Genomic DNA, 46,543 nt, shown 5'->3' with positions numbered 1-46,543 from the left:
GAAATTGTGGAACCCTCAGGGGAAATTATTGCAGACTCTCAACGGCCATGAGAGTTGGGTCGAAGCGGTAGCATTTAGTGCCGATGGAGAGACTATAGCAACTGCAAGTATTGACAAAACAGTGAAATTGTGGAACCCTCAGGGGAAATTATTGCAGACTCTCAACGGCCATGAGAGTGGAGAATATCCTGATAAATAACAGATTCTTGCATTATTTCCTCCCTCAAAAGTTGACGAATTAAATTTTTATCAAACCTTAAACCCCCTAATATTTCCGCAGCAGCAGAAATATTTCTTTGTTGATCTACCTCTTCTATTCTAGCAATTTTATCTGCTACTTCTGACAATAAAGCTGTTGGACTTTGACTACGAGTCAAAGTTGCTAATGGTAATAAAGCATTATCGGCAAGAAAAGGTGCAGACTCCTCCTCCCAAAGTCGAATTACTCGATAAGAATGCCGAGTATTTTGCCTTTCAAATTTATCTTGAGAAGCCAATTCTGAATCAGTTTCTTTTAATAAGATAAGCACTTGCTCAATATCACACCAATACTTCTCATAAAGCAACGTCCAATATTGGAGCATTCTATAGGGAATTGGTGGGTCAGAGTAAGGCAATGTTTGAAATTCTAGATGTAGAATTTTCCGATCGATTTGTAGCAGAATCAAAGCATCAGAACGAATAGGTTCAGGAATAATTTCTGTTTTAATTACCTGCACATTACTAGGGTTAATTCCCAGTAACCAACGGACAAAATTCGGAGCATAAGTTTCTGCTAAATATTTACAAGTATTATCGTAAGCCAAAGCAATTATATTGAATTCGGATAACTTAGTTATTGTAAGTCATTGCGACTGGAACGGAGTGGAAGGAAGCAATATCAGAGGTTTTACGAGATTGCTTCCTATCGTGGCAATGACGAGTTTTTAGCCAGATTATATATTAGCTAATTAAGTAAGTAATCGGTTTTACGAGATTGCTTCCTATCGTGGCAATGACGAGTTTTTACCTGTTTATATATTAGTTAACTAACTAAGTAAAGGCTTGCATAAAAATTTATCTACTATTCATAGATATCTCTATTCTATGCAATTTTAAAAACTAGAATAATTCCCAAGTTTCAATCAATCAAAGTGTCATATTTACTCATAAAATCTAAGAGGATTTTTTGATGAAATTCCCCAAGCGATCGCTCCATTCCTGCATTCTCAGAATAAGCTTTACCTGCCTTAATTTCTGCTGGAGTTAATAACCCCATATCCCAACCTTCTCCCAAAACTAAATCTTTTAATTCCACAGTTAAAGGAGCAGAAAATACATGACGAACAACATTAGTGTCATAGTAAACACCAAACTCGGAAACTATATCAGGTGTATAACTTATTTCTTCAGCTAATTCTCGTTTTACAGCCTCCTCCGGTTTTTCTCCTGTTTCTATATGACCCCCAAAAAAAGCCCATTTACCAGGGTGAGCAATACCAGGAATATCATCTCGTAATTGTAGGAGAAATTTCCCTTCTCGGTACAGAATAGCGATCGCCACATGAGGTAAATTATTGTTGTTCATAATTTTCTTCTTCTATTCGTTCTACTTCCTCTATATAAAAATCTCCAACATCCTGATCACCTAATTCTGAAACAATAATACTTTGATAACGTATTTTTCCTTTAATTGTTATTTCTGTTCCTATCTTTGGTAATTCTGCTGTAGTAAATATCCAAATACTCCCCGTATTATCTGTTAGTTCATAAGCGCCTGTTTCTATAAATGGGGCACGACTTTCTACAGTACCTTTTAAATATACTTGATTATCAATTTTACCCTTGGTTTGAATTTTATCAATTCGACTTACATTGAGATTCAATTTAATAGCCGTTTCTGTAATTTGACTACAACTAATTAGTCCTGTCACAAAAAACATAATCAGAAGAATTCTAAATTTATCAAACAATGAATTTAATAAAGAAGAATTAAGCAGCAAAAACGAAGATGGAAATCTCTGCAATATTTGTATGTAATTGATTCCCAAAGCTTTTTTAGTCGGCGATCTAGTTATCATCAAAACTTTTTTCCCTATTTGCATCAGAATTTTATGGTTATTACTATAGTAACTACAAATTGATTATTCCCATTAATTTATTAATATTTAAAATTCACAGCAAAATATTTTCAATTATCACGTCTACAGTCTTATTTTATAACTCCATATCCTGTAAAAATATTACCATACCAATTAAGATAATTTTGTCTATCTATAATACCAATAAAAGATTCAATTCTATTTGAGTGCTAAAAATTAAACATTATTTTTGTTTATTTAAAACATCACAAAATCTACTTTTATATACTCATCATCATACTATTATTATCCTGATTAACAAGATAACTTATTAATTTCAAAATCAAAAATTGAAATCAATAAATTGATAGGAAAGTCATTAGGTACAACTTTTAAAATCAAAACTCAAATAGGAAATAGCAATGACAAATAAATTAGATGGTAAAGCTCTGGCCAAAAAAATCAAAGCTGAACTCCAACAAAAAGTTCAGTCTCTACAAAGTCAAATTGGTCGTCCTCCTGGTTTAGCAGTATTAATGGTGGGAGATAACCCTGCCAGTGCAGTCTATGTCCGTAACAAAGAAAAATCTTGCGCCAAAGTAGGTATTGCCTCCTTCGGGAAACATTTTCCAACCCAAACATCTCAAGCTGAACTAACACAAGTAATTCAACAATTAAACCAAGACCCACAAGTAGACGGTATCTTAGTACAGTTACCCTTACCAGAACATTTAGACTCTACTTCATTACTCTACCAAATTGACCCTAGCAAAGACGTAGATGGACTCCATCCCATGAATCTTGGACAACTGCTCCGTGGTGAAAAAGGTTTACGCAGTTGTACTCCCGCAGGAGTGATGCGCTTGCTAAAGGAATATAATATTGAATTGCAAGGAAAACAGGCCGTTGTACTAGGGCGAAGCATTTTAGTGGGCAAACCAATGGCATTAATGTTATTGGAGGCCAATAGTACAGTAACAATTGCCCATTCCCGGTCTCAAAATTTAGAGGTCATAACCAGAAATGCAGATATTCTTGTAGCAGCAGTAGGTAAACCAAACATGATTACTGCTGAGATGGTCAAACCAGGAGCAGTCGTTATAGATGTAGGAATTAATAAGATTACAGATGAAGCAGGTAATAGTAAGTTAGTGGGAGATGTTCAATTTGACTCTGTGGCAGAGATAGCAGAATATATTACTCCTGTACCTGGTGGAATTGGCCCGATGACTGTAGCGATGTTATTGCAAAATACTGTAGAACGTTGGAGCGGTTTAGTAGAATAATCCAACTTATAGTCATTTAATTTAAGAATGAAACACTTTTTCAGCTGAAATCCTTTTAGGGCAAGAAACACTTGTCTCAATCTAAAGTGAAACAACTATATATGTAGAAGTAAGGAAAAGGGAAGAAGGAAAAAATACTAAATATACTGTAGCGCTATAGTTATTAATATATACATCTAATGTTTTTCCCTAAATTCACTGGAAGTTATATTTAGACTACTACTATTTTATCATTAAACTGATTGAGTATAATTCCTTTTTGCCTTTTTGCTTTCTTCTTCAAACAAATAAATTTCGGGATTGAAACCAATAAAGTGTATAATCTATGGTGCTAATGCCAAATACTGGCCACCAGATTAATCCCATGCTTCCTCAATTTCAAATAGATACAAATTTTGACCTACCTACCTATTTAGCAGAGCAAAAAGCTCTAGTTGAAAAAGCTCTTGACAATTCTATCAGTATAGTCTACCCAGAAAAAATTTATGAGGCAATGCGCTACTCCCTACTAGCAGGAGGTAAGCGCTTACGTCCAATTCTGTGTTTGGCTACCTGTGAATTAGCAGGTGGAAATATAGAAATGGCAATGCCCACTGCCTGTGCATTAGAGATGATCCACACCATGTCCTTAATACATGATGATTTGCCTGCAATGGATAATGATGATTATCGCCGAGGTAAGTTGACAAATCATAAAGTTTATGGTGAAGATATCGCAATTCTGGCAGGGGATGGTTTATTAGCTTATGCTTTTGAATTTGTGGCTACTCAAACTAAAAATGTACTACCACAACAAGTTCTTGAAGTCATTGCTCGGTTGGGAAAAGCAGTTGGAGCAGCAGGGTTAGTTGGAGGCCAAGTAGTGGACTTAGCTTCCGAGGGTCTCTCACAAGTATCTGAAAAAACCCTACATTTTATCCATACTCATAAAACAGGCGCTCTTTTAGAAGCTAGTGTAGTATGTGGTGCTATACTTGCCAGTGCATCGGAAATTAATTTACAGAGACTTTCCCGATATGCTCAAAATATTGGTTTGGCTTTTCAAATAGTTGATGATATTCTCGATATTACTGCTACTACAGAAGAGCTAGGGAAAACTGCCGGAAAGGATCTTGAGGCTCAAAAAGCAACCTATCCAGCAATTTGGGGATTAGAAAAATCTCGGTGTCAAGCTCAAATACTTGTTCAGAATGCCAAGGCAGAGTTAGAAGTTTTTGGAGAAAAGGCATTGCCACTAATAGCTTTAGCAGATTTTATTATCAGCCGCACTAACTAGGGGAGTAATATGGAGAATATTGGTGAAATAATGGATAACCATGTTCTATGGGTTGCTCTCCTAGCTTGTCTCATGGCTCAATTTTTCAAGATCGTGGTAGAGTTAGTTCAACATGGCAAGATGAATTTACAAGCTTTATTCACAAGTGGGGGAATGCCTAGTGCCCATTCTGCATTTGTAGCAGCATTGGCAGTAGGAGTAGGTCAGACAAAAGGTTGGGCTAGTCCAGAGTTTGCCCTAGCTTTAGTTTTTGCGATTATTGTGATGTATGATGCAGCAGGAGTTCGTCAAGCAGCAGGATTACAAGCTCGAATTCTCAATCAAATTATAGATGAATTATTCCAGGAAGACCATCATCTTAATCAAGATCGTCTCAAAGAGTTGTTAGGCCATACTCCTGTACAGGTAATAGCAGGGTTTTGTCTGGGAGTAGCTGTATCTTGGGTTGCGAGTTTTGCTTATACTTAATTAATATAAATATCTAATAATAACCCAATAAATAATAAAAAAGTAAATAAATTATCTCACTCTTATTTATCAATATATTTACCGAAAAATTAACGTATAAAGCCTCTCAATTCATGGAGAAAAAAGAGAAAAATCCTTTTAGTTAATGCTTTTATTTATAAGAAGAGGTAATAATTGATTAATAATTATTAATTATTAATTATTAATTATTAATTATTAATTATTAATTGTTGAACCCTACTCCCTATTTTCTAATTTAACTTTAGGACTAATTAACGTCACCCTACTACTATCTACAACAAAAACTAAAAATCCACGATCGCTTAAGTTGAACATACTATTTGTAGCAGCTTTACGTCCCTTGGTGTAGGTTACTAATAAAAAAGGTTTTTGCCCATAAGCAGCTAAAGCTACATTGCGCCCTAAACTTCTTTCCAACTGTAAAGCGATTTCTGGTTGATTATTATAATCTACTAAAACAGCATAACCACTACCTAAAGGTTGAGGATTAAAACCTATTTCTGGAGGAGCTGGTAAAGGTCCATCAGGTTCTGTCTCCTCACTCGGTCTAACTACATAGGCACGCAACCCCACGATATCTTGAATATATCTTGCCCAATCACTCGCCACATCTTGGTCATCAAAACCTCGGATACTACTAACAGTCTGGTCAATGTAGCGACAGACATCTATCGTAATATCTGGTGGTAAGCTGCGACGAACTATCTCTTGATTTGCAGCTGTCTCTGTAATTATGACTAATAAGTATTCATCACTCCCAGGAGATTGACAATCTTCAATTGCTAAAGCATATTTTTCCTCAATTGTCAAAAATGACAAGCATAAAAAAGTTGAGGCCATCAAAGTTTTTAGCCTCCCCAACCAAGGTTTATTCAGTTGCAGTTGAGTATTAGTCATTGCGAAAAAATGGTTAATAATCAAGTAAGCATTCAGCTATTAGCTGTCAGCTCTCAGCAATAAAAATGAATTAAGTCAGGACTTACGCAAAATCTGAAAGTATAAACAGTCTGTAGGGGCAAATGGCCATTCGCCCCTACTAGCGCTGGTGGTTCTGCGTAAGTCCTGTAAGTATTAGTTTAACTTCACTTTTAGTTCTCATTAGAGACTAACTCTTCATATAATGTGACAATAACAGGGCTTACGCAAAATTTCAAATTATATGCTATATTTAGGGGTTATTCATGTAATTAGGAGCATTACGTTAGGAAATTACCCCTACAAGATATAGTGGTTATGCGTAAGTCCTGAGTAAGTTAATACTAATAGCTGCTGATAGCTGACGGCTTTTTACATAGCATTCCCCAGGAAATGCTTACATATTAATTAATTTTTCGTAGAAGCAGGTGCTAGAGAAACTAAATTTTCAGGAATAGTGTCTGAAGGTGCTTGAAATTCTCCTGTAATTACAGACTCTAAGCGTAATTTCAACCAAGTAATAAATTGAGGATTAGTAGAAATAATCGCTGCTGCAGGTTGAGGACATTTTTCTTTGATGCTAACCAGTTCAGGAGCTTCTAAAAAAGCAGGTGGAGAAACTAACCAGAAATCTATTTCCTTTTCCTTCTCGTGATAATCTCTGGTGCGCTCCCTAAATACTTCTTCTAGGGGTTCTTCCTCCATTAAAAATTTTTGACTAGCTAAGACGTAATAGTAAGTTTGCATTTCCATCAATAAAGTTAGTAATTAGAACTGACCATTTATGGCCAGTTTCATTTCACGGACAGCTCGTTCCATACCCACGAGTACCGCCCTAGAAATAATTGTATGACCAATGTTGAGTTCTTCCATACCTTCTAGACAAGCAACTGGATAAACATTCCAATAAGTGAGGCCATGTCCAGCATTTACCCGGAGACCAGCAGCGATCGCTATTTTGCACCCATCTGCCAAAACAGTCAATTCTTTGTGGCGTGTGGCCTCATCCTCAGCTTCAGCATAACATCCCGTATGGAGTTCAATAAACTTGGCCTGAATTTCGGCAGAAGCTTCTATCTGAGCTTTTTCTGCATCAATAAACATACTTACAGGAATACCCGCTCCTTGTAATTGGGCTACAACTTCCCTCATCCGGGGAAGATTTCCTGCCACATCCAAACCCCCTTCAGTAGTGACTTCTTCCCGGCGTTCTGGTACAAGAGTAATATAGTCCGGTTTAATTTCCAGAGCGATCGCCACCATTTCCTCAGTAGGGGCCATTTCTAGATTCAAATGAGTCCGCACGGTTTGTCGGAGAATACGGACATCTCGTTCTTGAATATGGCGACGGTCTTCCCGCAGATGGACAGTAATACCATCAGCACCAGCTAGTTCAGCTAAAACTGCTGCTGCTACTGGGTCAGGTTCTACAGTTTGTCGCGCTTGTCTAATTGTGGCAACGTGGTCGATGTTGACACCAAGAGTGGGCAATTTTTTTCTCCTAAAAAGGTTAAATTAATTTTGCACAGGTACTTAATTATATTATCAGTCTAAACCTCAAAGCTTTCTGAAATTATCAAAATTACAGAAACTGAGGCAGTTTGTGGACAATTCAATAAGTTCTAATTTATAAACTTTGAGTATTAAGTTTTCCTCTTGTTTAGTTTTATAAGCTATTGTGCATTTAAACGACTTATTCTTGTGTGGCTGATTAACAGGAAATAGCTAACGGCTGGATAATGACAAATTCAATAATTGATAATTGATAATTACCTCTCCCTAAAACGGATTGGATTGAAGAAAAGGAAAATAAATTCATTGTTTCTCCTTGATCATGAGAGGCTTTAAACCTTAATTATTCGGTAAATTTTATATATTTAGTTCAAACTATTATTTTAAGGAGTGAAAACTCAAAATCAATCATTCATATATTTTATAAAAATTACTTTTTTTTGGTAAAATATGGAAAATACTTATTCTTGAGAATCAAAACCTTGAAAAATGTAGCTAATTAATAAAAATATTAATTATTAGAGCCAAACTTGATAATTATATATAGCATTTCTCAAGCTCATAAAGTATAGTTATCTGTTGATATTTTTATTATTCCCTTTTCCCTGTTCCCTGTTCCCTGTTCCCTGTTCCCTGTTCCCTCAAAGCTAGAATTTTGTACCTCACGCTTTTTGGGAATTGCTATAAAAGCATTAACTGTACTGTTTAGTTGTAAATAGGAACTGTCAACAATGCAAATCTCACAAAATTGCCTTGATTTAATCAAGAAATGGGAAGGACTTTTTCTGAATGCTTATCTAGATCCAGTAGGTATACCAACTATTGGGTATGGAACCACCCGTTACCCTGACGGACAAGTAGTTCAGTTAGGGGATAGAATTTCTGAAAGGAATGCAGAAGCATACCTCAGGTATGAATGCTCCAGAGTAGCGAGAGAAATTTCTGGACTAATAAGAGTTCCTGTTAATCAAAACCAATTTGATGCTTTAGTATCTTTTGCTTATAACGTAGGAACTGGTGCATTTCAAGGTAGTACCTTATTAAGAAAACTCAATCAAGGAGATTATCAAGGAGCAGCTAATGAATTTTCCCGTTGGGTAAATGGAGTAGTTAATGGTGTTTTTCAGCCACTACCAGGGTTAGTATCTCGTCGTGCTGATGAACAGGAATTATTTCTCAGAGCTGGAGGAGAAAAAAAACCTTTAGAAGGAGAAATTTCAAAACAAGAGGAAGTAACTTGGTTAGAAGGATATAGGGATGAAAATAAGAAAACTGTAGTTGTGGCTTGGAAGCAGGGTGAAGTAGTAGAAATCTTAACTCTAGAAAGGTTTGATAAAGACTTATTAGCTAGTATTTTTCCTCAGTATCCAAATGCTAGCTTTTTTGTTATTGCTCCTGCTAATAAATCAATTCCTCCTGGTGAAAGAATTTCCGTTTTCAAACTTTCTGATATATATAGTCAAGGTACACCTCCAAAACTAAATCGTGTATTAGTGCGGGGTAGTCAAGGGGAAGATGTAAGAATTTTACAAGATAGATTGAAAGATTTAGGGTATTATTCTGGAGAACTTGAGCCGATTTTTGGTAAGAAAACTGAACTTGCAGTTATAGAATTTAAAAAAGATTATTTTGGCCCTACAGCAGCTAATAGTACGGTAGAGTCAATAACTTGGCAAAAATTATGGGGAGATGCTCCACCTCCACCTCCTCCTGCACCACCACCCACGACAAATAGAAACTACTTGCTATTAACAAAGACAAGTCGAAAGGATAGGTATGGATGTTATGTACTTAACTTAGACTATTTTAAAAGTGGAAAACTACAAGACAGATTAGAAGTTTGTTGTGGCGCCCCTGGAAGACAATTTTTCCGTACTGCGGCTCGGAGTCGGGCAATGACTGGGGAACCGTTACCAGAAGGAAAGTGGTACATTCAGGATATTGTTTGGGCTGATGGTAGAGATAATTATTATGGTCGGATTTTTCAAAGTGGTATTGGTCCAGTAACAGTTCCATTAGATTATATAGAACCAGGTAGAACTGAAAGAAGCGCGATCGAAATTCATATTGACTGGAATCGAAATTATGGCGCTCCTGGTACTGTTGGTTGTATAGCTACTTACAACATAGCTGATTATAAAAGGTTCATTGGTTGGTTAAGAGATACAGACCCCCGCGATATTTTTGTTGACTGGAAATTGGGAACTTGTCCTAAACCTTAATTGAAATGATGGTGCGCAGCGCCAAGCGTTACGCACCCTACTTGGCTTTTGATTTGATATCAATCAGGTTTATTCAAATCTGGAGAATTGTCATCTCCTCCCATTAATTCACCCAATGCTTCTGACATAGCTTTTGGGTCCATAAATAATATCTTAGAATTATCACTTTCACTTAATTTTTGATTAGTGTCTATGTATCTTTGAGCAATCAGAAAGTGCATAAATGTACGACTATCTGGACGCAAATTTAAGGTTTTGGCAAGAATCTCTATAGACTCTGCTTGTCCTTTAGCTTTAGTAAGAGCAGCTTGCTTCTCGCCTTCTGCTTGTTCAATCATAGCTTGTTTTTCACTTAAAGCAATCCTTTCCGACTCCATTGCTGCTTTTACTGCTTCAGGAAAAATAATATTCTGAATCTCAACACGAATCACCTTTACTCCCCAACTAGAAGTCGCCTCATCTAATTTCTTCAGTAAAGCTCTATCAATTTCAGCTTTTGTAGACAAAACTTCTCGCATTTGCAAGCTACCAATTTCAGAACGGAGAGAAGTTAAAACAATAGTATTGATAGCATTTTGTACATCTTCAATTGCATAATATGCTCTCTCCATTTCTATAATTTGCCAGTACACTACTGCATCTACCTGCAAGGTTATATTATCATTAGTAATAACTGACTGAAGCGGAATATCCAAAACCCGCTCGCGGATAGTATCAACATAAGCTATTTTTTCTAGCAGGGGTAAGACTAACCGAAGTCCAGGTCTCAACGTCCGTCGATACTTTCCTAAGCGTTCTACTAAAGCTTCATCCCCTTGATCGATCACTTTTACAGAGGAGTTAATTGTATAACCAAAAATTGCAGTTGCTATCAGAGCCACAAGATATTGGAGCATAATATTTTAGACTTTATATATTAGGTTAATTGTTTTAATAGTAGCATTGTCTAGGAATAATACTATTTTAAGGATAAATACAGTTAAAAATTATACTTGACCATAATTAGATGTGGGACAACTTTGGAAATTTTATCAAAATAATTACTTACTAAAACCCTACCTTTTAAGGCAAAATGTTTTTGGAGGTTTATTCAAAATCTCTGTGATACAAATAACTTCTGACTTCTGACTTCTGATTTTTCTAACAAGCTTGGTTAATATGGAAAATTTAATTAATACTTTATCTGAAAAAAGTCAAAATACAAAACCTTTGATGGTAGCTGTTTCTGGAATTGATGGTTCAGGAAAAGGCTATATCGGTTCTCAAATAAATAGCTCATTGCAAGAAATTGGTATTAATAGTTATCTTATTGGAATTGACGGATGGCTAGAATTACCAGAAAAACGATTCAGTAATACAAATCCGGCAGAACATTTCTATAACAATGGATTGAGATTTACAGAAATGTTCTCTACATTAGTTGCTCCACTTCAACAAACTGGATCTATTGACTTAATTGCTAATCATGCAGATGCTAGTAATTCCAATTCATACACACAATATCATTATCAGATAGACAATGCAGAAATAGTAATTTTAGAGGGTATCTTTTTGTTTCAAAATAAATTTAACTTTGATTATCGGATTTGGATTTACTGTAGTTTTGAAACGGCTTTTAAAAGAGCATTAAATCGTAACCAAGAAGGTATTTCTGAAGTAGAATTAAGGCAGGATTACGAAACTATATATTTTCCAGCTCAACGGTTACACTTTGCTCAAGATAAACCAAAACAAATGGCTGATTTTATTATAGTTAACGATGATAAGTTTAAGGAATACTAAGTGATAGTATCAACTCTTAATTAATAATTAATAGTTAATAATTAATAATTAAGAGTTGATAGTCAATTAATTATTCATTCAACAATGCAGATTTGAAGCCTCCCCTTTTAAGGAATCAAAAATTTTCCTTTTAGTCAATCCTATCCGTTTTAAAAAGGGGTAATTATTAATTGTATTCCTAGGTCATGCTGCGCCAACGGCTTTCGCCGACATGAACATTGTTAATTGCTGAATATTCTCTTCCTCTTAAATAATTATCAAATTTTTTCTACAAATCCAAACTTTCTAATTATTGCCACAATTGCTCCATGAATTTATCAATATCTGTTAATTGCATATTTCCTAAAGCTTCCCACTCTTCAGATGTATAATTATCGTCAATTCTCATCACATTTTGTGTCCAATAAGCTAAAGTAGATGGTTCTTCCATGAGTTTTCTAGCCATTTCTTCAGTAGTTTTCCCAGGATTTTTCCCAGTGATTTTTGTAGCCAAACAAAACTTTAATAATTTTTCTAAGTTACTATTGGGAGAAACTAACATGAGAAATGCCATATTTTTTGCTAGCAAGTGCTTGTGTGATTCCATAAATTTTCTATCTTTTGTTATTAATTAATTTTAGGATTGTAGAATTTTATAGCAACCCTAAATAGGTTATAAGATTTTATTGTAGGGGTTTTGTCTCCAAACCCAAAACAAGAAGGGATTTGTAAACCAAATCCCTACAGTTTTTCTCACAAATCATTTAAGATTAGTATAGCATTTTTGTGACATTGTACAAATTTATTTATTGTTCAATTGTAAGTATTCAGCTATTAGTAATAAGATCCAGCTCTTAAAGCTATCTATTATAAAGTTTGATCTTAAGAAAGATATTTATAAAGTATAGTCTTAAGGGTGGGGTTTAAATTTCCCACCAAAAACAATAGCTGATAGCTGTTAGCTGACTGCTGAATGCTTACCTTCAATTTAATCATGTTTAGAACCATCTGGCATAATTGCGTCTTTTAAATAAGCATTAGAAAGTTCAGAAATACTTACTTTTGCATCTGTAAGATTAGCACCAACTAAATAAGTTTCTGTTAGATTTGCACCACTTAAACTTGCTCCTGTTAAGTTAACACCACTTAAGTTAGTATTGCTTAAGTCGGCACAAACTAAATTTGCATAACTCATTTTACTATTGCTGACATTAGCATTTTTGAAGTTAGTAAAAGTCAGATTTGCTGCAGTTAAATCACTTGTAGATAGTTTAGCATAACTTAAATTTGCATAGCTTAAGTTAGCCTTTTTAAGATTAGCATTTTCTAGGGTTGCTTTACTTAAATTTGCTTCATTAAGATTAGCATTTTTTAAATCAATATTTCCTAAATATGCTTCTGGTGCTTGTAAACTTCTCAGAGAAATACCGTCTTTATTCAAGTCTTGAATTGCCATAAATCTTGCCTGACTATCTTTGACACCTTTAGCTGCATCTATGATACTCCATGCTTGATAATGAAATTGTTTTTTTCGGTCAGGAGTTTCTTTAACAAACAAAACTATAGCAACAATAACACTAATAGCATCAATAGAATCTAATGTCTTAGCTAAAAAGGAATCTTCATCTATTATATTAACTACTACAACTGTCAGAATAACCGCAATAATTACTACCAACCATTTTGGTGATATCCAGAAAAGATTAACTATTTTTACTATTAATTTTTGCAGTTTTACTGTTGCTTCTTCTTGATAATATTGGTCGTTTGATTGTTGTTTTACTTGGTTGATTTGTGGTGTAAATTTTTGTTGAGTAGTCTCGTTTGATACAGATTTTTCTTGTGATTCAGATTTAGGTTTTTGAGCTGTTTCTGCTGCTGGTTTATTTGTATTTATATAACCTGCACCTTCAAACATTAATCTGCTAATTTGACCAATCGCATATATCCAAGCTTTTCTAACTTCTGGAGTCCAATCATCTTTAAGATATTGCTTGAAAGTTCTGAGTAATGTTTTTCCTACTAACGGATAATGTTGTTTTAAAGTACTATAATTAACATGACGAGCGCCAAGATTTCGTAAGACTTCTGCTAATAATTCTCAATGGCGTAAATTTTCTACTACTAATACTAAAGAATTGAGCAATTTTTTCTGTTAATTAGATATTTAATTCTTAGCAAATAATGGTTTTGCTTCTGGATATGCCATAAATAGATTTTCAGAGAAACTAGCAGCAAATTATTCTCCGTAAGGTTTGATTTTCTCAAAGCTATTTTCAATGATTTCTACTTGTAACTGAGAACTTGGTTTTGAGACTGGAGTTTTGTCTAGATTAATTTCAGAACTTGAGTTTGGGGAAGTGGAAATTTATGTGGGTGAATACCCCGCCCCTTCAAACATTAATTCCACAATTTGTTCATAAGCAAATACCCAAGCATTTTTGACTTCAATATTCCATTCATCACCAAGATATTGTTCTAAAGTTGTTAATAATGCTTCGCCAATTAATGGATAATGTTGTTTTAAAGTACCATAATTAACATGACGAGAACCAAGGTTTTGTAAGACTTCTGCTAATGCTTCTCGATGGCGTAAATTTTCTACTACTAATACTAAAGAATTGAGCAATTTTTTCTGTTAATTAGATATTTAATTCTTAGCAAATAATGGTTTTGCTTCTGGATATGCCATAAATAGATTTTCAGAGAAACTAGCAGCAAATTATTCTCCGTAAGGTTTGATTTTCTCAAAGCTATTTTCAATGATTTCTACTTGTAACTGAGAACTTGGTTTTGAGACTGGAGTTTTGTCTAGATTAATTTCAGAACTTGAGTTTGGGGAAGTGGAAATTTATGTGGGTGAATACCCCGCCCCTTCAAACATTAATTCCACAATTTGTTCATAAGCAAATACCCAAGCATTTTTGACTTCAATATTCCATTCATCACCAAGATATTGTTCTAAAGTTGTTAATAATGCTTCGCCAATTAATGGATAATGTTGTTTTAAAGTACCATAATTAACATGACGAGAACCAAGGTTTTGTAAGACTTCTGCTAATGCTTCTCGATGGCGTAAATTTTCTACTACTAATACTAAAGAATTGAGCAATTTTTTCTGTTAATTAGATATTTAATTCTTAGCAAATAATGGTTTTGCTTCTGGATATGCCATAAATAGATTTTCAGAGAAACTAGCAGCAAATTATTTTCCGTAAGGTTTGATTTTCTCAAAACTATTTTCAATGATTTCTATAGGTAACTCAACTTTAGATTTGGTTATTTCAATCTCTGAATTAATGTTAACTTTAGGAGGTATTATCTGTGTTTCTTCCTGTGTTTCTATTTCTCCTTCTATGTCTGCCAGAGATTGATAGTTTGCACCTTTTAACATCAATTTAGCAATTCCACGATAAGCAGAAACCCAAGCTGCTTTAACTTCAGAATTCCAATTTTCTTGAAGATACTCCTTTAAAGTCTCTAGTAATGATTTACCAACTGCTGGATAATGTTGCTGTAAAACTCCATAATTAACGTGTCGCGCTCCTAATGCTTCTATAACTCCTTTTAATACTCCTGGATGTCGAAGATTTTCCACTACTAAAATTAGAGCATCAAGCAACTTTTTCTGTTGCTTCTCCATATCAGTATTAACAAACAGTGGTTTTAACTCTGGATATTCTCTGAATAAATTTACATAAAAACTAGCTGCAAACTTCTCTGCATTCGGTTTTATTTGTGCAAAGCTTTGTTCTATAATTTCAATTTTTGACCCCATTTTTTCTTTACCATATTATATAGAATCCGGTTAAACAGTTGTCATTGCGACGATAGGAAGCAATCTCCTAAACCCATGAGATTGCTTCCTTCCACTCCGTTCCAGTCGCAATGACTGGAGTATAGTAATTATCCGGATTTGATATTAAATATTAATTATTCTCGTAAAGAATAAATATCTCAAAATAATTTTAATTTTAGCAACTTTATAGGGATTTTCAGGTCAATGAACCACATAAAAAAAAATGATGACTTTGTAGGGACGTTTTGCTGCGCAACATGAAACGCATTTTTGTTATGCAACTTCCCTACTATCCAAATGAAAACCGCTGTAGGTAAATACAGTGCTTTCTGTTGTGATGAAGTACACCAGTAGCGGGCAAGATATCTACAAGATTTTCATCATTTGCCCGAAATATGCTGTATATTTTGTCTTGAATAATTTGATGTAGAAATATTCCATAGAACATTCCTACAAGAAGACGAAATTAATCCCTAATTATCCAAACATCGCATCATTTAACTATACCAGAATGACCTTCTATATTTCCTACTGGTTCAAATTTCCCACCCAGGTATTCTGCTAAAAATTCCTCAGCGATCGCGTAAAAATGTAGACGGTTTTCTGGACGAGCAAAACCATGTCCCTCATCTGTATATAAAGCATATTTTACAGGTTTACCAGCATCTTCCATTGCCTTAACAATTTGTTCGCTTTCTGACTCCTTCACCCGTGGGTCATTTGCTCCTTGACCTATTAACAAAGGTTTCTGAATTTTATCTACAAAAAATAGAGGCGATCGCGACTTCAAAAATTCTGGTTCTGTTTCAATATCTCCCATGCGATGACTAAAGATTTTCTTCAGAGGTTCCCAATAAGGAGGAATAGTTTCCATCAAAGTAATCAAATTACTCGGTCCGACAATATCTACACCAGCAGCAAATACTTCTGGAGTAAAAGTTAATCCTGCTAATGTTGCATAACCACCATAAGAACCACCCATGATAGCAATTTTATCCCTGTCGGCGATACTATTTTCGACTAACCAGTTAACTCCATCAATTAGATCATCGTGCATTTTCGCTCCCCATTCCCGGTTGCCAGCATTGAGAAAATCTTTACCGTAACCAGTCGAACCCCGGAAATTAATCTGCAATACCACATAACCTCGGTTAGCTAACCATTGAGCTTGCGGTCTATAACCCCAAGTATCCCGCGCCCAAGGTCCGCCATGAACTAAAAGCACTGCTGAAGTTGGAGTTTCTACTCCCACAGGTTTAGTCAAGTATCCGTGAATAGTGAGACCATCCCTAGCAGTATAGGAAACAGGTTCCATCGGAGCTAACTGTAAACCTTCTAGTTGCGGTTGGTTCGTAAACAAAAACGTTGTAGTTTTGGCAGTGCGGTCATAAGCATAATAATAAACTGGTCCGTCATCAGTGAAATAAGCGACTAACCAGTTTAGATCGTTGAGAGTGCGGTCTACGATGCGAAACTCTCCTTTGTGAGCAGCTTTCAGGAATTCAAAATCTGCAACAATACTATCGTCTAAGATTTGCCATTCTAATTTGTCTTTGTAGAAACCTACTGCTTCAATGGTACGAGTAGTAGGATGAATGATAGCGCTACTAAAATCATATTGGGAGTCTTCAGCAACTACCTTTTCTTGACGAGCAGCGAGGTCGATAGCAAGTAGACGTTGAGCATTAGCATCGTGATTACCTGATATATAGAGAATTTTGCTATCATCCGAGAACATAACAGGACCACCTTCTTCATCTGGTCCCCAGTGACGCATAGTTTCCCAAGATTTTTCTGTAGTTTCCCGATAAACGAGGTCGGAACCTCCATCCTCAGTTCTAGCGATCGCTGCCCGGACTTGAAATTGAGCATCAGCAGTCCAACCAATAATATTGCCTGGGTTGTGAGTGTCAAATTCTACTGCACCATTATTGAGGTTGATGCGATAAACGTCGAAACTTTGGGGGTTTTTCAGGTTCAATCCCACCAACATTTGGTCGGGAAAATGATGATCTATATCTACTATGTTTGCTTTAACTCCTTGGAATGGAGTTAAGTCGCGCACTATGTTTGATTGAATATTTACTTGATAGAGATGAAAATTTTCATCACCGTCAGCATCTTGGAGGTATATCAGTTGGTCTTCGTTGTAAGTCCAAAGATAAATACGGATGCCTCGTTTTTTGTCGGCAGTAACTTGGCGATCGTCTTCTTTACCTACAGTTCGTACCCATACTTGCAAAACGTTTTTTTCATCTGGAGCAATGTAGGCAAGATATTTACCATCGGGGGACAGTTTTGGGTTAGTCCGTTCGGGGTTGCCGAATAAAATGTCACGGGAAATGAGAGGTGGAAGTTGTGTCATTTCAGTTATTAGTTATAAGTTAACAGTTATCAGCAGCAAACTGATTTTTTTGCTCCCATTAAAAGGAGGAAGAGACCTTATTTTTTGGTCATTTTTCGGTTTGCTGTTTGATTTTTTTTGTATATCATGTCCGAAAGCTCGTAGTAGGGCTAAAGCCGTAAGACAGAAATTGCTCAAGCCCTACTACAAACAAAAACTTATTATCCGGACATCATAATGATACCCTTTCTCAAAAGTAATGCTATATATTAAGTTTATTTCTGTATAAACCAATTGTAAGAGCAAAAACGGCCGTATGCTCTTACGCATCCTTTTTCATAAGTGGTATTAAATATATTTTACCTTTAGACCTTACTTTACATTTTGTAATATTTACCTACAATATATGTAGTGTAAACCTACCTTGACTTTTTATGTTACTACAAGCTAATCAACGGACAAAGTTAGATGATTCTGACGATCGCTTATTTTATTCTTTTCCCAGATTTGTCACTCATGTGGATGAAGGGTTTATTGATCAGTTGACCAATTTATATCGCGATCGCCTCAAACCCAATACTCGAATTTTGGATATGATGAGTAGTTGGGTTTCTCATTTACCACAGGAAATAGAATTTACCCATGTTGAAGGACATGGTATGAATGAGGAGGAGTTGGCAAAAAATCGTCAATTAAATCATTACTTTGTTCAAAATTTGAATCAGGATTTAAAAATACCTTTCCCGGACAAAGATTTTGATGCTGTACTCAACTGTGTTTCGATTCAATATTTGCAATATCCTGATGCTATATTTTATGAAATTCATCGTATTCTTAAACCTGGTGGGATAGCAATTATTAGCTTTTCTAATCGGATGTTTTATGAGAAGGCAATTAGTGCTTGGCGAGATAATTCGGAAGAGGGAAGAGTAAAGTTAGTAAAGAGTTATTTTGAGTCTGTAAAAAATGCTAATGGTGTTCCAGGATTTAGTCAAGTAGAGGTAATTTCTCAAAAGTCAAATGCACCTAGTTTTTTACAGATGTTAGGTTTAGGAGGAGGCGATCCTTTTTATGTTGTAATTGCTCATCGTCAGATTTAATACCGTTTAACTGAATTCAAAAGTCAAAAGCGAGTGTGTAATTCTGAGGTCTCCGTTTCCTGCGGAAACGCTTCGCGAACAGAATGTAAGACACACTCAAGACAGTCAAAAGTCAAAAGTAAGATTTTATCAGCTCAAAACTTTGACTATACAGTAATTTTAGGAAATTATTTCACATTTAAAGTTGGAAACTATTTGTGACATCTTTAAAGTGAATTGGTATAACGTTAACAGGACTTAGGCAGAAACCAGATTATAATTTGAAAAACAATAATCATGGCAATAAACGCGGTTTATTAGTTGGTTTGCGTAAGTCCTGATTAACTGTTACCTATGTTATGACTGTAGCAATATTTTATGGAGTTAATATTAAATAAGGGCTATCTTAACTATTAATACAATTCAAAAAAAAAGAATGTTATGAATAAATTTAGTAGTATAATTTTCAAACTCTGATTAACTTGGTAATTTTTATTCAAATAAAGTCAACAAATGTGCTATAAAAAGAAATGGGAATTATTTTAAATCCCTAACTGTCAAAAAAACAATTTTACTTAGATAATTAATTTAATCACAGTGATTTCACAAGAAAATACATTTAACATACAAGAATTAGAAACTATTGTTGGCAAAGACAATATCAGTTTATGGGAAAATATCGACCCAACAAAACAACAACAAATATCACAGGCTATCGCTCCCAACAACACTATTAACTGCATCATTTATCCAGAAACTCAAGCACAATTATCTGATGTTGTTGCTTGCTGCGCTAAAAATAATTGGGCGATATTACCTTGTGGTAGTGGTAGTAAACTCCATTGGGGAGGGTTAGTCAAAGTAGATCCAACTACTCACCACCAGGGAATAATAGTTGTCAGTAGCGATCGCCTCAACCGTCTCATCGAACACGCTGTTGGTGACTTAACTGTTACCGTGGAAGCCGGGATGAAATATGCAGAATTACAAGCAACTCTGGCAAAGGCAGGTCAATTTCTTGCCATCGATCCTGCTGATCCAGAAACGGCAACTATTGGCGGTATTATTGCTACTGCTGATACTGGTTCCCTACGTCAGCGCTACAGGGGTGTGCGAGATATGTTACTGGGTATTAGTTTCGTACGTTCGGATGGAAAAATTGCTAAAGCAGGAGGACGAGTAGTTAAAAATGTTGCAGGTTATGACTTAATGAAATTATTTACAGGTGCTTATGGCACATTAGGTATTATTAGTCAAGTTACTTTTAGGGTTTATCCTATACAAGAAGCATCGGGAACTGTTGTTTTAGTAGGAGAAAAAAATAATATTGCTCAAGCAGCTCAAACTTTATTATCTTCTGCATTAACACCTGTTGCCGTTGATTTACTTTCCAGCAATTTAGTTGAACAATTAGACTTAGGAAAAGGTGTAGGATTAATAGTAAGATTTCAAACCATAATAGACAGTGTTGAAGAACAATCTAATCGAGTATTAGAAGTAGGAGATAAATTAGGTTTAAATTCAACTAGATACCAGGATTATGAAGCAGAATTATGGGATAAATTAAAACAGAAAATTTGGCATTATCAGGAAAATACAGAAGTAATTTGTAAGATAGGATTAATGCCTAATAAAGCTGTAGAAACTTTAAATCAACCAGGTCTAGAAAATGGTTTAGGATTAATTCATGCAGGTGTTGGTTTAGGAGAATTACACTTTAATTCAGTTAGTCCTGAAACTATTTTAGAATTACGGCGATGGTGTGAATCTGTTGGTGGGTTTCTGACAGTTTTAGCGGCACCATTAGAGATGAAAGAAAAACTTGATGTTTGGGGTTATAATCAAAACGGTCTTGATTTAATGCGTGGAATTAAACAAAAATTTGACCCTAAAAATATTCTTAAGCCACATTCTTTTGTGGGTGGAATTTAGGGGAGTAGGGGAGTAGGGGAGTAGGGAGCAGGGGAGAAAGGAGCAGGGGAGTAGGGAGAAATAATAAAGTAGGTTGGGTAGAACGAAGTGAAACCCAACAAAGCTTTTCAAGTCAAAATTCAAAAGTCAAAAGTTAAAAGTGAGACACCGAAAAATGTAGCTTGGAAAGCATTATTTTTGTTTGGTTACTCCTGCGGAGAAGCAAGCTACGTTCCTGAACCCAACCTACACTCTGATAACTGTTTAAAATCTAATCCAGCAGAAACAAAATTATGTTAAAATTATTGTTTGGTTTTTCCGTTGGAAATGCTGCGCAAACGTCCCTCAACCCAACCTACCCTCTGATAATTGAAAATGACTCAATGTTTAAATCCTGACTGTTTAAAACTTAATCCACCAGACACAATATTCTGTCAATACTGTGGTGAAAAATTAGTTTTAGCCGAACGTTATTGGCCTATAAAAATTATCGGGCAAGGAGGTTTCGGCAGAACTTTTCAAGCAGTCGATAAATACAAACCTTCCAAGCCTTTTTGCGTCATTAAACAATTTTTTCCTCAAGCACAAGGAACTAAAACTTTATCAAAAGCTGCGGAATTATTTGCTCAAGAAGCTGAACGTTTAGATGGTTTAGGTAAACATCCACAAATCCCCGAACTTTTGGCATATTTTACCCAGAATAATCGACAGTATTTAGTACAATAATTTATCGAAGGGCAAAATTTACAATAGGAGTTACAAGAGTCGGGAGCTTTTAATGAAAGTCAAATTACAGTTTTAAATCTCTCTAAATCCCCCTTTAACAGCGGGACTTTGAAGTTCCCCCCTTTCCAAGGGGGGTTAGGGGGGATTAAATATCTCTACCCTAAAGATTAAAGGATTGCTATAATATTAAATTTAGGCTTGAAAAACTTTTAACATAAAAGATGCAAATACAAGACATAAACACCCAAAATAATCCCAAAATTCTAGCTAAAGATAGCAACTTTTTACAACAAAATCCACATTTAAACTCCTTAGCAGATAACCCTAGTTTTGACTCTCAAAATCCTCCCGATCAAGAATTAATTGATACCTGCGTTCACTGTGGATTTTGTTTATCAACTTGTCCTAGTTATCGAGTAATAGGTAAAGAAATGGATTCTCCTAGAGGCCGAATTTATGCTATGGATGCTATTAACAAAGGAGAAGCATCTTTCAATCAAACAACTTCTCAACATTTTGATACTTGTTTAGGTTGTCTTGCTTGTGTAACTACTTGCCCATCTGGAGTTCAATATGACAAATTAATCGCTGCAACTCGTCCACAAGTAGAACGAAATATCCCCCGTTCATTACCTGACAAATTAATTCGTAATCTCATCTTTAATTTGTTTCCTTATCCCAATAGATTACGACCTTTACTTATCCCTCTCTTCGTTTATCAAAAATTAGGAATTAGCAAACTTATTCGTGGTAGTAAATTGCTGGAAAAAATCTCTCCTAGATTAGCAGCAATGGAATCTATTCTTCCAGAAATTACTGTTGATTCTTTCGATAATAATTATCCTACTATTGTTCCTGCTCAGGGAGAAAAACGTTATCGAGTTGGTTTAATTTTAGGTTGTGTTCAAAGAATATTTTTCTCCCCCGTTAATATGGCAACAATTCGAGTTTTAACTGCCAATGGTTGTGAAGTTGTTATTCCTAAAAGTCAAGGTTGTTGTGCTGCATTGCCAGAACATCAAGGACAAACAGAACAAGCTCATACTATGGCAAAACAAATGATAGATAGTTTTGCTAATACTGGAGTTGATGCAGTTATTATTAATGCTGCTGGTTGTGGTCATACTCTAAAAGAATACGGTCATATTTTGCAAGATGATTCTGAATATTGTGAGAAGGCAAAAGAATTTTCTAATCAAGTTAAAGATGTGCAAGAATTTTTAGCAAATGTAGGATTAACATCTAAACTTTCTTCTTTAACTGAGGATGAAGAATTGAATATAGTTTATCAAGATGCTTGTCATTTATTGCACGGTCAAAAAATTAGTTTAGAACCCAGAAAATTATTACAACAAATTCCTGGAGTGAAGTTGCGCGAACCCATAGATGCAGCTTTGTGTTGTGGAAGTGCCGGAATTTATAATATGTTGCAACCTGAAATAGCTGATGAGTTAGGGCAACAAAAAGCTGAAAATTTATTAAATACTGGTGCCGAATTAATTGCTTCTCCTAATCCTGGATGTTCTTTGCAAATTAAAAAGCATTTAGAATTACAAGGCAAGAAAATGACTTTAATGCACCCAATGGAATTATTAGATTATTCCATTCGGGGAGTGAAGTTACAAAGAAAATAGGATGCTGGTGCATAGTAATGGTATAGGGAGTGTAGGAAGTGTGAGGAGTGTGGGAAAAAAAATGTATATTTTCACCATTACTATGCAGGACTACCGAAAATAGTAAATGCTACCTAAGTATAAAGAAAAGGAAAGCGATCGCTTTCCTTTTCTTTCAGATAAATGTTAACCATCAAACCTATGTTACGAGAAAAAAGTATTGAAACTACTTGTTATAAATTAGCTTAAACATGAGACTTCAAAACCCATCCATTTATTTGCATCAATTTGAAAAGTCTTCATCAACAATGAACAATACCTCCAACACACAAAGTGCCATTAATATCAAACAATTAAATATCAAAAAGCCATTAACAATTGTGTTTGTATCAATTCTAAAATTCAATCTGTTATTGATACTTGATGGTTCCGAGGCTAAAGTAATAGTTGATGTACTTATATTATTGTTAAAGACAAAATTGCTGCGATCGGCAGCACTAATATGATAAGTTTTACTTTGCTTAGGAGAAAATCCTAACCCTTCAGACATTCTATTATTAAATTCAGAGAAAGTATGAGCTTCTGAATTAGCTTCAATAGACTTAAATTTGGCTTGAGCTACTTCTGCTGTTCCTACGGATAAGGTAACAAGAGCAGTTCCAACAGTAGTTAAAAGTAATTTATTAAAAGTTTTCACGGGGGTATTAGCCTTTTATCTAAGAGTTGGTATCAAGTAATTTTAAATTGTTAATTTATTTTTACATTATTAAAGACAAAATTGATGTGATCTATATCACTAATATCAATTTTTATTTAGCTTAGGAGAAAATCCAAACTCTTCAGAAGACAAAAGTTTTCATGAGAGTATTAGTCTTGTATTTAAGAGTTGCTATCAAGTAATCTTCAGTTATAAATTTACACAACCGTAGATTTAAGTAAATTTTATAAAATCTTAATAATTTACAATTATATTTATACAGTTGCAAATACTTGGAGCAAGTTTGAGACTAAGATTTACAACAAATTGCCAGCGATCGCCGATTTATGAAGTTTTGATCAAGTTGAAGACCTTAGATTAGCTATTTGTCATTTGACAATACAATCAAAACTTTTGACAAATAACGTCCAACTTTCCTGAAAGAGTTGCTTATTGTCCAGTAATTCCATAAAATCTTACTTTTGACTGTCTTGAGTGCGTCTTATATTCTGGAGGGGCTGTGTGCGGAATTACTTCCGTACTCTATACGCCCCGTAGGGGACCTCAGAATTACGCACTCGATGTATGACTTTTGACTTTTGACTTGCGTGAAACGGTATAAGTCCTGAGATAATTTGTTAGTTGGAAACTGGAGGAAAATTTTACAAAATGAACCGCTCTCTATTTTTATTTATAAGTCTAGCTATTTTAGGTTTAACATCCTGTAACGCTGTTAAGGAAATTCAGGAATTAATTGACCCACCTCCATCGCCAACATCCACAGCATCTCCTATCAAACAAAAAGAACAAAGACAAGTATTTCCGATCGAGCAAAATGGAAAATATGGGTATATCAATAAGACGGGCAAAATCTTGATTCGACCAAGATTTGATCGGGTAAAAGATTTCTCAGAAGGATTAGCAGCAGTAAAAATTGGAGAAAGATGGGGTTATATTAATGAAACAGGAGAAATAGTTATTAAGCCAGAATTTGATTCTGTTTTACGTTTTTCCCAAGGATTAGCACCAGTCAAAAAACTTGGAGAAAGATGGGGTTATATTAACAAGAATGGAGAAATGGTAATTCAACCACAGTTTGAAGATGCGGTCTATTTTTCTGAAGGGTTAGCACGAGTAACAATTGATGGTAAGTGGGGTTATATCGATCAAACTGGCAAAATAGTAATTAAGCCAGAATATGGAGGACAAACAGGGCGGGGTTTCTTTGTTGACGGGTTAGCTGCTGTAAGGGTCGGTGCTGCTTATGAATATGGATATATAGATCGGAGTGGAGAAGTAGTCATTGAGACCAAATATGATTTTGCTGGAGATTTTATTAATGGTTTAGCGAGAATTCAAATTGGCGATCGCTGGGGGTATATTGATAAAAATGGCACAGAAGTCATTAGAGCAAAGTTTGAATTTACTCAAGATTTTTCTGAGGGTTTAGCAGCAGTTAAAATTGATGATAAGTATGGCTATATAGATGTTTCAGGCAAGAGAGTTATTCAACCGGAGTATGATTTTGCAGGCAATTTTTCCGAAGGTCTAGCAGAAGTCAGGATAGATGACAAATATGGCTATATTAATGCTGCCAATGAGATGGTTATTGAGCCTGAGTTTGATAATGCTTTTGCCTTTTCTAATGGTATTGCAGAGGCATGGGTAGAGGACAAAAAGGGTTACATAGATAAAATTGGTAGGTTTGTCTGGAATGTAAATAATTGAGGGAAGGAAGAAGGATTCATTAATTGATAATTTATAATGGATACTTGATAATTACCTCTGGTTAAAACCTTACGGGAATTGAAGATCAGGAAATATGATTTCTTCTATTGGTCGATTGGATATGGCGTTTTCGCCTAAGAGCCGACATGAAAAGCGGAGCGACATGTTTGCGCTAGCATTCCGAAGGAAAAAGCGGAGCGGCTCTGCAAGAGCGGGAGACCTTTCCCTCCGGGACGCTTTCCTAGGTCATGCTCCGCAAACGCGCACTTCGGAGCTTTGCGTTAGCAAACGCCATCCCATCCTACGGAATGCTTCGCATTTCCTGACGGAATGCTCCGCAAACATGTCGGCGACAGCCGTTAACGAAGTTGTGCGGAACGCTAAACGACCGCTTTTTTTTCCCTATCCAAGGGGAGGGCTGTTTCATTCTTGGTTAAGGCTCCAGGGGAGCAGGGGAGAATTTTCCACCCTTTAGCCTGGATTTTCCTCAAATTTATCAAGCAATAATTTTGGTGTAGCAATTGATTTTTCAGAAATTACGTTGATTTTACCGATATTATTCGGGAGCTTTTCCCTCCCTCCACCCCGAAAAATTCCCCATTTTTCGCGCATTTTTCCCCAAATTTCGGATTAAGTGCCCCCAATTCCCCAAATATTGATTATTTATTTGACGCCTGAAACAGCCCTGCTATCCAAGGGGAGGCTTTAAACCATAATTAGGGTTTGCTGAAAAAGTCTTTTTTAGAGAGTAGGGGAGTAGGGGAGTAGGGGAGTAGGGGAGCAGTAATTTTTTTGCTATACTCAGCAGCGAAAATACTAACTTTTTGATTTTTCGGGAACCGTGCATTAAGAGCTGAAACAGGCGTACTTTTTACCGACCTAAAAAGGCTAAAACCTTTATCTGTAAATACTTTGAGATTTAATCAGCAAGCCCTAATTATTTAATTATTAATAATTAATAATTAATTATTCGGTAATACAAAATCTGGTTATCAAAAGTATATTGTTCAAACTCCTCTCTAACCCTTCTGCCTTCTGCCTTGTAATAATGGCAAATGCTATGATTAAGTTGTATTTTCAATCTTGATAGAGAGGATAATTATGTCCCAAACTTTCAGACAAGGATACGCTGTTGTTGTGGGAGTAGGTGCTGATTTACCTGTCACAATTGATGATGCTACTGCCGTTGCGAATCTGTTGGGCGATTTATCTCGTTGTGCCTACCCTACTGAGCAGGTGCGTTTACTAACAGAAGAAAAAGCAGATCGTACTAATATCCTATCTGCCTTGAGTTGGTTAGCTGAGACGACGGGAGAAGATGACACAGCGATCGTTTATTTCTCCGGTCATGGAATGGAAACACCGGATTATTATTTGATGCCTTATGGTTATAATCTGGCAAATTTGGAGGGTACCGCGATTCGTGGCGAAACCTTCAGCGAGCATCTGCGAGCTATTAAAGCTAAGAAATTATTGGTACTTCTAGATTGCTGCCATGCTGGCGGACAAGCAGAAGCTAAGGGAATGATTAAATCACCTCTGCCACCATCGGCGATCGCTGAGTTGGGCAGCGGTAATGGTAGGGTTGTACTTGCCTCTTCTCGTAAGGATGAAGTATCTTGGACGGGAAAGCCATACAATGTCTTTACAGCAGCATTGTTGGAAGCTTTGGCTGGTTATGGCACATTTGAACAAGACGGCTATGCTCGTGTGTTGGATCTTACTATGTGGGTAGGACGCAAGGTTCCGGAACGCACAGATGACAAACAGCATCCCATCATTAAGGTCAGTAATTTAGAGGATAACTTTGCTTTAGCCTGGTATACTGGAGGGGAGAAAAGTCCGCGTCCGTTGCCAAAATGGGCAACTAATATTCCATCTATTACACCAGGGTTAGATGTTGAACAGGTAGCTACCTGGCGACAGATGTTGGTTAACTATCGTGAAAATTTGCTGCTGATTGAAGAACGCATGACTGAATTTGTTGAATTTACTGATATTCCACTAGGACTTGTTAAAAATAAACGTCGGATAGAGGCGGAAATAAACAAGTTGGAACAGAAACTAGGAATTAAAGGTTAAAAAAATCTTGAAATGATGAGCGATTATTTTCCATCTTATCGGGAAAAGATTAAATCTATTCACCAACAAATAGCTGAAGTTAAAAAAAACTTAAATCTAATTAATGAAGACATATCTTGGTATCCCGAATATCAAGACATTCCTTCAGCTAAAAGAAAAAATAAGAAAGAGCAGGAAGAAAAGTTAGTTAATCTGCGTGAGCAACTAGGACGAATATTAGAGACTCAGGCAGACCTTAGTAAGGTATCAAAAAGTCTTTTTATGGCACCTTATCTTATCGATCGAATTCAGCATGAATTAGCACTTTTAAAAGCTGTTGAAAAGCTAAACAATAAGGTTGACAAACTATTAGTTTGTCTTATTCATGGTGACAAGCAACAGTCTCAGGATATGTTTCTAGAACGTCTTAGAGTGGATTTTTTACCCAAAAAATTTCAAGAGCCTGAGATGACCATTTATCATGTGCGATTTCCTGAAACTTTAAAAAACTTTCAGGATCAACTTCAATATAATCTAGCTGATACTATAGTTGGGGAAAAAATAACTGAATTAAACAAGGAAATAAATCACGTTTTAGCTGAATCACCAGTGCCAGTTATTATCTCTACATATATGTATTGTGAACATTGGCTAAAATCTGCTTGGCCAGTAATTAATAGCTTTCTGGATTTTTGGGAAAATTGGCCGTTCATTTCTCCTAACCAGCACCTATTTGTGTTTTTATTTATTGTTAGTGACTATAAACAAGATAGTGGGATGTTAGAGAGATTTAAGGTTCTATTTCTAGGCAGTGAAGATTCCGAATTAAATAAGAAACTCAACAAACTTTCAGAAAGCAATTTTTCTCAGTTTAATAATTTTTATGGCGTAGTTTTACCAAAATTAGAAGGGATTACTGAGCAAGAAGCAGCAGAATGGGTAGACGTAGTAGAGAGAAAACATTTCCCTGATAATTTGGCTTTTGTCAAAGATACAAAAAGCGAAATTCAAGCTATATTTAATCAATATCAATCAAAAGATAAACCTAAAAGAATTCCTCTAGATCAATTAGCCCGTAAGTTGTCAGCTATTTTGGTGGATTACGCTGTTACTTCAGATGATTATACTGCCAGGAGGGAACTGCCATGAATTTCCCATTTTACTTTGGTGACGGAAAACGGAAGCGACGCGACACACCAGCACCTCTGCCTGTGTCACGGCGTGCCCAATTTATGAAGCCAGAAAATTATTTGGCAGATCCTGGTCTTCGTGATGCCTGCAATGTTGCTTTGCTCTTGGGTCAACCCTTATTACTGACTGGAGAACCTGGTACTGGCAAGACCTTGTTCGCTTATAGTCTAGCCTGGGAATTAGGTTTTGACGAGCCACTTAAGTTTGAAACCAAATCTACCAGCACTGCCCGCGATTTATTTTACAACTATGACCCCTTGAGGCAATTTCAAGATGCCCAGAGTGGTATAGTAGGCAAAAGCCCTCTGGACTATCTGACATACAACGCTTTGGGTATAGCCATCTTGCTGACTGGAGAGCAGTCTGAAATTAAGAATTTTGTTCCTCCAGATTTTATTCATCCTGGTAAAAGACGCTCTATTGTTCTCATTGACGAAGTAGACAAGGCAACCCGCGATTTTCCTAATGATATCCTGAACGAATTGGAGCATCTGTACTTTCGGGTGCCAGAACTAGGCAACGTCGAGATTCAAGCTAATCCTGAGTTACAACCTATAGTGGTAATCACCAGTAATTCCGAGAAAGACCTTCCGGACGCATTTTTGCGGCGTTGTGTTTACTACAATATTCCTTTTCCACAAAAAGAGCGTCTTGCGGATATTGTTACCAATAGGTTAGGTTTGTACTCTGCTGGTAGCAGTGAATTTCTGGTAGCAGTGAATTTCTCCAGGATGCTCTGGATATTTTCTTTAAGCTACGCAAGAGCGGCTTGCGCAAAAAACCGGCGACTGCTGAACTTTTGGGTTGGATGATAGGGCTCCAAGAAATTTCAGATGGTACAGATAACCCGCTTGTTAAGTCTGAGTTAGCTCTGCGAACTCTGAGTAATTTGATAAAAACTGCTGAGGATCAAGATAAAGCTAAGGAGATAGTGAAGCAATGGGTAGACAGTCGCCAAAAGTAAGCCCAGGATGGCTAGAACCAGAAAAGTTGATTTAGTTCATTGATGAGCTGCGCAGAGAACACAATTACAATATCGGCGTGTCGCAATATATTGTTGCTCAAGAACTGATAGTTGCCCTGAGTGCAAAAGGAGAGGAGCTAGAGGAACCCCAGAGGCTGAGAAGCCTTCTCAGTCCCTTGCTATGCAGTTCCCCAGCAGAACAAAAGGATTTCCAGCTACGGTTTTACCAATGGATTGAACGCATGGGTTTTGCTGTTGACGAGGCTATTCAAGAAGATAAAAAGGCTGAGGCAGTTAAACAGGAGTTGAAAAAGATTGAGCGGCAATGGCGACGGCTACGGTGGGTACTATTGGCGATTGCTATCCTCGTTGCCATTGTTCTAACCTATTCCCCGATCCAGCAATTGCTATCTCCACCTGCAAACGTTAATGGTAGCCATACACCATCCTCACCTCCAAACATTAATGATAGCCCTACATCATCTCCACCTCCAAACGGTAACGATATAGTTTTTCCTCAAGAATGGCAGACTATACTATTATGATTAATACTTGTGACCCTGTTTACCTCTTTAGCTTGGAGATTCTGGTGGTATTGGCGTGCGCGTCTATACCTCAAGCGTCGTGCGACCAGGCGACAGCCAGAAATTCAGCGAGTTTCTATCTCTGGCTTCGATGAGGAACTGTTTCCCAGCGTTTTGTTCTTGCGCATTGCTCAAGGTTTTAGGCGACGTATTCGGGTTCCATCCAATGAACTTGATGTTGACAAGACCGTAGAAAAAACTGTGCGGGGAGGAGGTTGGTTTGCGCCAGTGTACGGCTACCATCAGATTCTCCCTGAATACCTCGTTCTCATCGACCGGGCAAATTACGGCGACCACCAGGCGAGATTTGTCAAGGAAATGATTGCTCAACTCTCCCACAACGAAGTCTTAATCGCAGGTTACTATTTTGATGGCGACCCCCGTGTTTGCTTTCCGATGACAGGAAAAGAACCTCCTTCTAAGCTACGGGAAATTGCGGTGAAGTACGGCCAACATCGACTGGTCGTATTCTCCGATGCAGACAGTTTTTTTAGTTCCCTAATTGGCGAACCCGAACCCTGGCTTGATTTCTTTTCGAGTTGGTCTGAGCGGGCTATATTGACTCCCAAACCTTCGGAACACTGGGGATATCAGGAACTATAATTATCGCGAGAGTTTATTGTCCTACCCGCTACGAATGATGGGTTGATTGATTTGATACGCAGCATTGAATATGGAAAATCACCTTATGTGCCTTCAGAGAAAAGTAGGGCACCTTTTCCGGAAGCATTGAGAGTCAGAGGGCGACGCTGGATAGAGCGAGATCCACCTGAGCCAAGGCTGGTGGCTGATGTCCTAGAATCTCTCAGACGCTATCTGGGTAAAGCTGGTTACTATTGGCTGAGTGCTTGTGCTGTATTTCCCGAACTACATTGGAATCTCACAGTTGACCTGGGTAATAAGCTCAAGACTGATGATGGCAGTTCCCTGCTTCAGGCTTGTCGGCTCACCGATATAGCTCGTTTGCCTTGGTTTCGATATGGTTATATGCCAGACTGGTTGCGAGCGTGGCTGATTTACGACTTGCCTCGCCAACAGGAAGATGAGGTTCGTCAACTGCTGAGAAATTTCCTGGTGGCAGAACCCGATGAGCAAGGTATCGTGGGAAGATGGCAATTTCCAATTGCTCGGCAGCACAGCGATGTTGTCTCCAAGTTGGCACAACCACTTCTCCACTTGCTTTCTAAAGAGGCACCTGCGGATCATCCTCTGCGGGACTACATTTTTCAGGAGTTTATGACGGGTCGTAAGCGACTTGCAGTGCGAATGCCGGAAAAGCTAAGCAAGCAACTCCGTCGCAAATCTTCACAACAAGTAGGATGGGGGCTTTGGTTTCAGTTGGTATTGGCAACTGCTGTGGGTTTGACTGTGACTGGTGTTGTAGCTTTACCTGTAGGCTTTGCTATGAGCAATGCTGTTACCGGGGTTGTTATCAGGATTGTTATCTTTGCTGTTATCGGGGTTGTTATCGGGGCTTATACCGGATTAGCGCAGTGGTTGCTGCTTAGAAAGCAACTTTTCCAGGCTGACTGGTGGATACTGGCAACTGTTTTGGGCTGGGCTTTAGGCTTGGCTTTGTTCAGCGTGGTAAACGATGCTGTGAACAATACTGTAAGTGGGGCTGTTATTGGATCTGTTATGGGACTTGCCCAATGGTTGGTACTCAGAACACAACTTTTCCATACTGGCTGGTGGATAGTTGCAACTATTTTGGGCTTGACTTTAGGCTTTGCTATGAACGATGCTTTCTTTAGGGTTGTGAACGATCCTACGAGCAGGGCTATTATTGGGGCTATTATCGGGGTCATATACGGAGCAATTACTGGAAATGCTTTGGTTTGGCTGCTCCGACAACCAGGCAATTATCTCCTGCGTCAACGCCGTATGGAGGTTCTTAATTATCCCAAGTATCATAGACGTTTTGAACGTCTCAGTTGAGGTTTTAAATCTCTCAATGGTTTTGTTGCATAAAAGTAGCTATCGCTGATTTTTCTTAGATTGATGTTTTATTCATCTATTGGACAATAGTTAGGGCTGGCTGATTAATTATAAAAACATTGATATATAAAGGTTTCAGAATTTTTAGTCGAAAAAAGTGCCTGTTTTTTAGCTATTGTAGTCTCAAAATAGTTATTAGGTTTTGGCTCAACTTGGAAAAAGTAGCGATAGAACATCCGTTCCGCGAGAGCGAGGGCTGATTTTTCCTTTTATAGATTTTGATTTATCTATTGGACAATAGTTACAACAGTTTTCGCGATCGCTGATTTTTCCTTTTATAGATTTTGATTTATCTATTGGACAATAGTTACAATAGTTTTCGCGAGAGCTGATTTTTCTTTTGATTGATTTTTATTTATCTATTGGACAATAGTTACAGCAGTGTTCGCGAGCGCTAATTTTTCCTTTTATAGATTTTGATTTATTTATTCGACAATAGTTACAGCAGTTTTTGCGATCGCTGATTTTTCCAAGAATGAATCAGGACTTACGCACCAAGCGCTATATCTAGTCAGGGAGAATGCCATTCACCCCTACAGATGGCGTATAATTCCATATTTTGCGTAAGTCCTGTGAATGTTGTTATTGATTCTAATTTACTAATAGTTGTTGTGAATGTTGAATATATTCAAGCAAAGCTGTTTCTATTTGGGCAAGAATTGGGCAAAAAAATTACTCTCCTACGAACGTTGCATCTAAAGTCCCGACCCGACTCCCCCACTCATTAAAAAAGACTTTTTCAGCAAACCCTAATTGGTTGGGCTTCGGTTCCTTAACCAAACCTACAGTTATTGCACTTTTGATTTTTAAATTCCCCACTACAGCTATTGTACATTTAACTTGCAAGTTATCAACATAACAAACCTTTATTGGTACTCATATTTTAACATTTTATCTGGAAATAAGAATGTTTTTGAAATAAAAAAATATTTTGATTTTAAATCAATTTAATTAAATTTTGTGTTTAAAATTATATACAAAACCTCTATTTTTGTCAATAGTTATGTAAGCTTTATTTTAAATTAACAATTGTAACAGTTGATACTAAAACCCTTGAAAAAATTGTGATACCTTAAAGTCAAGGTCGGAAAATAACGACCATTAATGGCTAAAAAAAACCATTATATTAGCAATAGCAATTACTCAGTTGAAAAGGGGAAATAACTATGAGTCTAAACCAGGAAAAACATCAATCTCCTCATCATGTTGTCATCGTTGGAGGTGGGTTTGCAGGATTAGAAGCTGCCAAACAGCTTGGGAAAGCACCTGTAAAAGTAACCTTGGTTGACAAAAGAAATTTCCATCTATTTCAGCCATTACTTTATCAAGTAGCTACAGGAAGTCTTTCCCCTGGAGATATTGCTTCTCCTCTTCGCGGTGTAGTTGCTGAACAGAAAAATACTCACGTTATTATGGGTGAAGTCGTGGATGTCGATCCCGAACAGAAAAAACTCATTTTACGCGATCAAGAATTAGATTACGATACGTTAGTTATAGCTACTGGTGTTAGCCATAACTATTTTGGAAATGATTGGTCAGAAAAAGCTCCCGGACTAAAAACAGTAGAAGACGCACTAGAAATGCGTCGAAGAATCTTCGCCTCTTTTGAAGCTGCAGAAAAAGAATCGGACTCAGAAAAACGGAAAGCACTATTAACCTTTGCGATAGTTGGCGCAGGTCCAACAGGTGTTGAATTAGCAGGTGCTTTAGCAGAATTAGCTCACACTAAATTAAAAGAAGAATACCGTTCCATTAATACTACCGAAGCTCAAATTCATCTGATCCAAAGTGGAGAGAGAATTTTACCTTCTTTCAAACCTGCTTTGTCAGAAAAAGCAAGAATAGAGCTGGAGAAGTTGGGCGTCACAGTGATGACCAAAACACGGGTGACTAATATCGAAAACGATGTAGTCACTGTTCGTTCTGGAGAAACAACAAAAGACATTCCAGCTCATACCATATTGTGGGGTGCAGGAGTTAAAGCATCAGCAGTGTCTGAAGCAATATCTAATCGCACAGGTGCAGAATTAGACCGTGCAGGTCGCGTTTTCGTAAATGAAGACCTGACAATACCTGGTCATCCTGACATTTTTGTGATTGGAGACTTAGCTAACTTCTCTCATCAAGGAGACTCCCCAGTACCTGGAGTTGCTCCAGCAGCAATGCAGGAAGGAGTTTATGTCGCCAAGCTAATTAGAAAGCGGTTGAAAGGTCAGACTTTAAAACCATTCCACTATATTGACTATGGTAGTTTGGCTGTTATCGGTCGTCACCAAGCAGTTGTACAGTATAAAGCCATTCGTTTCTCTGGACCTCTAGCTTGGTTTTCTTGGTTATTTATTCATATCTACTATATGATTGAATTTGATAACCAACTAATTGTAATGATTCAGTGGGCATGGAGTTACTTTACTGGTCAAGGTGGCGCTCGTCTAATTACTGAAAAGGCAACAAAAACACCTACTTATGAAGAATGCCAAGCTCGCTATACTCCACTCCATGAGTGACAGGTGAATCATCTGTTGAAGCTTAATTGAACAGATCGAGCTAAATTGAGCGATCGCCATTCTCCTAATATGGGAAAGTGGCGATCGCTTTAAAAGTAGATGGGGAGATGGGGAAATGGGGAGATGGGGAGATGGGGTGTATTAGATATCTCCTCAAATCCAATCATCAAATCAATTATTACCCATTTCTTATCAATTACTTCCCCTGATGACCTATTTTCTGGAGATACCAAATGGCTTCTATAAAATTAATTCATAATTGGAAGAAACCCTTCTGCCTCCAGCATAGCTGCCCTCTGCCTTCCTTCCTCAAAAGTATAATATCATGTCCGTTGGTATCGGAGCGTGTAAAAGTTGGGGAAAGAGCTACCATTAGTAAGGTTTTTCCTTCTTCTTTCTTCCTTCTTCCTTCTTCCTTACCTTCCCTATACAAGACCGATGCTACCGGACATGATATAACTACTCAAACGGACATGATATCAGTCACTATAGCGCTATCTATCATGGCTACGTCAGCTATTTCGTCTACACATACTGAGCTAGTATTGTCTTAATCTCGTTGGTTTTGAGCTTTTTTGCTAGTGCCAACAGCGGTGACACAAATGCTTCATATTCTGCTTCCTCTGCCATTAACCCTTCCAACTGTCGGCGAACGCGACGAAAGTCTCCGGCTTCAGCAGCTTCATACACTACTCGCAGTTGTTCTAGGGGCGGTATTGTTATCGCTACCTCTGCCTCAGAGGTGGTTCCTTCAAGCAGATCATTCTCAGCATATTCCCACTCTAGGTCTAGCTCGTCCGCTAAAAGCTTGAACAGTTTTTCAGCATTAATAGGTTTCGGCAGGAAGGCATTCGCTCCGGCCTTCAGGGCGAGTTCTTGGTCTTGCTTAGACACATAAGCAGAAGACACAATAATTTTTTGAGGTTGCAGCTTTGGGCACTGCTGCACCTGCCGTAGTAGTTCAAACCCATCCATCACTGGCATAGCCAAATCCGTAATCACTAAATCAAAGGGCTGCTCTTGCAGCTTTTCCAGTGCTTGTTGACCATCCTCCGCTTCGACCATTTCAAAGCCAATAGGACCCAACAGATTCACTAAAACGCTGCGATTTTCCCAACGATCATCTACTAACAACAGTCGCTGTCTCTCTCCGGTGTAGCCAACAATGGTGTGGTTGTGCAGGTTGGTTGGCGGCATCTCCCACTCAGAGGCTAAGGGCACAACGATCTCAAAGCTAAATTGACTGCCTTTACCAACTTCACTTTGTACTTCAATGTCGGACCCCATCAATTGCACAATCCGATGACTAATGGCCAAGCCTAACCCTGTACCTTCCGACTGCTTTCGGCGATCGCCTACTTGCATAAAAGCCTCAAACAGCCGTTTGAGATCGGCTGGGGCAATGCCTACTCCAGTGTCACTCACCACAAATCTCAGGCGACGACGATCTGAATCAAGGGCAGCAGCAGCCCATACTTGCAAGGTAACTGTGCCGCGATCGGTAAATTTAATGGCATTGCCTAACAAGTTGAATAATACCTGCCGTAGTCTCTGTTCATCCACTTCAACCCCTTCGGGTAATCCTGATTCAACCTGATAGACAAACTCCAAACCTTTTTGGGCTGCACGAACTCGGCAGGCTTCCACGACCCCCTGTAAACAGGAGGCTAGATGAATTGATTTCGGAATCAGGTCGAGTTTGCCCGCTTCAATCTTGGCTAAATCCAAGATGTCATTAATCATGCCCAGCAAATGGTTGCCACATTTGTGCATAATTTCGACTTGCTCTTTTTCTTTTTCGGGTAAAGCGGGCGATCGCTTCAATACCTGGGCATAACCGAGAATGCCATTGAGGGGGGTGCGTAACTCGTGACTCATATTGGCGAGGAATTCGCTCTTAGCTTGGTTAGCCACTTCTGCTTTTTCTTTGGCACATCTCAGCTCGACAGTTCGCTCTTCTAGTTCAGCTGTTCGCTCTTGTACTCGTTGTTCCAGTAATTCGATAGACTCCTTAAGTTGGTGGGTCATGGTATTAAAAGTACGAGCCAATTCGCCAATTTCATTGCCATATCCGATGTCTGCACGAGCGTTTAAATTACCATCGGCAACTTGCCTGGCAATCATTGTCAAGCTGCCAATGGGAGAAGAAATAACATGTGCCATGCCAAATCCCACGCCAATTGCTGCAATTGTCGTTCCAAAAGCAAGGAGGAGGTTATTTCGGGTTTGAATTTTGATGGGTTGGAGAAAAACAGATTTCGGTCGCAAATAAGCGACCTTCCAAGAGATGGTTTGGGTAGATTCGAGCGCTCCAGCATATTTTCTTTTCTTTTCTTCAGAAAGAATAGTATCAAAGTAGGGGCGATCGGGGCTAAAATTTGCAGCAAATTCATCAAATTTGGTAAGTTTAGTTGCGTTATCGGTAGGGATGGAAGCCGGCAAGCGATAAATTGCCTGTAACTCCTGAATAGTATCGGCTTTTGGAGGAGCGAGAAATTGGAATAGAACTTCTTCCGGTAGGTTCCCATCATCTCTATATCCTTGTGCCAAGCGTAAATTTCGATCGTCCAGCAGAATGGCAAAGGAAAAAGAACCAGCTAAATTATTATTTTCCAACACGATATGTTGGAGTTTGGTTGCGCTGTACTGACTGCGTAACACTCCAACGACTTTTCCAGTCTCGCGATCGCGGACTGACTGACTGAAGTACAAGTAAGGCTTGCCATCAAGTTCAGAAAATTCTAAGTTGGATACAAAAGGTTCTCCTGTTACTAGAGTAACTTGGAAGTAGTCGCGCTCTGACTCATCTTGTCCGATCTGAGGAAAGTGGGTATCAAGCAGATTCTGCCCATTGGTATCAAGAAGAGCCCAAGACACTAAAAAGATTTTATCTTTGGCAATCAAGGTATTTAGCGTGTTGAGGGCTTGTTCTTTCAGGGCTGGAGAAGTGCTTGGTGCAGTTTTTAAATAGGAGGCAAGACTTTCTTGTTGCGCTTCGGTAACAATTGCCATTAAATTGGCACTAACGAACGCATCAATGTTTGCTACAGTTTGAGAAGCAGCAGCATTGAGGGATTGATTAGCCGATTTAATCAAAGCCCTTCGCGTGCTTTGGTGATTCCACCAAACAAAGCCGGCAAGAGGAGTTAGAGAAATGAAGCAAAATAAGCCTAACAGTTGATAGCGTAAGCTGTAATTCTTGAAGAAGTATTTTAGAGGACGAATATTTCGAGGGATAAGTTTCATTAGTCAGGGAATAGGGAATAGGGAATAGGGAATAGGGAATAGGGGGGAGAAAATTGTTTATTTCATGTCTTACATTGATTTAATTAAAACTTTTGCAATAAGTCTATTATAGGGTTTGTGCTACTTGGGCGGCCGCTTGTGCCATGTTGTCCAAAGTAGTTTTAATGCTCTGTTGATTAGTCATTAATTTTCCAAGTTCCACAGGAAAGCGATTGAAACCAAGTTCGATCCAATTAGGAAGGTGAGGTTCCACTCCCATAAGATTTTCAATAGCATCTAGAGTCACATCGAAATACTTAACAACATTTGGTTGCGCTCCAAACCCAACTCTCAATCGAGGATCTCTATAGGTGCTGCGACGAACGCCGTTGGTGTTGCTCAATATTGCTACCCTGGTCATCGTGTCTGCGCTTGTGAGCCATTGCAGAAACACCCATGCTGCTTCTTGTTGCTTGCTATAACGAGATAGTAACAAACTGCTGCCTCCACAATGGCTGATGCCCGGAACTTCCCCAAAAGCACATTCGCGGTAAGAACGCAGGGCAATTTCTTGGGGACATCGGACAGTTGCGACTCGTCCTGACACTTGAGACATCGGCGATGCTTCAAACCATGGAAACCAATCTGCCCAAGAGATTAACATAGCTACCCGACCTTGGCGAAAGGCTTCTGCTTCCCCATACCAATCCCAGGTTAATGCTTCGGGAGGAGCATATTGTCGTTGAGCTAGTAAATATTCCATTCCCGCGATCGCCCGCTCGTCGTTAATAGCTGGCGTTCCATCCCCATGATAAAACGACCCCCCATGAGACCATAGCCAAGCGGTCATATTGCAAAGCAAGCTGTTATGCCCTACCTTCCACTGTCCTGCTGTTCCATAAACTTGAGGTTTTTTTGCTTCGTTAATAATTTGCGCTGTTGCTAAATATTCTGTCATTGTTGTCGGGACGGACAACCCCAATTCTTCAAAAATATCTTGGCGGTAGAACATGATAAAGATGGGGATGTCATAGGGGATTGCTACCAACTGTCCTTTATAGGAAGACATATTAGCAACCAAAGAAGGGAAAAAATCCTCAAAATTGTAGTTGGGATATTGTAAGTCAGTGTTCTCTAGCAAATATCTGGGTTTGACCGCAATATTAGCAAAACGACCGACCCAATCTCGATCGCAATACATGATGTCATAGATTCCGGTTTCTCTGGCAATGTCTTGCTCGATCCGTCCCAAGACACGTTCGAGGGGTAATAGCTCCCATTGCACTTTGATTCCTGTTAGGGGAATAAATTATTCTTGAACTAATTTCCAAGCAACTTGGGCACTGGGTACATCTTCTGTAATCAATCGTATAGTCATGCCGGAAAATGTTTTACCTACATCTTTGAGAAAGTGGTAAGCATCGGTTCCGATGACGCTTGCTGATTCTAAACCGCGAGTCTCTTCAAGGGATAATTTAACAGATGAAGAAGAGGAAAACCGACTACAAGCTTTGAGTGCGTAAGTTGCACTCCATCCTAATGCTGCTGATGTTCCTAAACGCAATACATCTCGTCTTTTCATTGTTAAGTCTAATTTTTAAGTGATTAAGTAAAATTAATTGTATATTTAGTAATTAGGGTTTGCTGAAAAAGTCTAATAGGCACTATATATAGAGCCTTTGCGTAAGTCATGTGTATATTTGGTAATTACAGCGGTTTTCATATGAATAAACCACAATGATACTAACTCCTAACTCCTAACTCCTAACAATGAGTTTAGTGGTCTACCCAACTCAAAAGCGCAGTAAGTTAAGTAAATAGGTCATTTCAGTTATCAGTTATCAGTACCTCCGACTAAAGTCTCTGGCTTGAAATTCTGACATGATCGTTTACAAAGCCCGTGTTTAGCCATAATAGTTTTTTGCTAGTTTGTGGGGTGTAACGAGGTAATTATTAATTATTAATTGTTAATTATTAATTATTGAATAGCCCCAAATTTGCAATTGAGATCTAATCCGAACCATCAATTCAAGCATATCAATGGGTTTAGCCACATAATCACTACCACCTACAGAAAATGCTTTCACTTTATCCCAGGTTTGATCCACAGCACTCACGAAAATCATAGGGATAAGTTTGGTCTTGGCATCTGCCTTCAGTTGTTGACAAACATCATAGCCGTTTATATCTGGCATCTTAATATCTAGCAAAATCAGATCCGGCAATATCATCTCAGCAATTCTTAATGCCTCCGAGCCACTATCTGCTTGCCAGACTTCATACCCTTCTTCTTCCAATACATCAGTCAATAGGGCTAAATTTTTGAGTTCATCATCCACCATCAGAATCTGCTTTGACTCTGAAGCAATAGTCTGGTGAGGAGTTGCCTGACCTTGCTCCTCAATTCCAAGCATTTTCTCTTGTATCTGGCGAATTTGCAGTTGATTCTCAATACGAACGATCGCTTCTAATGTATTGAAGGGTTTAGTGATGTAGTCACTCCCACCCACAGAAAAACCTTTGACTTTATCCCAAGACCCATCTAAGGCACTGATAAAAATAATCGGAATGGCTGTAGTTTCTCGATCCGCTTTAAGGTGCTGACAGACAAGATAACCATTCATATCTGGCATATTAATATCGAGCAGAATTAAATCTGGCAGTATCTTCCTTGCCATTTCCAAAGCTTCTACACCACTGGTAGCTTGCCAGACTTCAAACTCATCCTCTTCCAGGATGTCGGTTAGTAGAGCTACATTGTGGGGCTGATCGTCCACTACAAGAATGCTGGCCATTCTAGATTGATCGTCCTTCATTTCCTTGCCGTCATAGTTGGTAGGTACAGGGAGGATAACTTCAGGAGTAACTTGCTGTCGATCTAGCTTTGAGATTGCTGTTTCTTCAGCCAAGCTTTTAAACTGCGTTGAAAGCTCTAAGGATTTAGACTTAAGCTGCGATTGCAATATTGTGCGAACATTAGCTTTCTTGACCTTTTGACCAATAACTTTCGACAATAATTTCCACAGTTGAGCAGCCACCACTTTGATATACCCGCCAGAGTAGCCTATTGATGCTGCAATCTGGCCATAGGTCTTCTTTTTAGCACTAACGTTTAAGGCTTCCATCAAAATAAGACCTTCTGCTTCACTCAACACTGAGCCTGTATAGCCTTTAACTAAATTATCTGCAAAATCAAGTAATGTTTTCTGGTCTGACATTGGAAAAGATTTAGAGGGTAAATTAAATAACTCTTTCTGTCCATCATAATTTTGTGGACAAACAGGCCAAACTAATCTTATCATGGTTCTGGTTCATAAAGATATAGTCAAATATGACATCTGGCAATCCTAAATTGTTTGTGAGAATTTTTATGATAGTTAATTTGAGCTGAAAACCTTGAAAATTCTGACTCCTGTAGGGGCGATTTCCTAGGTCATGCTGCCTCTTGCAGAGGAACTGCCTCTTGCAGAGGAACTGCCTCTTGCAGAGGAGCTGCTTCTTGCAGAGGAGCTGCCTCTTGCAGAGGAGCTGCCTCTTGCAGAGGAGCTTCGCTAACGCTAACCCTAACGCCAACTCGAATTGCCCGTACAACCAAAATCTTACAACTGAAATAGGATTGCTATATTTTTATTTTGCAGGTGTTATAGCAATCCTATTTTATTCGTGGCAAAAATCTTACTGCTTTTTACAGCGCTTTTCAGTTGAGTAGACCACTAAACTCATTATTAGGAGTCAGGAGTCAGGAGTCAGGAGGTAGGGACGTTGCATGCAACGTCCGTACAGAGTCAGGAGTTAGCAGTTAGGAGTTAGTATCATTGTGGTTTATTCATATGAAAACCGCTGTAGGGAATAGGGAACACTTAACTCTTAACTGGCAATAGTTTCAAGTTTTTTATCTACTTTTTAATTTATCACTACCTATTTAGGATTGCTATATCTTAATCAAAGATGACAATAGTCTGCGTAGGAAGATTACCTGAATAAAACTGATTATCCGGACATAATATTACCTTGATCAAAGATGAGAATAGTTTATGTAGGAAGATTACCTGAATAAAACTGAACTTTACCTTACCAAAACTGAACTTTTCTGAATAAAATTCTATGACATTTGTTGTATATCTACGCCAAAATACTTAGTCATAAATAATTATATAAATCAATTTTGAGTTACTAAATAATCTGTGTATATCAGGTATAGCCTTGATTATAAACAGATTTATATTTTGGTAATACTAGATTTATTGTCCAAATTAATCTCAAAAAAGTTCAGTTTTATTCAGGTTAAAAATTCATAACTAAAAATAACTTTTTCTGTATTGTGTTTTCCGATAACTTGAGTGATAATGATATCAACAACGGAAAGAGAACAACATTTTCTCAAAGCAATAAATAATCTAATTGAGGATAAAATAATGGCTGATTGGGATTTCTGACCAAGAACAACAACTGGGACTGATGGTAACGATAAGCTTGAAGGAAAAACAGGCTCTAATGAACATTGGCAAATACCCACATGGTCATTTGTCACTACATACTTTGATTACAAAGACATACTCCAGGGTCAAGGTGGAAATGATACACTTGTTGGAAAACAGGAGTCCGATACTCTTTATGGAGGGGGGGGTGATGACTATCTCTATGGTGGTAGTGAAACTACAGATCCAGACAGTGATAATGGCTATAAGTTTGTGCAGAATAATAGTAAGTCCCATAACAGGGGAGCTGGAGCAGATCATCTTGAAGGAGGTCCGGGAAATGATGCTCTCTTTGGAGGAGCTGGAAACGATACTCTCCTTGGAGGTGCCGACAATGATGTACTTCAAGGTGGAAACGGTACTGATTCTCTAGTTGGGGGTGCGGGTAATGATGTAATCTTTACTGGTAAATTATCGGCAGGCAACAGTGACATCATATATGGCGGAGCAGACAAAGACACATTCTTCCTTGGTGACACAAGTAAAACTGTAACTCCAGGCACTCTTGATGCTGAAGGATTTGCCAACGGAATTGCCACTGATATAACCGATCTTGGTTTCAGTATGATCCCTGTTGTCGGCGACCTGAGCAAAGGTCTTATAACCGCAATGAAAGAAATTACTCCCATTATTTATGAAGGGATAAATTCGGGAGTTGATGGCTATGTTGAGGCACCGCCTTCAGGAGAATACGCTACGGTTAAGGACTTCAATCCTTTAGAAGATGTAGTGATAATTCCCCTAAACTACGACAGTAGTAAGGGTGAAGACCCCAATGTTTTCATTTCAGATGCGACAAATACCCAAAACTTTTTAAGTTTTTCGTACGATCAAGGAGGTGGTACTGACATATTTGCCACTTTGAATTTTGCCAAAGCTGGAGATATTTTCCCTGGAGATACAGCTTTACCAACTCAGTATGTAACATCAATTCGAGAAACTCTCTTAAATAATGCTCTAATTCTAGATAAAAATGGGGTGTCTCAGGGTCTAAACAGCAGCGGTGCAACAAGCAATATTATAACTGCAAATGAATTCAGTGCAGAAATCCAAGCACAAATCGGTGAGATGGAAAACCCATTTTTAGTTCTAGGTGCCATTGGGCCTCTATCTGTCGAGGGTGATAACAGTGCCAACTACCGTTACGGTAGTAACTTTGACGACCACATTTATGGTTACACTTCCAAAGAAACAGTAGACAAGTCTGGGAGTACGCTAAACTTCACACCACACGCGGATGGTAACGATCAGCTATTTGGTTACGCGGGTAATGATGTATTGCTTGGAGGTAAAGGAGCAGATACTCTGAATGGGGGCGACGGTTTAGACTTTGTTTCTTACCAAGATAATAATCAGGGAACGGGTGCCACTGTCGATCTCTCTCAGGGCAAAGCAAGTAATGATGGGTTTGGTACTCAAGACACATTGATTAGCATTGAGAATGTTACTGGTAGTGACTATGATGACAATATCAAAGGAGATGGTGACGCTAACATCCTCATCGGTCGCCTAGGAACTGATATCTTAACAGGTGGTGCAGGTGCTGATACCTTTTATGTTGGTGAAGGTGATATTATCAAGGATTTTGCTGTGGAAGATAGGCTAATAATCCCTGTAGAGCTTTCCAACAATCTGTCTTTTAATTATTCGAATAACAATCTCACGTTATTAAATTCCAATGGGAGTGCAGATACAACTGTTGCGGTCTTGGAAAATATCTCCAATAATCAAGTTACCAATATTGTCAATAATTTTCAGTATCAGACTTCGGGATCATCAGGGATCAGCAGCCTCAATACAGGAGGATTGACTGTGGAACGTCGTATTCTTGGTACTTCCAATAATGACACTCTCTCTGGAGATGGTCATGCTAACGTCTTAGTTAGTGGAAAAGGGAACGATACTTTAACTGGTAATGGTGGTCAAGATACTTTCAGGCTCTCTGGTGGACAAAATACAATTACAGACTTCACACCTTCTGACGATAATATTCAGATTGATGTTAAAGAATATTACGACAACAATTCATCTGTAAACTTTGATGCCACTCATTCTGATACTGATAATACCCTTACTATTTCTATTGCCGGTGAGCAGGCTGCTATCCTACAAAATATCTCTAAAAATCAAGTGGTAGATGCCTTAAAAGAAATTGAGTTTATTGGAGAAGAAAACAACACAATTGTCATCAACAATGAGGAAACCAGCAGTAAGATCGGCGACTCAGCTGGTAGTCAGTATGTCTATGGTCATGCAGGCAACGATAACATCGCATTATTTGGAGGTAGGGATGTTGTACTAGGAGGAGATGGTGGCGATAGCATCATTACCTCTCAACAAGGTGACACTGCAATTGGTGGTACTGGTGCTGATACTTTTAGTCTCAATCAATATGGAACCAACTTTTCTCCCGACCGCATCCTGGACTTCACTCCTGCTGAAGGAGATAAGATTGAGATATGGAAAAAGAATTTGGATGCTATTAGTGATAACTCCGATCCTTCCTTAGGCTTAAACTTTACCCATTCAGAAACTAATAATGCTCTCACTATTACTCTTGGCGATCGGGATCTTGCCATTCTAGAAAATATCTCTGAAAATCAAGTAGGAGATGCCTTAAAACAAATTGAGATTTTGGGTTCACAAACAGACAATGACGGTTCAGAAGGTAGTGATGATGTTCTCATCGGCAACTCTGGCAATCAATTAATGCGAGGTCTTGGTGGTAATGATTACCTGTATGGCGCTGGAGGCAACGATACTCTCCGAGGTGGGTGGCAGGACGATCTGCTCCTAGGAGGAGATGGTAACGATTATCTGCAAGGCTTTGAAGACAGTGATATTTTAATTGGTGGTAAAGGTGCTGATATATTTGATTTCACCCACATTTTTGATGCAAATAGTGGTGTTGACAAGATTCTTGACTTCACTGCTTCTGAAGGAGATCGGATTCGCATTAATAGGTTTTACTATGGTTTTAGCAGTCGGAGTGATTTGAGCTTTTCAGAAGGTCAATTGTCAGCTAAATTAGCTAATGGTGACGACAAAGTTATTGCCATTCTCGAAAATGAATCTGGCTTTAATCTTAACAGTCATGTTGATCTGGTCGGGTAATCCTCTAAATCAAGTGATATAGGGAGCGACGTAGGGAATAAGGAACACTTAACTCTTAACAGAAAGTACCTTAAATTCTTAGTTTTTAATAAATCATATTCCCTTGACTACTTGACTTTGTTTTGGATATCACTACTTCTACACCACTACCCTTTGTTCTAAGTTCTAACTCAAACTTTATATTAGTCAGAATTATTAATCTTGATAGCAGGTGAATCTAACAACTAGATTCATCTGCTTTCGACTGCAGCAATATAGTGCTACGGGCAAAGCAAAAGTCACTTTTTAATATCTTGGGCGTGATGTGATATAGAATCCGATTGAACACTCGTCATTGCGACGATAGGAAGCAATCTCGTGGGACTCCTGAGATTGCTATCCGTTCCGGAATGCTCCACAAACCTTCCACTCCGTTCCAGTCGCTGCGGACGCAGGCTATAGTAACAGGACTTACGCAAAATATGGAATTATATGCCATATGTAGGGGCGAATGGCATTCGCCCTTACTAGATATGGCGGTTCTGCCTAAGTCCTGAGTAATTATCCGGATTTGATATAAGAGATGGGGAGTTCTAGAAATACTGGGCAATGGCACTCAGATGGCACATTTTTTTATACCTAATTAAACGGAGGCGATCGCGAAGTAGGGGCGGGTTCAGCCAGAAACATTGACAAAACTACAGAAATTCAATAAACCCGCCCCGAAATTGGTGTGGGTAATCATAATGTAATGGGGCGGGTTTAGCAAAATCTTTGATATCAGCACGATGTTATCCTCAAAACCCGCCCCTACACCCTGGTTAAATAAACCCGCCCCGAAATTGGTGTGGGTAATCATAATGTAATGGGGCGGGTTTAGCAAAATCTTTGATATCAGCACAATGTTATCCTCAAAACCCGCCCCTACACCCTGGTTAAATAAACTCGCCCCGAAATTGAAATTGGTGCGGGTAATCATAATGTAATGGGGCGGGTTTAGCAAAATCTTTGATATCAGCACGAT

General features: G+C 38.0%; 41 protein-coding genes and 3 pseudogenes. 22 read left to right on the top strand and 22 right to left on the bottom strand.

Annotated features, from left to right (window positions below):
* Window positions 1-199, top strand: a 199-nt coding sequence (locus ACP6PK_RS27775; protein ID WP_426564538.1) for a WD40 repeat domain-containing protein, incomplete at its 5' end; no start/stop codon positions are given.
* Here the strand turns inward: ACP6PK_RS27775 and ACP6PK_RS27770 are convergent.
* The 3 genes from ACP6PK_RS27770 to ACP6PK_RS27760 all read right to left on the bottom strand — a co-directional run bounded on the left by ACP6PK_RS27770 (window position 162) and on the right by ACP6PK_RS27760 (window position 1,922).
* Window positions 162-806: an Rpn family recombination-promoting nuclease/putative transposase gene (locus ACP6PK_RS27770; RefSeq protein WP_426564536.1), complete on the bottom strand. Its 645-nt coding sequence runs from the start codon at window positions 804-806 to the stop codon at window positions 162-164. The genes ACP6PK_RS27775 and ACP6PK_RS27770 overlap by 38 nt on opposite strands.
* A gap of 314 nt (window positions 807-1,120) precedes the next feature.
* Window positions 1,121-1,567: an NUDIX hydrolase gene (locus tag ACP6PK_RS27765; protein ID WP_426564534.1), complete on the bottom strand. Its 447-nt coding sequence runs from the start codon at window positions 1,565-1,567 to the stop codon at window positions 1,121-1,123.
* Window positions 1,554-1,922, bottom strand: coding sequence for a DNA-binding protein (locus ACP6PK_RS27760; protein ID WP_426564532.1), 369 nt, complete (start codon window positions 1,920-1,922; stop codon window positions 1,554-1,556). The genes ACP6PK_RS27765 and ACP6PK_RS27760 overlap by 14 nt, the downstream gene beginning before the upstream one ends.
* Window positions 1,923-2,482: 560 nt before the next feature.
* On the opposite strand from ACP6PK_RS27760, the gene folD reads away from it, so the two are divergent.
* The 3 genes from folD (at window position 2,483) to ACP6PK_RS27745 (ending at window position 5,090) form a co-directional block, all read left to right on the top strand.
* A complete protein-coding gene (folD, locus tag ACP6PK_RS27755) occupies window positions 2,483-3,346 on the top strand; it encodes a bifunctional methylenetetrahydrofolate dehydrogenase/methenyltetrahydrofolate cyclohydrolase FolD (RefSeq protein ID WP_426564530.1) in 864 nt (287 codons plus the stop codon).
* 334 nt (window positions 3,347-3,680) lie between these two features.
* Window positions 3,681-4,622, top strand: a complete 942-nt coding sequence (crtE, locus tag ACP6PK_RS27750) for a geranylgeranyl diphosphate synthase CrtE (protein ID WP_426564526.1) — start codon at window positions 3,681-3,683, stop codon at window positions 4,620-4,622.
* A 9-nt stretch (window positions 4,623-4,631) separates the two neighbouring features.
* A complete protein-coding gene (locus ACP6PK_RS27745; RefSeq protein WP_426564524.1) occupies window positions 4,632-5,090 on the top strand; it encodes a divergent PAP2 family protein in 459 nt (152 codons plus the stop codon).
* Window positions 5,091-5,327: 237 nt separating this feature from the next.
* Here ACP6PK_RS27745 and ACP6PK_RS27740 read toward each other — a convergent pair whose 3' ends face one another.
* From ACP6PK_RS27740 to ACP6PK_RS27730, 3 genes are all read right to left on the bottom strand, one after another.
* Complete coding sequence (locus ACP6PK_RS27740; RefSeq protein ID WP_426564522.1) at window positions 5,328-6,008, bottom strand: hypothetical protein; 681 nt, start codon at window positions 6,006-6,008, stop codon at window positions 5,328-5,330.
* Window positions 6,009-6,434: 426 nt separating this feature from the next.
* On the bottom strand, window positions 6,435-6,773 hold the full coding sequence (locus tag ACP6PK_RS27735) for an MgPME-cyclase complex family protein (protein WP_426564520.1): 339 nt from the start codon (window positions 6,771-6,773) through the stop codon (window positions 6,435-6,437).
* Window positions 6,774-6,794: 21 nt separating this feature from the next.
* A complete protein-coding gene (locus ACP6PK_RS27730) occupies window positions 6,795-7,517 on the bottom strand; it encodes a pyridoxine 5'-phosphate synthase (protein ID WP_426564518.1) in 723 nt (240 codons plus the stop codon).
* A gap of 752 nt (window positions 7,518-8,269) precedes the next feature.
* Here ACP6PK_RS27730 and ACP6PK_RS27725 point away from each other — a divergent pair.
* A complete protein-coding gene (locus tag ACP6PK_RS27725; RefSeq protein ID WP_426564516.1) occupies window positions 8,270-9,760 on the top strand; it encodes a glycoside hydrolase family protein in 1,491 nt (496 codons plus the stop codon).
* Window positions 9,761-9,819: 59 nt separating this feature from the next.
* Here ACP6PK_RS27725 and ACP6PK_RS27720 read toward each other — a convergent pair whose 3' ends face one another.
* A complete protein-coding gene (locus ACP6PK_RS27720; protein WP_426564514.1) occupies window positions 9,820-10,656 on the bottom strand; it encodes an SPFH domain-containing protein in 837 nt (278 codons plus the stop codon).
* 262 nt (window positions 10,657-10,918) lie between these two features.
* Between ACP6PK_RS27720 and ACP6PK_RS27715 the strand changes: the two genes are divergently transcribed.
* The gene (locus ACP6PK_RS27715) at window positions 10,919-11,542 is read left to right on the top strand and encodes a uridine kinase family protein (RefSeq protein WP_426564512.1); all 624 of its coding nucleotides are present in this window, start codon (window positions 10,919-10,921) and stop codon (window positions 11,540-11,542) included.
* Between the two features lie 289 nt (window positions 11,543-11,831).
* Here the strand turns inward: ACP6PK_RS27715 and ACP6PK_RS27710 are convergent, their stop codons facing one another.
* The 7 genes and pseudogenes from ACP6PK_RS27710 to ACP6PK_RS27680 all read right to left on the bottom strand — a co-directional run bounded on the left by ACP6PK_RS27710 (window position 11,832) and on the right by ACP6PK_RS27680 (window position 17,685).
* Window positions 11,832-12,128 carry a hypothetical protein gene (locus tag ACP6PK_RS27710; RefSeq protein ID WP_426564510.1) on the bottom strand — a complete coding sequence of 99 codons (297 nt, stop codon included), beginning with the start codon at window positions 12,126-12,128 and terminating at the stop codon, window positions 11,832-11,834.
* A 381-nt stretch (window positions 12,129-12,509) separates the two neighbouring features.
* Complete coding sequence (locus ACP6PK_RS27705) at window positions 12,510-13,439, bottom strand: pentapeptide repeat-containing protein (RefSeq protein WP_426564508.1); 930 nt, start codon at window positions 13,437-13,439, stop codon at window positions 12,510-12,512.
* A gap of 18 nt (window positions 13,440-13,457) precedes the next feature.
* Window positions 13,458-13,601: pseudogene (locus tag ACP6PK_RS27700) on the bottom strand (globin domain-containing protein); the annotation flags it as partial.
* A 288-nt stretch (window positions 13,602-13,889) separates the two neighbouring features.
* Window positions 13,890-14,150: a globin domain-containing protein gene (locus ACP6PK_RS27695; RefSeq protein WP_426564506.1), complete on the bottom strand. Its 261-nt coding sequence runs from the start codon at window positions 14,148-14,150 to the stop codon at window positions 13,890-13,892.
* A 222-nt stretch (window positions 14,151-14,372) separates the two neighbouring features.
* A complete protein-coding gene (locus ACP6PK_RS27690; RefSeq protein ID WP_426564506.1) occupies window positions 14,373-14,633 on the bottom strand; it encodes a globin domain-containing protein in 261 nt (86 codons plus the stop codon).
* 93 nt (window positions 14,634-14,726) lie between these two features.
* Complete coding sequence (locus ACP6PK_RS27685; protein WP_426564504.1) at window positions 14,727-15,299, bottom strand: globin family protein; 573 nt, start codon at window positions 15,297-15,299, stop codon at window positions 14,727-14,729.
* A 514-nt stretch (window positions 15,300-15,813) separates the two neighbouring features.
* Complete coding sequence (locus tag ACP6PK_RS27680) at window positions 15,814-17,685, bottom strand: S9 family peptidase (protein ID WP_426564502.1); 1,872 nt, start codon at window positions 17,683-17,685, stop codon at window positions 15,814-15,816.
* A 413-nt stretch (window positions 17,686-18,098) separates the two neighbouring features.
* Here ACP6PK_RS27680 and ACP6PK_RS27675 point away from each other — a divergent pair, with 413 nt between their 5' ends.
* The 5 genes and pseudogenes from ACP6PK_RS27675 (at window position 18,099) to ACP6PK_RS27655 (ending at window position 23,014) form a co-directional block, all read left to right on the top strand.
* Window positions 18,099-18,764 (top strand): class I SAM-dependent methyltransferase, encoded by a 666-nt coding sequence (locus tag ACP6PK_RS27675; RefSeq protein WP_426564500.1) that lies wholly within the window; start codon window positions 18,099-18,101, stop codon window positions 18,762-18,764.
* Window positions 18,765-19,334: 570 nt separating this feature from the next.
* Entirely contained in the window at window positions 19,335-20,675 is a 1,341-nt protein-coding gene (locus ACP6PK_RS27670) for an FAD-binding oxidoreductase (RefSeq protein WP_426564556.1), read from the top strand.
* An 87-nt stretch (window positions 20,676-20,762) separates the two neighbouring features.
* Window positions 20,763-20,954 carry a hypothetical protein gene (locus tag ACP6PK_RS27665; protein WP_426564498.1) on the top strand — a complete coding sequence of 64 codons (192 nt, stop codon included), beginning with the start codon at window positions 20,763-20,765 and terminating at the stop codon, window positions 20,952-20,954.
* Between the two features lie 75 nt (window positions 20,955-21,029).
* Window positions 21,030-21,404, top strand: a pseudogene (locus ACP6PK_RS27660) (4-Cys prefix domain-containing protein); the annotation flags it as partial.
* A gap of 197 nt (window positions 21,405-21,601) precedes the next feature.
* Window positions 21,602-23,014, top strand: coding sequence for a (Fe-S)-binding protein (locus ACP6PK_RS27655; protein ID WP_426564496.1), 1,413 nt, complete (start codon window positions 21,602-21,604; stop codon window positions 23,012-23,014).
* A gap of 262 nt (window positions 23,015-23,276) precedes the next feature.
* Here ACP6PK_RS27655 and ACP6PK_RS27650 read toward each other — a convergent pair whose 3' ends face one another.
* The gene (locus ACP6PK_RS27650) at window positions 23,277-23,690 is read right to left on the bottom strand and encodes a hypothetical protein (RefSeq protein WP_094673272.1); all 414 of its coding nucleotides are present in this window, start codon (window positions 23,688-23,690) and stop codon (window positions 23,277-23,279) included.
* 669 nt (window positions 23,691-24,359) lie between these two features.
* On the opposite strand from ACP6PK_RS27650, the gene ACP6PK_RS27645 reads away from it, so the two are divergent.
* A complete protein-coding gene (locus ACP6PK_RS27645; protein ID WP_426564494.1) occupies window positions 24,360-25,418 on the top strand; it encodes a WG repeat-containing protein in 1,059 nt (352 codons plus the stop codon).
* Between the two features lie 471 nt (window positions 25,419-25,889).
* Here the strand turns inward: ACP6PK_RS27645 and ACP6PK_RS27640 are convergent, their stop codons facing one another.
* Window positions 25,890-26,030, bottom strand: coding sequence for a hypothetical protein (locus ACP6PK_RS27640; protein ID WP_426564492.1), 141 nt, complete (start codon window positions 26,028-26,030; stop codon window positions 25,890-25,892).
* 489 nt (window positions 26,031-26,519) lie between these two features.
* On the opposite strand from ACP6PK_RS27640, the gene ACP6PK_RS27635 reads away from it, so the two are divergent.
* The 8 genes from ACP6PK_RS27635 to ACP6PK_RS27600 all read left to right on the top strand — a co-directional run bounded on the left by ACP6PK_RS27635 (window position 26,520) and on the right by ACP6PK_RS27600 (window position 34,723).
* Window positions 26,520-27,500, top strand: coding sequence for a caspase family protein (locus ACP6PK_RS27635; RefSeq protein ID WP_426564490.1), 981 nt, complete (start codon window positions 26,520-26,522; stop codon window positions 27,498-27,500).
* 12 nt (window positions 27,501-27,512) lie between these two features.
* A complete protein-coding gene (locus ACP6PK_RS27630) occupies window positions 27,513-28,628 on the top strand; it encodes a hypothetical protein (protein WP_426564488.1) in 1,116 nt (371 codons plus the stop codon).
* Window positions 28,629-28,690: 62 nt separating this feature from the next.
* Window positions 28,691-29,482, top strand: a complete 792-nt coding sequence (locus tag ACP6PK_RS27625; RefSeq protein ID WP_426564486.1) for an AAA family ATPase — start codon at window positions 28,691-28,693, stop codon at window positions 29,480-29,482.
* Window positions 29,479-29,634: a hypothetical protein gene (locus ACP6PK_RS27620; RefSeq protein WP_426564484.1), complete on the top strand. Its 156-nt coding sequence runs from the start codon at window positions 29,479-29,481 to the stop codon at window positions 29,632-29,634. Before ACP6PK_RS27625 ends, ACP6PK_RS27620 begins: the two co-directional genes overlap by 4 nt.
* Before the next feature lie 77 nt (window positions 29,635-29,711).
* Window positions 29,712-30,179: a hypothetical protein gene (locus ACP6PK_RS27615; protein WP_426564482.1), complete on the top strand. Its 468-nt coding sequence runs from the start codon at window positions 29,712-29,714 to the stop codon at window positions 30,177-30,179.
* Window positions 30,180-30,188: 9 nt separating this feature from the next.
* Window positions 30,189-30,821: a hypothetical protein gene (locus tag ACP6PK_RS27610; RefSeq protein ID WP_426564480.1), complete on the top strand. Its 633-nt coding sequence runs from the start codon at window positions 30,189-30,191 to the stop codon at window positions 30,819-30,821.
* Window positions 30,822-30,872: 51 nt separating this feature from the next.
* Window positions 30,873-32,156 (top strand): DUF3611 family protein, encoded by a 1,284-nt coding sequence (locus ACP6PK_RS27605; RefSeq protein ID WP_426564478.1) that lies wholly within the window; start codon window positions 30,873-30,875, stop codon window positions 32,154-32,156.
* A 1,226-nt stretch (window positions 32,157-33,382) separates the two neighbouring features.
* Window positions 33,383-34,723 carry an NAD(P)/FAD-dependent oxidoreductase gene (locus tag ACP6PK_RS27600; protein WP_426564476.1) on the top strand — a complete coding sequence of 447 codons (1,341 nt, stop codon included), beginning with the start codon at window positions 33,383-33,385 and terminating at the stop codon, window positions 34,721-34,723.
* A gap of 525 nt (window positions 34,724-35,248) precedes the next feature.
* On the opposite strand, the gene ACP6PK_RS27595 is transcribed toward ACP6PK_RS27600, so the two are convergent.
* From ACP6PK_RS27595 to ACP6PK_RS27575, 5 genes are all read right to left on the bottom strand, one after another.
* On the bottom strand, window positions 35,249-37,969 hold the full coding sequence (locus ACP6PK_RS27595) for an ATP-binding protein (RefSeq protein ID WP_426564474.1): 2,721 nt from the start codon (window positions 37,967-37,969) through the stop codon (window positions 35,249-35,251).
* A 106-nt stretch (window positions 37,970-38,075) separates the two neighbouring features.
* Window positions 38,076-39,233: an ABC transporter substrate-binding protein gene (locus ACP6PK_RS27590; RefSeq protein ID WP_426564472.1), complete on the bottom strand. Its 1,158-nt coding sequence runs from the start codon at window positions 39,231-39,233 to the stop codon at window positions 38,076-38,078.
* A 24-nt stretch (window positions 39,234-39,257) separates the two neighbouring features.
* On the bottom strand, window positions 39,258-39,530 hold the full coding sequence (locus ACP6PK_RS27585; RefSeq protein WP_426564470.1) for a hypothetical protein: 273 nt from the start codon (window positions 39,528-39,530) through the stop codon (window positions 39,258-39,260).
* Window positions 39,531-39,915: 385 nt separating this feature from the next.
* Complete coding sequence (locus ACP6PK_RS27580; RefSeq protein WP_426564468.1) at window positions 39,916-41,166, bottom strand: response regulator; 1,251 nt, start codon at window positions 41,164-41,166, stop codon at window positions 39,916-39,918.
* Window positions 41,167-41,381: 215 nt separating this feature from the next.
* Window positions 41,382-41,543: a hypothetical protein gene (locus tag ACP6PK_RS27575; RefSeq protein WP_426564466.1), complete on the bottom strand. Its 162-nt coding sequence runs from the start codon at window positions 41,541-41,543 to the stop codon at window positions 41,382-41,384.
* Between the two features lie 913 nt (window positions 41,544-42,456).
* Between ACP6PK_RS27575 and ACP6PK_RS27570 the strand changes: the two are divergent.
* Window positions 42,457-42,588: pseudogene (locus ACP6PK_RS27570) on the top strand (hypothetical protein); the annotation flags it as partial.
* Between the two features lie 51 nt (window positions 42,589-42,639).
* Complete coding sequence (locus ACP6PK_RS27565; protein ID WP_426564464.1) at window positions 42,640-45,540, top strand: calcium-binding protein; 2,901 nt, start codon at window positions 42,640-42,642, stop codon at window positions 45,538-45,540.
* 655 nt (window positions 45,541-46,195) lie between these two features.
* On the opposite strand, the gene ACP6PK_RS27560 is transcribed toward ACP6PK_RS27565, so the two are convergent.
* On the bottom strand, window positions 46,196-46,543 hold a 348-nt coding region (locus ACP6PK_RS27560), incomplete at its 5' end, for a hypothetical protein (protein ID WP_426564462.1).

This window comes from Dapis hubbardiae BLCC-M172, from assembly GCF_050016015.1.
Classification (GTDB): domain Bacteria; phylum Cyanobacteriota; class Cyanobacteriia; order Cyanobacteriales; family Microcoleaceae; genus Trichodesmium.
Note: the sequence above shows the minus strand (reverse complement) of the source record. Positions and strands in the feature narration are given on the sequence as shown.

Bases quoted from the DNA above. Each gene is read 5' to 3' on its own strand.
- ACP6PK_RS27745 (WP_426564524.1), top strand. From the start codon at position 4,632: ATGGAGAATATTGGTGAAATAATGGATAACCATGTTCTATGGGTTGCT.
- ACP6PK_RS27635 (WP_426564490.1), top strand. From the start codon at position 26,520: ATGTCCCAAACTTTCAGACAAGGATACGCTGTTGTTGTGGGAGTAGGT.
- ACP6PK_RS27680 (WP_426564502.1), bottom strand. From the start codon at position 17,685: ATGACACAACTTCCACCTCTCATTTCCCGTGACATTTTATTCGGCAAC.
- ACP6PK_RS27675 (WP_426564500.1), top strand. From the start codon at position 18,099: ATGTTACTACAAGCTAATCAACGGACAAAGTTAGATGATTCTGACGAT.
- ACP6PK_RS27710 (WP_426564510.1), bottom strand. From the start codon at position 12,128: ATGGAATCACACAAGCACTTGCTAGCAAAAAATATGGCATTTCTCATG.
- ACP6PK_RS27600 (WP_426564476.1), top strand. From the start codon at position 33,383: ATGAGTCTAAACCAGGAAAAACATCAATCTCCTCATCATGTTGTCATC.
- ACP6PK_RS27705 (WP_426564508.1), bottom strand. From the start codon at position 13,439: ATGTTTGAAGGTGCAGGTTATATAAATACAAATAAACCAGCAGCAGAA.
- ACP6PK_RS27645 (WP_426564494.1), top strand. From the start codon at position 24,360: ATGAACCGCTCTCTATTTTTATTTATAAGTCTAGCTATTTTAGGTTTA.
- ACP6PK_RS27715 (WP_426564512.1), top strand. From the start codon at position 10,919: ATGGAAAATTTAATTAATACTTTATCTGAAAAAAGTCAAAATACAAAA.
- ACP6PK_RS27740 (WP_426564522.1), bottom strand. From the start codon at position 6,008: ATGACTAATACTCAACTGCAACTGAATAAACCTTGGTTGGGGAGGCTA.
- ACP6PK_RS27735 (WP_426564520.1), bottom strand. From the start codon at position 6,773: ATGCAAACTTACTATTACGTCTTAGCTAGTCAAAAATTTTTAATGGAG.
- ACP6PK_RS27580 (WP_426564468.1), bottom strand. From the start codon at position 41,166: ATGTCAGACCAGAAAACATTACTTGATTTTGCAGATAATTTAGTTAAA.
- crtE (WP_426564526.1), top strand. From the start codon at position 3,681: ATGCCAAATACTGGCCACCAGATTAATCCCATGCTTCCTCAATTTCAA.
- ACP6PK_RS27655 (WP_426564496.1), top strand. From the start codon at position 21,602: ATGCAAATACAAGACATAAACACCCAAAATAATCCCAAAATTCTAGCT.
- ACP6PK_RS27725 (WP_426564516.1), top strand. From the start codon at position 8,270: ATGCAAATCTCACAAAATTGCCTTGATTTAATCAAGAAATGGGAAGGA.
- ACP6PK_RS27585 (WP_426564470.1), bottom strand. From the start codon at position 39,530: ATGAAAAGACGAGATGTATTGCGTTTAGGAACATCAGCAGCATTAGGA.
- ACP6PK_RS27685 (WP_426564504.1), bottom strand. From the start codon at position 15,299: ATGGGGTCAAAAATTGAAATTATAGAACAAAGCTTTGCACAAATAAAA.
- ACP6PK_RS27760 (WP_426564532.1), bottom strand. From the start codon at position 1,922: ATGTTTTTTGTGACAGGACTAATTAGTTGTAGTCAAATTACAGAAACG.
- ACP6PK_RS27630 (WP_426564488.1), top strand. From the start codon at position 27,513: ATGATGAGCGATTATTTTCCATCTTATCGGGAAAAGATTAAATCTATT.
- ACP6PK_RS27620 (WP_426564484.1), top strand. From the start codon at position 29,479: ATGATAGGGCTCCAAGAAATTTCAGATGGTACAGATAACCCGCTTGTT.
- folD (WP_426564530.1), top strand. From the start codon at position 2,483: ATGACAAATAAATTAGATGGTAAAGCTCTGGCCAAAAAAATCAAAGCT.
- ACP6PK_RS27595 (WP_426564474.1), bottom strand. From the start codon at position 37,969: ATGAAACTTATCCCTCGAAATATTCGTCCTCTAAAATACTTCTTCAAG.
- ACP6PK_RS27765 (WP_426564534.1), bottom strand. From the start codon at position 1,567: ATGAACAACAATAATTTACCTCATGTGGCGATCGCTATTCTGTACCGA.
- ACP6PK_RS27640 (WP_426564492.1), bottom strand. From the start codon at position 26,030: ATGCGCGAAAAATGGGGAATTTTTCGGGGTGGAGGGAGGGAAAAGCTC.
- ACP6PK_RS27720 (WP_426564514.1), bottom strand. From the start codon at position 10,656: ATGCTCCAATATCTTGTGGCTCTGATAGCAACTGCAATTTTTGGTTAT.